Source organism: Azospirillum sp. ST 5-10 (genome assembly GCF_051225715.1).
In the GTDB taxonomy this organism is placed as follows: domain Bacteria; phylum Pseudomonadota; class Alphaproteobacteria; order Azospirillales; family Azospirillaceae; genus Azospirillum.
On sequence record NZ_JBPJSP010000040.1, the window covers coordinates 1 to 55238 of the forward strand.

Consider the following 55238-nt stretch of genomic DNA (forward strand, 5'->3'; position numbering starts at 1 on the left):
GCGGCTTCTCCATCCACACGTTGACTCATATTCCGAGCCCCGCGGCAACCCTTTTCGCCAACCCCGTGAGCAATTACCTCGCTTCTCTGAAAGCCGATAAAGCGCGCCAAGCCTTGACTGACAGAGTGGGTCGTCAGCCGCCCGCTTAGGTGCAGACAATCAACTGAGAGGACGGCTGTTGCCGCCTGTATATGTGCCCGCGGTGGGCGCTCATTATCTCTAAGCGGCAATTTTACTACAGTATGACTTGTTGTGGACATGACCGCGGACCGCGGCCCCACGGATGGATGGCGCTTGACGCCAACACGGGTCTTTTCGCAGCATACCGGCATGCGGGCGACACTCGTGATCCGCCGCCGGGTCGTCTTCGGGGACCGGGATTTCGCCGAGATGGTGGTCTGGCGAGTGCCGCAACCGGTGCCGCCGACGACGCACGGCTTCACATACCGGCTGGCCTACATCGTTGACGGCCGGCGCGTGATCGGCTTCGACAACGAGTGGGGCAAGGGCGATCTCCGGCACGTGGACGGCCGTGAGGAGCCCTACCACTTCTCGGGCGTGGAGTCGTTGCTGGCCGATGTCCTGGAAGCCGTCGCCGCGTGGAGGAGAGACCATGGTTAAGCGGGAGATCAGCGTCACCGAAAGCGCGCTGGCGCGGGCCGCGGCCGAGGTGGCCGCCGCCTGGAAGGCGGCCGAGGCGGGAGAGGCGATCGAGCCGACCGACCGGCTCTATTTCGAGGATTGGGCGGCGCTGCGCGCCGTCCTGACGCCGAAGCGCTACGACCTGTTGCGCCACCTGCGGCGCACGCCGGCCGAGAGCATCCGGGCGCTGGCGCGCGACCTGGGCCGGGACGTGAAGCGCGTCCATGAGGACGTCACGGCGCTGGAAGAGCTTGGCCTGATCGAGCGGGACGCCGACGGCCGCCTCATCATGCCCGTTGACGAGATCGCCTCGACGATCCGGTTCGCCGCCTGACGCGACCGCAGGGGTGCCGGAGGGCCTTGGTGCCTGCGGGACTCGTCGGCGTCGATTGCCCCCTCCCGGCACCTTCCGGAGACGCTCCCATGACCGCCCTGACCATCCGCCTGCCGGAGTCCGTGCACCGCGCGATCAAGGAACTGGCCGCCCGCGACGGCGTGTCGGTCAACCAGTTCATCGCCAGCGCCGCCGCCGAGAAGATGGCCAGCGTGATGACCCTGGATTACCTGCGCAACGAGGCGGCGCAGGGGCGGCAGGCGGACTTCCTGGCCGTGCTCGACCAGGCTCCCGACGCCCCGCCCCCGGCGGGGGATGACCCCGGCTGAGCCCTCCCGCCTAGGAAATCATACCGTCGAGCGGAATGGCTGACACACCTCCTGCCCCCACCCTCCCCGCGGCTGCGCCGCGGGTCCCCTCCCTCCCCCGCTTCGCAGGGGAGGGCTCCGGTTCCCTCCCCTGCGAAGCGGGGGAGGGTCAGGGTGGGGACAAACGTGTGTCAGAGTTTCGGCTCGGCGGTGTCAGCCCGAACAGCCCGCCGTAGCCGTGCGCCGCCGCGCCGCGCCTACAGCGTCGCCACGGCGGCGCGCGCCGCCAGCGCGGCGAGGCGGCCGCGGCTGCCCTGCACCGCCGTGCGCTGCAGGTAGAGGCGCAGGCCCCGCAGGCCGCCCAGCTCCTCGCCGCCGCCGGCGCGGCCGGGGCCGCCGTGGACGCACTGCGGCATCACCACGCCGTGGCCGGAGTGGGTCTTGCCGACGGACTCGTCGACGATCAGCACCCGGCCGTGGGCGGCGGCGATGGCGAGCGTGAAATCGGCGGCGAAGCCCTCGTCGCGGCTGAACAGCGAGGCCGCCAGCGAGCCGCCGCCGCGCAGCGCGAGGTCCACCGCGTCGTCCGCGTCGTCGTACGGCATCACGGTGGCGACCGGCCCGAACACCTCCACCTCGTGCACGGCGCGGGCCTGGCGCGGCGCGTCGCAGACCAGCAGGGTCGGGCCGACGAAGCAGCCGGACGCCGGCACGGCCGGCCCGCCGTCGACGGCGACGCGGGTCTCCGCGGCGAGGCGCTCCAGGCCGTCGCGGGCGGCCGCCTGCTGCGCCGCACTCACCAGCGGGCCCATGGTCACCGCCGGGTCGCGCGGGTCGCCGACGACGACCTTGGCGAGTGCCGCGCCGAGCGCCGCCACCGCCGCGTCGAGGTGCCGGCGCGGCACCAGCACGCGGCGGATGGCGGTGCATTTCTGGCCGGCCTTCACCGTCATCTCGCGCACCACCTCGCGCACGAAGAGGGCGAACTCCGGGTCGTCCGGCGTCACCTCGGGGCCGAGGCAGCAGAGGTTCAGGCTGTCCGCCTCGACCGCGAAGCGGATGGTGGAGCGGATCACGTTGGGGTGGGCGCGCAGGCGCGCCGCCGTGTCGGCCGAGCCGGTGAAGGCGACCACGTCGCCCGGGCGCAGATGGTCCATCAGGTCGCGCCCGCCGCCGCACAGCAGCGACAGCGCGCCGTCCGGCAGCACGCCGGCGGCGACGACGTCGCGCACCATCTCGTGGGCCAGCCACGCCGTGGCGGTCGCCGGCTTGGCGAGGCACGGCACGCCGGCCAGCAGCGCCACCGCCACCTTCTCCCACAGGCCCCAGGAGGGGAAGTTGAAGGCGTTGATGTGGACGGCGACGCCGTGCACCGGCGTCCACAGGTGCATGGCGCGGAACGCCTCGTCGCGGGTGAGCTGCTCGTCGCCCGGCTCGGCCAGCACGCGGGCGTCGCCCAGCCTGCGGCCGAGGCCGGCGTAGTACTTCACGGTGCCGATGCCGCCGTCGATGTCGAAGGCGCTGTCGCCGGCCGTGCTGCCGGAGTTGCGCAGCGCGATCTCGGCGTAGCGCGCCTTCTGGTCGGCCAGCACGCCGGCGACGTCGGCCAGCAGGCGGCCCCGCTCGGCGAAGGTGAGGCGGCGCAGCGCCGGCCCGCCGACGTCGCGGGCGTGGGCCAGCGCCGCGGCGAGGTCGAGGCCGTCGCCGCTCGCCCGCGCCAGCTCCTCCCCCGTCACCGGGTCGACGAGCGGCGTGCCGGCGCCGGCGCCGTCCTGCCAGCGGCCGGCGAGATAGCTCTGCAGTCTCATGGCGATGCTCCTTGTCGCGGGCGGCCGCTCAGGCGAGGGCACGGATGAACCGGTCCATGGCGGCCAGGGTCGCGTCGGCCTGGTCGCGGTGCGGGGAGTGGCCGCAGCGGTCGAGGATCAGCAGCTCCACCGGCCCGCCGCTTTGCGCGGCGACGGCGCGGTACTGGGCGTCCGTGCCGTACTCGTCGTCGCGGCCCTGGATGACCAGCGCCGGGACGCGCACGCCCGGCAGGTATTCCTCGATGGTCCAGTGCCGGAAGCCGGGATCGAGCCAGGCCCCGTTCCAGCCCCAGAAGGCGACGTCGACGTTGTCGCCGTGCAGGCGCTGCAGCTTGGCGCGCAGCCCGCCCTCGCGGTAGGCCTCGGCGGCCTGGGCGATGCTGGCGACGCAGACGTCCTCGTTGAAGACGTGCGGCGCCTCCAGGATCAGGCCGATCACCCGGTCGGCGGCGCCGCTGCCGGCGTGGATCAGCGCGATCGAGCCGCCGTCGCTGTGGCCGACCAGCACGACGTCGCGCAGGTCCAGCAGATCGAGCAGCGCCGGCAGGGTCTCCAGCCCCTCGTCGTGCATGTAGCGCAGCGGCCGCGGCAGCGGCACCGGCGAGGAGCGGCCGTAGCCGGCGCGGCTGTAGACCAGCGCGCCGCAGCCGGTCGCCGCGGCGACCCGGTCGGGGAAGTCCTTCCACAGGGCGACGCAGCCCAGCCCCTCGTGCAGGAAGACCAGCACCGGCCGGTCGCGGCCGGCGGGGGCGATCCAGCGGTACTCCAGGGCGGCGCCGGCGACGTCGAGGATGCCCGCGGCGTCACGGGGCGGCATGCACGTCCTCCTCCAGCGCCCGCAGCTTGAAGCGCTGGATCTTGCCGGTGGCGGTCTTGGGCAGGGTCTCCATGAAGACGATCTCGCGCGGGTACTTGTAGGGGGCGAGGCGCGACTTGGTGAACTGCTGCAGCTCCTGGCGCAGCGCGTCGGAGCCGGCGTCGCCGTTCTTCAGCACCACGTAGGCCTTGGGCTTGACCAGGCCGCTGCCGTCGTCGCTGCCGATCACCGCCGCCTCCAGCACCGCGGGATGACAGATCAGGGTGCTCTCCACCTCGGTCGGCGACACCCAGTTGCCCGACACCTTGAGCATGTCGTCGATGCGGCCGGCGTAGTGGAAATAGCCGTCGGCGTCCTTGTAGTACTTGTCGCCGGTGTGGGTCCACGGGCCGCGGAAGGTCTTCAGCGACTTCTCCCGCTGGTTCCAGTAGCCGATGGCGGCGGACGGCGCGCTCACCACCAGCTCGCCCAGCTCGCCCACCGGCACCTCGGCCCCCTCGTCGTCGACCACCTTGACCCGGCAGCCGGGCACGGCCCGGCCCGACGTGCCGTAGCGCACGTCGCCGCGGCGGTTGGAGAGGAAGATGTGCAGCATCTCGGTGGAGCCGAGCCCGTCGAGGATCGGCACGCCGTACCGCTGCTCCCAGCGCCGGCCGACGTCCTCCGGCAGGGCCTCGCCGGCCGAGACGCACAGCCGCAGCCGGTCGGAGCGGCGCTCCAGGATCTCCGGCGGCGCGGCGAGGATCGAGGCGTACAGGGTGGGCACGCCGAAGAACACGGTGGGGCGCTGGGCGGCGATCACCCGGGTGATGCTGTCCGGCGTCGGCCGCTCGGCCATCAGCACGGCGGCCGCCCCGGCGTAGAACGGGAAGGTCATGCCGTTGCCGAGGCCGTAGGCGAAGAACAGCTTGGCCGCGGAGAACAGCACGTCGTCGGGGCGCAGGCCGAGCACGCCCTGGCCGAAGCTCTCGGCGGTGGCGACCAGGTTGCGGTGCAGGTGCATCGTCCCCTTGGGCGCCCCGGTCGACCCCGAGGAGTAGAGCCAGAACGCCACGTCGTCGCAGGTGGTGCAGGCGACCTCCCGGGTCGCCGGCGCGGCGGCGAGCAGCGTGTCGAGGCGCTCGTGGCCGCCGGCGTCGTCGCCCGAGACGATCACCGTGCGCAGGCACGGCAGGGTGCCCAGCACCGGCGCCACCTTCTCGTAGAGCGGCTGGCTGACCACCAGCACCCGCGCGCGGCTGTCGCGCAGCATGTAGTCGTAGTCCTTGGTGGTCAGCAGGGTGTTCAGCGGGATCGGCACGGCGCCGGCCTGGATGGCGCCCCAGAACGCGGTCGGGAAGTCGATGGTGTCGAGCAGGCAGAGCGCCACCCGCTCCTCCAGCGCCACCCCCTGGGCGCGCAGCAGGTTGGCGAAGCGGTCGACCCGTTCGCCCAGCTCGGCGTAGCTGTAGCGGCCGCCGTCGTCGATCACCGCCGGCGCATCGCCGCGTCCGGCCGCGGCGTGGCGATGGATGAAGAGGTCGACCGCGTTGAACTCGCGCGGCAGACTGCCGGACGGCGCCGCCGCCCCGGCCTCGGATTCGCTCACCGTGTCCCCTCCCCTCTTGGCCCCGGTTTACCGGGTGAACTCGATCTTGCCGCCCGGCAGCAGGTACAGGACGTACGCGGCCCCCTCGCTCACCGTGGGCCGGTGCGCGCTGTCCGGGCCGTACACCTTCCATCCCCGCGGCGTGCCGTCGAAGCGGGCGTCCGGGGTGATCGGCATCACCATGTCGATCTCGCCGTCGGGGTGCCGGTGGTGCGGGCCCTCCACGTCGGCCATGCGCACCACGTCGACGCTGAAGCCGGCGAGCTCGGGATCGGCCGCGAGCACCCGGCCGAAGCGGATGCCACCGTGCTCGCGCTCGCACATCCAGCCCTCGTCGGCGCCCTGCCGGCACATCGCCTCGATGTCCTGGAAGGTCCGGCCGTCCGGCGGGAAGGTCTCGTTGAGGAAGGTCTCCAGCCCGCCGTCGAGCGGCCGGCCGGCGATGCGGTCGGTCACCGAGCGCACCAGCGTCTTGAATGCGTCTTTCGACATGCCCGCCCCTGCTGTCAGCGACGATATCGGGCGGCTCCGGATTCCCCCGGAAGCGCGCAGGGCGTATTATAGCGCATGCGAAACTCGGTCGGAAGCATAATAATGCATGTTCAGCGCGCCGAAACCCCGCTGAGAATCGTTCTCAGCGGTGGTTTTCTGCAGTATAATGCAGAAACGTTGGAGCGCCCCCCGATTTGGCCGTGCCGCCGGGCCAAATCGGGGCTTCCGCGCCCCGGTGGACATGCTAAATGAGTCCGTTCAGTCCCCGTCCCGAGGAAGCCTGATGGCCAAGCGCCGACCCGATGCCGCGACCGAGCCCGCCGCCAGCGATCCGGCCCCGCCGACGCCGGCGCAGCTCACCGAGCTGGCGCACCGCCTCGGCGAGAGCGTGCGCCGGCAGCGGGCGCGCCGCGGCATGTCGCGCCGGGTCCTCTCGGAGCTGTCCGGCGTGTCGGAGCGCTATCTGGCGCAACTGGAGACCGGCCAGGCCAACGTCAGCGTCAACGTGCTGTGGAGCCTGGCGCAGACCATGGACACCGACATCACCAGCCTGCTGGAGGAGCCGCGCGAGGAGAACCCGGAGCTGGCGATGGCCAAGCGCCTGCTGGAATCGCTGTCGCGCGAGGAGCAGAAGGCGGCCTACCAGTTGCTGCGGCTGCGCTACGGCGGCCACCGCGCGCCGTCCGGGCGGGTCGCCCTGATCGGGCTGCGCGGTGCCGGCAAGACGACGCTGGGGCGCATCCTCGCCCGCCACTACCACGTGCCGTACATCCGCCTGACCTCGCTGGTCGAGCAGACCGCCGGCATGGACATGCCGGAGATCTTCATCGCCATGGGCCAGAAGGGCTACCGGCGGCTCGAGCTGAACGCCCTGCAGATGACCGTCGCCCAGCACCCCCGCGCGGTGATCGAGACCGGCGGCAGCATCGTCTCCGAGCCCGAGACCTTCGAGCTGCTGCTGTCCTCCTGCTTCACCGTGTGGCTGCGCGCCACCCCGCAGGAGCACATGCAGCGCGTCGTCGAGCAGGGCGACACCCGGCCGATGGAAGGCCACATGCAGCGCGCCATGGACGACCTCCAGGCCATCCTCGATTCGCGCAGCAGCTTCTACGGCCGCGCCGACGCGGTGCTGGAGACCTCGGGCCGCAGCGTCGACGACTGCGCCGCCGAGCTGATCGCCCTGTGCGCCGACTGCTTCGCCCCGGCGGTGGGGGCGCGGTAGGGGGGTCGCGTCGGCCCCCCACCCAACCCTCCCCCACTGCGCGGGGGAGGGCTCGACTCCTCCCCCCGCAAAGTGGGGGGAGGCCGGGAGGGGGGACCGACGCGTGCCCTCCCTCACACCCCGATGTGCGTGCGCAGGGCGGCCGGGTCGGCCTTCAGGGCGGCGGCGGGGGCGTCGTAGACGATCCGGCCCTTGACCATGATGGTGGCGCGGTCGACCAGCCCCAGCAGCACGTCGACGTTCTTGTCGACGATCACCGTGGCGATGCCGGTGTCCTTGATCTCCCGGATCACCTGCCAGATCGCCTTGCGGATCAGCGGCGCCAGCCCTTCCGTCGCCTCGTCCAGCACGAGGAGCTCGGGGTTGGTCATCAGCGCCCGGCCGATCGACAGCATCTGCTGCTCGCCGCCCGACAGGGTGGTGGCCTGGCTGTCGATGCGCTCGGCGAGCCGCGGGAAGCAGTGCAGCACCCGCTCGTAGGTCCAGTCGGCGCGCCCGCCGGCGCCCTTGCGCGCCGCCATCACCAGATGCTCGCGCACCGACAGGTTGGCGAAGATGCCCCGCCCCTCGGGGACGTAGCCGATGCCGCGGCGCACGATCGCCGGGGTGGCGGCGTTGGTGACGTCGGCGCCGAACGCCTCGACCCGGCCGCTGCGCGGCCGCACCAGGCCGAGGATCGAGCGCAGGGTCGTCGTCTTGCCCATGCCGTTGCGCCCCATCAGCGCCACCGTCTCGCCGGCGTGGACGCGGAAGTCGACGCCGTGCAGCACCTGGCTCGGCCCGTAGAAGGTGTGGAGGTCCTTCGCCACCAGGATCGGCATGCCGTCGGTCCGCATCAGTACGCCTCCTCGCCGTCGCCCAGATAGGCCTCCTGCACCTCGCGGCTGTTGCGCACCTCCTGCGTCGGCCCCGAGGCGATGACCCGGCCGTTGACCATGACCGTCAGGGTGTGGGCGATGCTGAACACCGCGTCCATGTCGTGCTCCACCAGCAGCAGCGGGTAGCGGGTGCGCAGGTCGAGCAGCAGCCGCACCACCCGCTCCGACTCCTCGCGCCCCATGCCGGCCATCGGCTCGTCGAGCGCCAGCATCTTCGGCCCGGTCGCCAGCACCATGGCGATCTCGAGCTGGCGCTGCTCGCCGTAGCTCATGGCCGCCGCCGGCGTGCCGGCGCGGTGCGCCAGGCCGGCCGTCTCCAGCGCCTCCTCGACGTGGCCCCGCACGTCGCGGCGGCTGGCGGCGGGGCGGAAGAAGCGCATGGAGTGCGCCAGGCGCGCCTGCGCCGCCAGCCAGCAGTTCTCGAAGCAGGTGAGGCGCGTGTAGATGTTGGTCTTCTGGAAGCTGCGGCCGATGCCGAGGCGCGCCACCTTGTGCGGCGGCAGGCCGGCGATGGCGCGGCCGTGGAAGGTGATGGCGCCGGCCGACGGCGCGATGTGGCCGGTCAGCAGGTTGATGAGCGAGCTCTTGCCGGCGCCGTTGGGGCCGATCACCGCGTGCGCCTCGCCCGCCGCCAGCGTGAAGTCGACCTTGTTGACGGCGATGACGCCGCCGTAGGCCTTGGTCAGGCCGCGGGCCTCCAGGACGGTGGTCGCGGCTCTCATCGGTCGGTCTCCGGGGCGGGGATGGCGGCGGGCGGCGCCATGACGGGGCGCCGCGGCGCCGGGCCGCCGGCCGGCCGCCGCCGCAGCGCGCCGAGCTGCGCCGGCAGCCCGGCCAGCCCGCCCGGCAGGGCCAGCACCATGAGGATGATCAGCACGCCGAAGGGCAGCAGCCAGTGGCTGGTCAGATGCTCCAGCACGTGGCGCAGGATCTCCACCGCGAAGGCGCCGAGCACCGGCCCGATCAGGGTGCCCATGCCGCCGAGGATGACGGTCACCAGCACCGTCCCCGAGGCGTGCCAGCCCAGCATGGTGGGGTTGACGAAGCCGTACTGCGAGGCGCCCAGCACGCCGGCGACGGCGGCCAGGGTCGCGGCGACGACGTAGGCGACGAGCTTGTAGGCGAAGACGTCGTAGCCGAGGCTGCGGGTGCGCCCCTCGTTGATGCCGATGCCGCGGATCACCTGGCCGAAGGGCGAGGCCAGCAGCATGCGCAGGACGCCGTAGGCGGCGGCCAGCGCGGCCAGGGTGGCGTAGTAGAAGTGCAGCTTGTTCTCGAAGTCGAGCACCGTGACGTCGCCGACCGTGAGGTTCGGGCGGACGAAGAGGTAGACGCCGTCGGAGCCGCCGGCGATCTTGGAATCGTTGAAGAGGTAGAAGAGCATCTGGCCGACCGCCAGGGTCACCATGATGAAGTAGATGCCGCTGGTGCGCAGCACCAGGACGCCGATCGCCGCCGCCACCACGGCGGTGCCGGCGACCGCCAGGGGCACCGTGGTGAGGAGCGACGGCGCCTCGTACTCCGGCGTCGCCAGCACCAGGAGGTAGGCGGACAGCCCGTAGAAGGCGGCGTGGCCGAGGCTGACCAGCCCGACGACGCCGACCAGCAGGTCGAGGCTCATGGCCAGCAGCCCGGCGATCATGACCGTGGTGACCTGCTGGACCAGGAACTCGCTCTGGTTGTCCGGCAGCAGAGTGCCGGCCAGCGGGACGGCGAGCAGCGCCGCCAGCAGCAGGAGCAGGCCGGCCACGCGGCGCCAGCGGCCCGACGAAGAACCCATCGCATCTTCCCTTTCAGGCATCGCCCGGCCCCGTTCAGGCGCGGGCGAACAGGCCGTTGGGCCGCCACAGCAGCACCCCGGCCATGACCGCGTAGACCAGCAGGCTGGCGAAATCGGGCAGCAGCACCCGCCCGAAGGTGTCGGCCAGCCCGATCAGCAGGGCCCCCAGCAGCGCCCCCTTGACCGAGCCGATGCCGCCGATCACCACGACGACGAAGCTGACGACGATCACCGCGTCGCCCATGCCGGGATAGACCGACGAGAGCGGCGCCACGATCGCCCCGGAGAAGCCGGCGAGCGCCGCCCCGGCGGCGAAGACGACGGCGAACAGCAGCTTCACGTCGATGCCCAGCGCCGCCACCATCTCGCGGTTGCTGGCGCCGGCGCGCACCCACATGCCGAAGCGCGTCTTCTGGATGATCAGGAACAGCGCCGCCGCCAGCACCGCGCACACCACCGTGAGGACGATGCGGTAGGCCGGGAAGGCCAGGGTGTCGGTCAGCGGGATCGAGGCGCCGACCGCGTCCGGAATGGCGACGCCGTGCACGTCGCTGCCCCAGGTGATGCGCTGCAGCTCGTTGAGCACCAGGATCAGCCCGTAGGTCAGCATCACCTGGTCGAGGTGGTTGCGCTCGTAGAGGTGGACCAGCAGCACCCGCTCGATCAGGTAGCCGAAGGCGGCCACCGCCGGCACGGCGATCAGGATGGCGAGCAGCAGGCTGCCCGTCATGTCCGCCGCCCAGTAGGCGACGTAGGCTCCCAGCATGTAGAAGGCGCCGTGGGCGAGGTTGATGATGCCCATGATGCCGAAGATCAGCGTCAGGCCGCTGGCGATCAGGAACAGGAGAAGCCCGTACTGGACGCCGTTGAACACCTGGACGAGCAGAAAACCAGCGTCCACCGGTCCGCCTCCTTGCCTTGCGTCGTTGAGACACGCGGTTTGCCCCCACCCTCTCCCTCCCCCGCCGCGCAGGGGAGGGAGGGGACCCATGCGTCAGCATGGGCAGGGTGGGGGCACGTCGGTATCAGGCCTTCATCTTGCAGCCGCGCGACGGGTCGGCCAGCTTCGGGGCGGCGACGCCGAGCACCACGTTCTGGCCGCCGCGCACCTCGCGCAGGTAGATGTCCTGGACCGGGTTGTGCGAGGGCGAGAAGGTCAGGGCGCCGCGCGGCGAGTCGATGCTGGCCTTCTCCATGGCGGCGTACAGCTCGGCCTTGGCGGCGGCATCGCCCTTCACGGCGGCGAAGCCGGCGATCAGCAGCAGGCCGGCGTCGTAGCCCTGCACGCCGTAGATGTCGGCCTCCTTGCCGAAGGCCTTCTTGTAGGCCTCGCGGAACGACTTGTTGGCCGGGATGTCGAGGGTGTCGGCGTAGTGCAGGGTGGTCAGCAGCCCTTCCGCCGCCTCGCCCTGGGCCGGCAGGGTGCCCTCGGTGAGGAAGCCCGACCCCAGCAGCGGCACGCTGTCCTTCAGGCCCGCCGCGGCGTAGTCCTTGACGAACTTCACGGCCCCGCCGCCGGCGAAGAAGGTGAACACGCAGTCCGGCTTCAGCGCCGCGATCTCGGCCAGGTTGGCCTGGAACTCGACGTTGGGGAACGGCACCATGATCTCCTTGACCACCTCGCCGCCGGCCGCCTCGAAGGCCTCCTTGAAGCCGCCCACCGCCTCCTCGCCGGCGCCGTACTTCCAGCTGATCGACACGGCCTTGCGGTAGCCCTTGTCGTAGGCGACCTTGCCCATGGGGAAGGCGGGCTGCCAGTTGGAGAAGGAGGTGCGCCAGATGTTGGGGGCGCACAGCGGGCCGGTGGCGGCGCCGACGCCGGCGTTGGGGATGACCAGCAGGGTGCCGGTCTCGCGCACCACCTTGACCATGCCCATGGCGACGCCGGAGTGCACCGTGCCGAACAGGACGTCGACGTTGTCGCCCTTGACGAGCTTGCTGGCGTTGGCCGGGGCGCGCGACGGCTCGGCCTCGTCGTCCAGGGTGATGATCTCCACCGGGCGGCCGCCCAGCTTGTTGCCGTTCATCTCCAGCGCCAGCTTGAGGCCGTTGACGCCCGCCTCGCCCAGCGCCGCGTAGGTCCCGGTGAACGGCATCATGGCGCCGATGCGCAACGGCGCCGTGTCGGCCCGCACCAGGCGTCCGGGGAGCCCGGCGGCGCCGGCGATGCCGGCAAAGGCGCCGGCGGCGACGCCGGCCTTCAACAGGGTGCGACGGTCGATGGTCATGGCAGCGCGCTCCTCCTTGTTCCGCCCGGTTCCGCTCAGCGGCTTCTTGCTGGGAGCATGCATTATAGTGCCAGCAGATATGCGCAGCAATACGGAATGTAGCCTGACACGCACTATATTGCAGCCCGACTATCCGTCGATGCGCACCACCACCTTGCCGAAATGCTGGCCGGCGTCAAGGTAATCGAGGGCGGCGGCCGTCTCCTCCAGCGGGAACACCCGGTCGACCACCGGGCGCAGGCCGCGTTCGGCGACGAACGCCAGCAGCTCGGCCAGTTCGGCGGGGTTGCCGAGGGTCGAGCCGATCACCTGGATCTGGCGGATGAACAGGCGCTGCAGGTCGGCCGAGGGGTGGGCGCCGCTGGTCGCGCCGCAGCAGACGATGCGGCCGCCGCGCACCACCGAGCGCATGCCCCAGCCCCAGGTGGCCTGGCCGACGTTGTCGACCACCACGTCGACGCCGCGCTTGCCGGTCGCCGCCATCACCGCGGCGACCACGTCGGCGGTGCGGTGGTTGACCGCGACGTCGGCGCCGAGCGCGCGCGCGCGCTCCAGCTTGTCGTCGCTGCCCGAGGTGACGATCGTCCGCGCCCCCAGGAGCCGGCAGATCTGCAGCGCCGCCAGCGACACGCCGCCGCCGACGCCGAAGATCAGCACGCTGTCGCCCGCCGTCACCCGCGCCTTCGTCACCACCATGCGCCAGGCCGTGAGATAGGCCGTCGGCAGGGTCGCCGCCTCCGCGAACGACAGGCCGGCCGGCACCGGGAAGAGGTTGCCGGCGGGCACGGCGATCCGTTCGGCGAGCGTGCCGTCGGTCTGCTCGCCGAGGATGCGGATGCGCGTGCACAGCACCGGCTCGCCGTTCCGGCAGAACTCGCAGGCGCCGCAGGTCAGGCCGGGATAGATCACCACCGCGTCGCCGGCGGCAACGCCGGACACCCCGGGGCCGCACGCCTCGACCGTGCCCGCGCCGTCCACGCCCATGATCTGCGGCAGGGCGTGGGTGATGCCGGCGCCGCTGTCGCGCATGTAGATGTCGACGCGGTTGAGCGCCGCCGCGCGGACGCGCACCAGCACCTCGCCGTCGCCGGCCTCGGGTACCGGAACCTCGCGCACCGCCACCGGCTCGGCGATGCCCCGCCCCAGCAACTGGACCGCCCGCATGATGTCCCTCACGCCTTGTAGATGATCCGCAGGCAGCCCCACAGCCGCCCGTCCACCAGGATCGGCGCCGACACGTCCTTGAGCAAGACATAGGACCCGCCCATGTCGCGCCGGTAGGTCTGCACCAGGAAGGGCCTGCGGTTGGCGCACGCCTTGGCCGCGGTGCGGTCCTTGTAGATCCGCGCGATCCGGCAGTTGGCGCTGTTCCAGGCGGGGTCGCCGGGGCGCTGCGGCTGGGCGTAGCGGGCATCGACCGCCGCCATGAAGCCGTTGCGGTCGAAGATGCCGGTGGCGACGATGCGCGGGTCGCGGGCGGTCACCGCGTCCATGGTCGCGGTCTCGCTGCGCCGCAGCAGCTCGCCGAAGCGGGTGGTGTGCTGCTGGGGATCGCTGCCGGGCACCGGGACGTAGCGGTCGTCGAACAGGTCGGCGACGCTCGCCCGGCCCTCGGCGACGGCCGCGGCCAGGCGTTCGGCGACGTCGGCCGCGGTGTGGCGGGCGAGCCGGACGAACGGGGTGTCGGGCCCCTCGGCCCCGGCGTCGGCGGTCAGGCCGATCAGGCGTTCGGACATGTCGAGCAGCGCGTCGGTGCGCTTGGCGATCTCGCCGATCTCGCCGTCGGAGGTCCGGACGTCCTCGCCCAGCCCGGCGAAGCGGACGGCGAACTCGTCGCAGCGGCCGCCGATCTGGATGGCGGCGCCGGCGATCTCGTCGGCGCCCGCCTCGATGTCCTGCAGCGCGCTGTTGGTCTTGACGTAGGCGTCGCTGATCCGGTCGGCCGCGTCGCGCGCCGAGGCCGCCTGGTGGCGGCTGTCGCCGGCGTGCTTGGCCAGGGCGGCCAGCTTGCCCGAGAGCGCGCCCAGGGTGCCGCCGATCTCGTCGGTGGCGTCGCTGGTCTGGCGCGCCAGCACCTTGACCTCCTGCGCGACCACGGCGAAGCCGCGCCCCGCGGCGCCGGCGCGCGCCGCCTCGATGGTGGCGTTCAGCGCCAGCAGGTTGGTCTGCTTGGAGATGGAGGAGATGGTCTGGGCGATGCGGGTCACCCGCTGCAGCGTGTCGTCGAGGCCGGTCGCCTCGACGGCGATCTGGTCGACGATCGTCACCAGCGAGCGGATGGTGGTCAGCGCCTGGTCGAGCACGGCCTGGGAATGGGCGGTGGTGTCGCGGGCGTGGCTGCCGGCGTCGCGCGCCGCCGCCACCGCGGAGCGGATGCGGTCGTTGCTGCGCGCCATCTCGGCCGACGCGTCCTGCAGCGAGCGGAAGACCTCCGCCTGATGGTTCAGGCGCGTGCGGATGCCGTCGACCCGGCCGACGATGTCGGCGACCTCCAGCCCCAATTGCCCGGCTTCGCTGGAGACCTGGGAGACGATCCCTTCGGCTTCGGACAATGTTCCCTCCCCCCTTGTGCGCGCGTCGCCGGACGACGATGTCGTTGGCCGGCGCCGTCTCTTCGTTGCGCCGGCGGCTCGTTGTGCAGGCCCGGCTCATGCAGTATAGTGCACTTTCGTCCGCCTTCCATGAAAAATCCTTCGCACCCCATCCAAAGGTCACGATGTCCAGCAGCCCCCTTTTCTATCCCCTGGCCGAGCCGCCGCCGGTCGGCACCACCGTCGAAGTGGCGCCCGGCGTCCTGTGGCTGCGCATGCCGCTCCCCTACGCGCTGGACCACGTCAACCTCTACCTGTTCGAGGAGGCGGACGGCTGGAGCGTGTTCGACACCGGCATCGGCGACGCGGCGAGCCAGGAGATCTGGGAAGGCCTGCTCGCCACCACGCTCGGCGGCCGGCCGGTGGTGCGGCTGGTGGTCAGCCACTACCATCCCGACCATGTCGGCCTGGCCGGCTGGCTGCACGAGCGCTTCGCCCCGGCGTTCCACATGACCCAGAGCGAGTATCTGTTCAGCCGGCTGCTGATGCAGCCGCGCGACGAGGCGGCGACGGCGGCCTACACCGCCTTCTACCGGCGCTGCGGCCTCGGCGGGGAGGCGGTGGAGCAGTTGCTGGGCCGCGGACTCGGCTATCTCTCCCGCGTCACCGGCCTGCCGCCCTCCTTCGAGCGGCTGATGCCGGGTGGCAGCCTGCGCATGGGCGGGCGCGACTGGCGCGTCCTCACCGGCGGCGGCCACTCGCCCGAGCAGGCGCTGCTCCACTGCCCGGCCGACCGGCTGTTCCTGTCCGCCGACCAGGTGCTGGCGCACATCACGCCCAACGTCAGCGTGTTCATGATGCAGCCGACGGCCGACCCGCTGACGCAGTTCCTGGACTCGCTGGCGGAGATCCGTGCGACGACGGCCGAGGACACCCTGGTGCTGCCGTCCCACCGCCTGCCCTTCCGCGGTCTGCACACCCGCGTCGCCGAGCTGGAGGCGCACCACGCCCACCGCTGCGACCTCATCCTGGAGGCCTGCCGCCCCGCCCCGCGGAGCTGCGCCGACCTGGTGCCGGTGCTGTTCCGCCGCGCCCTCGACGCCCACCAGCTGGGATTCGCCGTCGGCGAGGCGCTCGCCCACATCAACCACCTCGTCGCCAAGGGCGCCCTCGCCGCCGAGGCCGACGCGGGCGGGACGCTGCTCTACCGCAGCGCGGGGTGAGACGGGCAGGCGGGCGGGTGGTCCGGCGCGGCCCGTGCCTTCACACCTGCCCGGCCAGCCACAGGGCCAGGTCCGGGAACAGCAGCAGCAGCACGATCAGCAGCAGCGGCGCCGCCAGGAAGGGCAGGACGCCGAGGTACATGTCGCGCAGCGGGATCTCCGGCGCCTGGGCGCGGATGACGAACAGGTTCATCCCCACCGGCGGGTGGATGAGGCCGATCTCGACGACGATGACCAGCAGGACGCCGAACCACACGGGGTCGTAGCCGTTCGCCACCACCAGCGGCAGGAAGACGGGAACGGTCACCAGCACCATGCCGATGCCTTCGAGGAAGCAGCCGAGGAAGATGTAGACCAGCACCAGCAGGGCCATCACCAGGAGCGGCGGCAGGCCGGTGCCGGCCATCCAGTCGACGATGCTCCGGGCGATGCCCGTCTGCACCACGAAGTAGGAGAAGATCGTCGAGCCGATGACGATGAGGACGATGTTGGCGGTGGTGCGCGCCGTCTCGGTGAAGCACCCGACGATGCCCAGCGTCTTCAGCGTCCGCCGGCCGAGGCCGAGCAGCAGCGCGCCGAAGGCGCCGACCGCCGCGGCTTCCGTCGGCGAGAACCAGCCGACATAGATGCCGCCGAAGGTCACCAGGAACAGCGCCGCGACGTCGGCGACGTTGAGCAGGACGCGCAGCGTCCCCACCCCGCCGTCCCGCTCGATCGGCCGCGCCGCGTCCGGCCGCAGCCGGGTCCACACCATCACCGTGGCGACGTAGAGCGCCGTCAGGACGAGGCCGGGGACGAGGGCCGCGGCGAACAGCTTGATCACCGGCTGCTGGGCGATGATCGCGTAGATCATCAGGATCAGCGACGGCGGGATGAGGATGCCGAGCGTGCCGCCGGCCGCCACCGCCCCGGCGGCCAGCGCCGGCGAGTAGTTCTCCCGCAGCATCTCGGGAATGGAGATCCGCCCCATGGTCGCCGCGGTGGCGACCGACGACCCGCACACCGCCCCGAAGGCGCCCGACGCGCCGATCGCCGCCATGGCGAGCGAGCCGCGGGCCCCGGCGAACAGGGCGTCGCTGGCGCGGAACAGGTCGGCCGACAGGCCGGCCATGGTCGCCAGCGCTCCCATCAGGGTGAACAGCGGCAGCACCGACAGGCCGTAGGCGGAGGTCAGCTCCAGCGGCACGGCGCCGAACACGAACTGCGCCTTGGTCCAGCCGGCCAGCGCCGCGTAGCCGCCGAAGCCGACGAGGCCCAGCGCGACGCCCACGGGGATGCGCGCCAGGATGAGCAGCACCAGCACGCCCATGCCGGCGAAGCCAATCAGGGTGTCAGTCACCGGCAACCTCCCCCATGCGGACCTGCGACCAGGCGGCGGCACCCGGCCGCGCCGACCGCCAGGTCCGCACGATCTTGCGGACCAGCACCACGGCGGAGACCACCAGCGCCACCTCGATGGCGCCCAGGAGCGCCACGATCGGCACCGGCAGATCCGGCTTCAGGTCCCAGAACCGCCAGGCGTCGGTGATCGGCTGGATCATCGTGAACGCCAGCAGCAGGATGAACGCCAGCATCGCCAGGTCGCCCACCAGCTTCAGGGCGAACAGGCCGCGCCGGCCCAGCCGGTGGTCGAAGACGTCGACCTTGATCTGGTCGTCGCGCCCCAGGCACTCCGGCAGGGCCAGCAGCGCCACCAGCACCAGCGTGGTCTCCACCAGGGCGACCGAGCCGGCCAGCGGCCAGCGGAAGAGCAGGCGCAGCACGATGTCGGCGATGGTCCACAGCATCATCACCGCGAGCGCCGCCGCCGCCAGCAGCGTCAGCGCCCGGGCGGCCGGCGGCGTGGGATCGACGGGGCCGGGCGCGGGGCCGCCCGCGCTTGTGCGGCGCCCACTCATGGCGCGCCCTTCGCGACACGCTCCTGCAGCGCCTGCCGGAAGGCGCGGACCGCCGGCGCCTTGTCGCCGGTCGCGGCGATCAGGGTGTCGGCGAGCGGGGCGGCGGCGGCCTCGAAGGCGGCGGCCTGCTCGGCCGTCGGCTCGACGATGGTGACGCCGCTCTCCTCCAGATAGCGCCGCCCCGCCGCCTCCGCCTCGTCGAACAGCGCGCCGACCCGGCGCGCCGCGGCGACGCCGGTCGTCTCGTCGATCAGCCGGCGCAGGTCCGCCGGCAGGCCGTCGTAGACCCTCTTGTTGATCACCAGCGCGAAGGTCGCCGCCGCGGCCTTGAGGTCGGTCACGGACTCCACGCTCTTGGCGAGCTGGAAGGCGTGCGCCGCCTCGAAATTGAAGAGGATGCCGTCGAGGGTGCCCTTGTCCATGGCGTCGGCCAGCTCCGACGGCGGCATGGCGACCGCGGTGGCGCCCCAGGCGCCGAGCAGCGCCGAGGTGATGGGACCGTTGTGGCGGATGCGCAGGCCGGCGAGATCGCCGGGTGCGCGCGCCGTCCCCTTGCGCAGGTACGGGCTGACGGTCGGCGAGGCGAGCGCGTACAGGATGCGCGTCCCCTCGTGCTCCTTCTCCAGATGCACGGACAGACTGGTGAGGATGGCGGAGGCGTCGGCGACGCTCAACGTCCGGCGCGCCCCGTCCACGGTGCGGTTGAAGGCGTAGGGCAGGTGGGAGGCCTCGGTCACCGGGAAGCGGCCGGGCAGGGCGCCGTGCAGGAAGAAGGCCATGTCGGCGACGCCGGTGCGCGCCAGGTCGAACTGGCGCGGCGGCGGCCCCATCTGGCCGGAGGGGAAGACGCTGACCTGGAGCCGCCCTCCCGACTTCTCGCCCAGCTCCTCCGCCCAGCGCGTCAGCTCCTTCTGGATCGTGTGCGAGGGCGGCAGATAGTGGGAGATGGTGAGCTTGACCGTCTCGGCCTGCGCCCGGGGTGCGACCATGGCGGCCACCGCCAGCAGCAGCGCCACCGCGGCACGGCTGAGCCAGCTCTGCGTCGTTCTGAACATCCGTCCCATCCCTGTCTTGCTTTGTTTTGAGGTCCCTGTGAGCCGGCCGGCCGCGCGTTCAGCGGTCCGCCGGCGGCGCCGGCGCCCGTCCCGTGACGGTGGCGAGCACGTCCTCCGGCGTCCGGTCGTCCCGCCCCGTGCGCCGCCAGGCGACCACCTGGTCGGGGCGGATCAGCGCGAGGTCGGTCTCGTAGAGGTCGTGGGCCTCGGCATCGTCGCAGTCGACCACCGTCAGCGCCACGCCGGCGCGCTCGGCCGCCGCGGCGTACGCCGCGATGTCGGCGTCGGAGGCGGCGTCGGAGGCGAGCCGGCGGGCGCCGAGGCGCAGCAGCGTCCATTCGAAGCCGAAGAGGTCGTAGAGGGAGCGGTTCTCGCCCAGCCAGACATGCGGGGCCCGGCCGCCCGGCTTGCCCGTCGGGACGTAGACCGTGGGCGCGTCGGGCGGCCGCGGGGAGTCGTCCCCGGCGATGATCGGCGAGCCGTCGTAGCGCGCTCCCAGCGTGAAGCCGGGGATGTCGAACTCGGCCCGCGCGTGGGCGTCGAGATAGGCGCCGGCGCGCCGGCGGGCGGCCTCGCCCGCCTCCCCCTCGGCCTCGATGGCCGGGCTGGGGCGGTAGAGGCCGATGGATTCGGCGAAGCGGCGGGCGAAGCCCGTGTTGCGCTGAGCCACCGGCCGGCGCTCCAGCTCGTAGGTGTCGAGGAGCTCCGGCGGCGACCGCCCGGCGATGACGCTGGCGAGCTTCCAGCCGAGGTTGACCGCGTCCTCGATCGCCGTGTTGTAGCCCATGCCGCCGGTCGGTGTGAACAGGTGCACGGCGTCGCCGCCGAGGAACACCCGGCCGCGCTGGAAGCGGTCGGCCACCAGGGTGCGCCCGGCGATCCAGGCGTCGCGGGAGAGCACCTCGACCGGGATCGACACGCCCATCGCCTGGGTGAACAGCGCCACCGCGTCGGCGTCGGCCATGGCCTCCGCCGTCTCGCCGGGGCGGAGCTGGGTGTGGAAGGCGAACTCGCCGCGCCCGTCCACCGCCCCCATCACCGCGCGCCGCTGCGGGTTGAAGGCCCAGTACTGCCACGCCCGCGGGTGGGGGCAGGCCTCGTAGAAGGCCGGGGCGCGCAGGTAGAGGGCCAGCATGCTGCCGCCCATGAAGTCGCGGTCGGCGCTGCCCTCCCCCTCGTAGGCGACACCCAGCTCGCGCCGCACCAGGCTGCGCGGCCCGTCGGCGCCGACGAGGTAGAGGGCGCGGATCAGGCGCGGCTCGCCGGTGGCCTCGGGCAGCACCTCCGCCTCGACGCCGGCCCCGGTGTCGCGGAAGCCGCACAGCCGCCAGCCGTAACGCACCGAGACCGAGGGTTGCGCCTCGGCGTGGCGCCGCAGCACCGCCTCGACGAACTTCTGCGACACGCGGTGGGCCGGCTCGGCGGCACTCCAGGGACGGTCGCCGCGCCGGATCTGCCGCGCCGCCTCGCGCGAGCCGGGCAGCGGGAAGCGGGCCAGCTCGTGGCTGGCGTAGCGGGTGAAGTAGGCGACGTCGGTGGGATGGTCCGGCGGCAGCCCCTGGGCGCGGATCTCGTCGGCGAAGCCCAGCCGGCGGAAATGCTCCATGGTGCGCGCCTGGGTGGCGTTCGCCTGCGGGTTGAAGGCGGTGGAGGGCTTCTGGTCGACCAGGATCGTCGCGACCCCGCGCCGGCCGAGCTCGTTGGCGAGCATGAGTCCGCAGGGCCCGCCGCCGACGATGAGCACCCCGGTGGTTTCCATGGTCATGGCGCCTCGGGTCATCGGGTCACGCCGCCGCTTCGTGGTTGACGGTGAAGTCGGGCGGCGGCGGCGGACCCCAGACGTAGAAGGAGTCCTCCACCGGGTGGTCGGTCGCCTGCCAGTCGCAATGGGCGGGAACGAAGTCGATGTCCGCCGAATACTCGGCGTAGCTGCCCCAGGGATCCCGGACGTAGTGGAAGTAGTTGGAGCCGAGCACGTGCCGCCCGAGGCCCCAGCCCTGGGAGAAGCCCCGCTCGGCCATCAGCATCGCCCCCAGCCCGACGTCGTGGACCGAGCCGACGTCCCAGCTCAGGTGGTGCAGGCCGGGACCGGTGGATTTCGCCAGCGCCACCATGTGGTGGTCGGAGCCGTGGATGCCGTGCAGGAAGGCGACGAGGTCGCCGGAGCGGTCCGACAGCCGCAGGCCGAGGACGCGCGTGTAGAAGCCGATCGCCGCGTCGATGTCGGCGGTGAACAGGAGGATGTGGGCCAGCCGGCGCGGCCGCACCGGCTGCGACGCCGAGCGGGAGTGCGAGCCCTGCGCTCCCGGCGGGGCGCTGGCCGGATCGAAGCGCGACTTCTCCGAGGGCGAGGACTTCTCCGCCGCCCGGACCTCCATCAGCAGGCCGTCCGGGTTGCGCAGCCACAGGCCGTCGCTCTCGCAGCCGGGCGGCGGGTCGACCAGCGCCACGCCGAGGATCTCCAGGTGCCGCTTGAAGGCGGCGAACTCGTCGGCGAAGACGCCGAAGGAGATGTGGGAGAACCGCTTGCGCGGCCCCTCGGCGACCGTGCCCCAGCGGTGCGGGTGGTCGAAGGTGTGCAGGTCGAGGCCGCCCCTCCCCTCCCGGACGTCGAGGCCGAAGGCGCCGTAGAAGCGCTGCGCGTCGGCCAGGTCGGGAACGACCAGGTGGAAACCGTCGATGGAATGCACGCCGAGCTCGCCCGGCCGGCGCGTCGGCAGCACACGGCTGCGGAGCTGGGTCATCGCGTCCTCCCCTTCGTCGATGGCATCCGCTCACCCCGCGGCGATCGGGTTGCGCAGGACGCCGATGCCCTGGACGGCCACCTCGCAGACGTCGCCGGGCTTCATCCACAGGGGCGGCTTGCGCGCCAGCCCGACGCCGCTCGGCGTCCCGGTGACGATGAGGTCGCCCGGCGCCAGCGTGATCCCCTCGCTGATGATGGCGATCAGTTCGGCCACGTCGAACACCAGGGAGTCCGTCGACGCGCTCTGCACGACCGTGCCGTTGAGGCGGGTTTCCAGGGTCAGGCCGCGGGCGCCCGGCGGCAGCTCGTCGGCGGTGACGATGACCGGCCCGAAGGCGCCGGTGCCGTCGAAGTTCTTGCCCATCGTCCACTGCGTCGTCTTCAACTGGTAGTCGCGCACCGAGGCGTCGTTGAAGATCGAGTAGCCGAACACGTGCGCCAGCGCGTCCTCGCGCCGGATGCCCCGGCCGCCCTTGCCGATCACCACCACCAGTTCGCCCTCGTAGTCCAGCTGTTCGGACACCGCCGGGCGCACCAGGGCCTCGCCGTGGCCGACCAGGGACGAGGCGAAGCGGGCGAACAGGGCGGGATAGTCGGGCTGCTGGAAACCGCTCTCCGCGGAGTGGTCGGCGTAGTTGAGGCCGACGCAGACGATCTTGGCCGGATCGGCGATCGGCGGCAGCAGGGTCACGGCGTCGAGGTCGACCGGCTCGCCGCCGAGCAGGACCTCGCAGGCGGCGCGGAACGCGCCGTCGTCCAGGGCGGCCAACGCCCCGGCATCACCGGGAAAGTCCGGATGCGTGTCACGCAGACCGCGGAACGCGCGTCCGTCGGCGCTGACGGCGAGCCCCGTCCCGGCGGAATCGCGATAGGCGGCAAGTCTCATGGTCCCTTCTCCTCGGCATCCGCTCATGCGGCCAACAATTGGTCGGATGCGCAGTCTAGCCGCCGAATTGATGACCGGAAGCTGCCAGTTTGATCCGATTGATACCGATTTGTTATCGGGCTAGGGTTGCGCCATGAAGCTCAACCAGCTCCGCGACATCACCGCCATCGCCGAGCACGGCAGCCTCCGGGCGGCGGCGCGCCATCTCGGGCTGGCCCAGCCGGCGCTGACCCGCAGCGTGCACGAGCTGGAGCACGAGCTGGGCGCGCCCCTGTTCGAGCGCCGTGCCCGCGGCATGGCGCTGACACCGGCGGGAGAGGCCTTCGTGCGCCGCGCCCGGGCGATCCTGAGCGACGTCCGGCGCGCCCGCGAGGAGGCGGAGCAGCTCCGCGGCCTGGCGGCGGGATCGGTGGTGGCCGGGCTTTCCGTGGCCGCGCACATGGCGATGCTGCCGACTGCGCTGGCCCGCTTCCGCGGGCGCTACCCCGACGTGCGGCTCCACCTCATCGAGGGGTTCTTCCCGACCCTGGAGGCGGGGCTCAGGGACGGCACGGTCGACTTCTACATCGGCCCGCAGCCGGAGCGCGGCATGCCGTCCGACCTGGTGGCCGAGCTGCTGTTCCAGAACACGCGGATCGTCATGGCGCGCGTCGGCCATCCGCTCGCCGCCGCGACCTCGCTGGCCGATCTGGTGGGGGCGGAGTGGGTGACGACCTCCATCACCCACCGGGCGGCGGAGGAGCTGCAGGTGCTGTTCCAGGAGCGCGGGCTGCCGCCGCCGCGCCTGGCGACCCAGACCCAGTCGGCGCTGAGCATGATCCTGGCGATCGCCTATTCCGACGCGCTGGGCATGCTGCCCGTGCAGTTCACCGACTTCGCCCTGACCACCGGCACGCTGTGCCGCATCCCCGTGCGCGAGACCCTGCCGGCGCCGGACATCGTGATGATCCGCCGCGCCGGCTTCACCCTGACGCCGGCGGCGGAATGGCTCGCCGAGTGCTGCCGGCGCGTCGTTCCCGCCGCGGCTCCGGCGGACGCCGCGGCGGCACGGCGCCGGGCCGCCGGTTGACGCCGGCCCTCACACCCGCTCGACCACCATGGCGATGCCCTGGCCGACGCCGATGCACATGGCGCACAGCGCGTAGCGGCCGCCGCGCTCGTGCAGCTCCTGGACGGCGGTGGTCACCAGCCGGGCGCCGCTGGCGCCCAGCGGGTGGCCGAGCGCGATGGCGCCGCCGTTGGGGTTCACGTGCTCCGCGTCGTCGGCCAGCCCGAGGTCGCGCAGCACCGCCAGGGCCTGCGCGGCGAAGGCCTCGTTGAACTCGATCACGTCCATTTGGGCGAGGGTGAGGCCGGCCTTGTCCAGCGCCTTGCGCGACGCCGGCGCCGGGCCGATCCCCATGATCCGCGGCGGCACGCCGGCGGTGGCGGTGGCCAGCACGCGGGCGCGCGGCGTCAGCCCGTGCCGCGCCACCGCGTCGGCCGAGGCGACGATCAGCGCGCAGGCGCCGTCGTTGACGCCGGAGGCGTTGCCGGCGGTCACCGTGCCGTCGGGCCGCACCACGCCCTTCAGGCGGGCCAGCGCGTCGAGGGTCGCGTCGGGCCGCGGGTGCTCGTCGACCGCCACCGCCACCGGCGGGCCCTTGCGCGAGGGGATGGTCACCGGAACGATCTCCTTGGCCAGCCGGCCCGACACCAGGGCGGCGCCGGCCCGCCGCTGCGAGCGCCAAGCGAAGGCGTCCTGGTCGGCGCGGGCGATGGCAAAGTCGGCGGCCACGGTCTCGGCCGTCTCCGGCATGGAATCGGTGCCGTGCAGGGCCTTGAGGCGCGGGTTGACGAAGCGCCAGCCGATGGTGGTGTCGAAGATCTCGGCGGAACGGGAGAAGGCCGTCTCCGCCTTGCCCATGACGAAGGGGGCGCGGCTCATGCTCTCGACACCGCCGGCGATCATCAGCTCGCACTCGCCGGCGCGGATCGCGCGGGCGGCGACGCCCACCGCGTCCATGCCGGACCCGCACAGGCGGTTCACGGTGGCTCCGGGCACCGCGACCGGCAGCCCGGCCAGCAATGCCGCCATGCGGGCGACGTTGCGGTTGTCCTCGCCGGCCTGGTTGGCGCAGCCGAGCACCACGTCGTCGACCGCCGCCCACTCCACCGACGGGTTGCGCTCCATCAGCGCGGCGATGGGCACGGCGGCGAGGTCGTCGGCGCGCACCGCGGCGAGCGCGCCGCCGTAGCGGCCGAAGGGGGTGCGAACGGCGTCGCAGATGAAGGCGTCGCGCATGGTCGTGTCGGCCCGGGTGCGGCCGCTCCCTCGCAAGGATGAACGAAGAGGTTCAGAGGGCCGACGCCGGCCCGCCGGCGACGGCGCGGCGCAGCAGGGCCGACGGGCGGTAGCGGTCCTCGCCGTAGGTGCGCTGCAGCGCCTCCAGCACGCCGAGCACCCGCGCCAGGCCGATCCGCCGCGCCCAGGCGACGGGCCCCAGCGGGTAGTTGACGCCCTTGGTCATCGCCACGTCGACGTCGGCGGCCGAGGCGACGCCCTGCAGCACCGCGTCGGCGGCCTCGTTGGCCAGGGTGGCGACGGTGCGCATGACCACCAGGCCCGGTGCGTCGTCGATCACCGACACCGCCATGCCCAGGGCCTGGAACAGCCCGGCAGCGGTGGCCGTCACCGCCTCCCCCGCGCCGTCCGCCGGAGCGAGCGCGATGCGGCCGGCGGCGGCGTAGTCCAGCGCCAGGTCGAACAGGACCAGCGGCCCGCCGCCCTCGGCGGCGGCGCGTTCCGTCGCCGTGCGGCCGTCGGTGAGGGCGAGGCGCACGCCGTCCAGCCGCAGCCGCCCCTCGCCCGTGGCCGGCCGCTCCTCCACGGCGACGCCGGCGGCGCGCAGGCGCTCCACCAGGGCGGCGGCCGGCCCGAAATCGCCCTCCGCCACCACCCGCGCCGGCGCCGGGGCGGCGGCCGCGGTGGCCGGCGGCGGCCGCTCGGCGCCGGCGGCGTACTCGTAGAAGCCCCGCCCGCTCTTGCGGCCGAGCCGGCCGGCCTCCACCAGCTCCTGCTGGACCAGCGAGGGCAGGAAGCGCGGGTCGTGGAAGTAGGACCGCCAGACCGAGCCGGTGACGGCGAAGTTCACGTCGTGGCCGATCAGGTCCATCAGCTCGAACGGCCCCATGCGGAAGCCGCCGCACTCGCGGGCGACGGCGTCGATGGTGGCCGGGTCGGCGGCCCGCTCCTGCAGCAGGCGCAGCCCCTCGGCGTAGAAGGGACGGGCCACGCGGTTGACGATGAAGCCGGGCGTGGAGCGGGCGTGCACCGGGCTCTTGCCCCAGGCGGCGGCGGTGTGGTGGAGCGTCGCGGCGACCGCGGGATCGGTCTGCAGGCCGCTCACCACCTCCACCAGCGCCATCAGCGGTGCGGGGTTGAAGAAGTGCAGCCCGGCGCAGCGCTCCGGCCGCGCCAGCCCGGCCGCCAGGGCGGTGATCGACAGCGACGAGGTGTTGGTCGCCAGGATGGCGTCGGCGGCCACCCGCTCCTCCAGCTCGGCGAACAGGCGCCGCTTGACGTCCAGGTCCTCGACCACCGCCTCGATCAGCAGGGAGGCCGGCGCCAGGTCGGCCGTGCCGGACACCGGGACGAGGCGGGCGACCACCGCGTCGCGTTCCGCCGCCGCCATGCGCCCCTTCTCCACCAGCCGGCCGAGCGCCGCGGCGATGGCGTCGCGCGCCGCCGCCGCGGCGCCGGGCCGCGCGTCGTGCAGCAGCACGGGATGGCCGCCCTGGGCCGCCACCTGGGCGATCCCCTGCCCCATGGCGCCGCAGCCGATCACCGCCACGCTCGCCGTCCGCTCCAACGCCGCCATCTCACCGTCCCTCGAACCTGGGTTGCCGCTTCTCCAGGAAGGCGGTGACGCCCTCCCGGTAGTCCGCCGTCCGCCCGGCGAGGCGCTGGCAATCGCGCTCCAGCTCGAGCTGGCGGTCGAGCGTGTTGGTGGAGGACGCCTGCAGCGCCTTCTTGGCGAGCGCCAAGCCGCGGGTGGGCGCCGCGGCGAGGCGCCGGGCGACGTCCGTCGCCTCCGCCATCAGCCGCTCGTCGTCGACCGCCTTCCAGATCATGCCCCAGGCCTCGGCCTGCTCCGCCGGGACGGGCTCGCCCAGCATCACCAGCGCCATGGCGCGGGCGTGGCCGACCAGACGCGGCAGGGTCCAGGTGCCGCCGCTGTCGGGAATCAGCCCGACCCGGGAGAAGGACTGCACGAAGCGGGCGGAGCGCGCCGCCAGGACGATGTCGCAGGCCAGCGCCAGGTTGGCCCCGGCCCCGGCGGCGACGCCGTTGACCGCGCACACCACCGGCACCTCCAGGGTGCGCAGGGTGCGCACCAGCGGGTTGTAGTTGGTCTCCAGCGACTCGCCGAGGTCCGGCGGCGCCCCGTCCGGCGGCGCCACGCGGGCGGCGAGGTCCTGGCCGGTGCAGAAGCCGCGGCCGGTCCCGGTCAGCAGCAGGCAGCGCACGGTGCGGTCCTTGCGCACCGCCGCCAGCGCCTCGCGCAGCTCGGCGTGCATCGCCGCGGTGAAGGCGTTGAGCTTGTCGGGACGGTTGAGGGTCACCTGGGCGACGCCGTCGGCGACGTCGAGAAGGATGGTCTCGGCCATGGCTCAGCGTCCCCGGAAGCTTGGCGTGCGCTTGTCGAGGAAGGCGGTCACGCCCTCGCGCATGTCCTCGGTGGCGAACAGCAGGGCGAAGGCCTGGCGCTCGTGGGCCAGGCCCTGCTCCAGCCCCGGCTCGAAGCTCGCCAGCACCGCCTGCTTGGCAAGCCGCACGGCGACCGGCGGCTTATCGGCGATGCGCGCGGCCAGCGCCACCGCCCGCTCGATGGACAGCTCGGCCGGCGTCACCTCGGCGACCAGGCCGGCCGCCAGCGCCGCCTGGGCGTCGATGGGCTGGCCGGTGAGCACCATCCGCATGGCGAGCGCCTTGCCGACCGCGTGGGTCAGCCGCTGCGTGCCGCCGGCACCGGGGATCAGGCCGAGGTTGATCTCGGGCTGGCCGAACTGGGCGGTGTCGCCGGCGACGATGATGTCGGCGTGCATGGCGAGCTCGCAGCCGCCGCCCAGCGCGTAGCCGTTGACGGCGGCGATCAGCGGCTTGGGGAAGCGGCGGATGGCGGTCCAGTGGCGCGGCCGCTCGTCGGCCAGCACGCTGACCGCGCTGTGCGCCGCCAGCTCGCCGATGTCGGCGCCGGCGGCGAAGACCCGCTCGCCGCCGGTCACGACGACCGCGCGCACCGCGTCGTCCGCCGCGGCGTCCGTCAGCGCCTCGGCGACGGCCCGCAGCAGCGGCGTCGCCAGCGCGTTGCGCGCGTGCGGCCGGTTCAGGGTGAGGCGCAGCACATGGGGGTGCGGCGTGTCCGTCAGCAGGATGTCGCTCGTCATGGCCCGTCGGTCGTTGTCGGGGATCGGCGTCGCCGGGGCCCGGCATACCCGCCATGACATGAACAATCATGCAGCACGCGCGCGGCTGTCAAGCCGGATTATGCATTATATAGCATGTCCGGCGGTCACGACGCGGCGCGGTGCGTCTCCAGACGGCCGAGACCCGCCACCAGCTCGGCCAGGCAGTCCTCGACGTCGCGGCCGGTGGTGTCGACGGTCAGATCGGCCAGGGAGTCGAGGGGCGCACGGCGGGCCAGGGAGTCGGCGACCCCGCCGGCGAAGGCGCGGCGCAGCCCGCCGTCGCCGGGCCGCGGCAGCGTGCGGCGGACGTGCTCCTCGACCGAAGCCCGCACCCACACGGTGGCGCCGTGGCGCCGCAACCGGTCGATCGCGGCGGGATCGGCGGCGGCCAGCCCGCTGAGCACGATCACCGCCGCGCCATGGCGGGCCAGGAGGTCGTCGATACAGCGCCGCTCCGCCGCGGCGAAGGCGGGAGGGCCGCACAGGGCGAGGAGGTCGGCGGCGGCCAGCCCGACGTCCCGCCCGATCTCCTCGTCGACGACGACCAGGGGCAGGTCCAGACGTTCGGCGAGGCGGCGGCCGAGCGTCCTCCGCCCGGCTCCCGTCGTGCCGAGCAGCGCCACGCCGCGCCCGGCCGGCGACGCCGGGCCGCCGTCGCGCAGCAGCGCGTCCAGGGCGACGCCGGTGGCCTGCGCCACCGCGCGCAGCAGCAGGACGGAGATGTTGCCGTGGCCGGTCTCCAACTGGGCGAGGTGGCGCTCGGAGACGCCGGAGCGCAGCGCCAGCGCCTTGCGCGTCATGCCCTGGCCGACCCGCGCGGCCCGCACCCGTTCGCCCAGCGCCTCGAGGAAGGAGGGGCGGTCGTCGGTCCCAACGGGGACCTCGGGGGCCGCGGCCGGCCGCGCCTGCGGCAGCGGCCGGCACGGCGGCAGGCTGCCGTCCCACACCGCCTCGAGCGGCGTCGCCTGCGACAGGGGCCGGATGGCGGGGCCGCCGGGACGGGGGGCGAGGCGGGCGGCGGTGTGGCGTGTGTCGCTCATCGTTCCCTGCGCTTTCCTGGACGGGTCCCGGACGGGCGGACCCTATGCCGTCGCGGCCCGCGCCGTCCCCGCGGCCGTTTGTCGCACCATCAGTCCGCCGCCTCCATCGTCCGGCAGCGGGAGCGGTAGTCGGCGATGCGGCGCGCCAGCGGCTCGGGGATGGCGATGGCGCGCATCGCCTCGGTGTCGACGAAGGAGCAGACCCACACCCCGGCGAACGCCGCCACCCCGTCGCCGCGCCGCCCCTGCACGCGGAAGCGCACGGTGGAGCGGCCGGTGTCCTCCACCAGCACGGTGGTCTCGACGGTGTCGCCGGGCACCAGGGGCGCCGTCATGTCCAGCTCGGCGTGGACGAAGGGGCTGCCGACGTTGCACGCCGTGTTGAGATGGTACCAGCCGTTGGCCAGCACCTCGTCGAACCAGCCCTCGATCGCCTCGATGGCGTAGTCGAAGAGGCGAACCGTGTAGGCGATGCGCGCGGCGTCGGTGTGCCCGAACCGCACCTTGCGGCGGTGCACGTAGGGGGCGGGAAACGGCGCCTCCGGCACCTCGATCGCTCGCGACATGGGTTCGTCTCCGCCGGCAGAATGCATGCATTATGATGCATGATCGCGACGCGCACAACAGATCACTGCTGTATAGCGCATGAATGGAGACGCCACGCGGCCCGGCCGACGTGCGGCAACGGCTTGATCGCGTCGAGGGCGTCGCCCAGCTCGGCGCGTGCGTTCTTCGTTTCGTAGAGGCTCTGCAGGTTGGTCCAGTAGCCGGGAGCGGTCCCGAACGCCTTCGCCAGGCGGAGCGCCATGGGAGCGGTGATCCGTCGTTGGCCGTTCGGGATCTCCGTCACCGCGTTCGGCGGAACGCCGATGTGCTCGGCGAAACGGCGGGCGCTCATCTCCAGCGCCTCCAGGTCGTCGCGCAGGATTTCACCCGGATGGATCGCCGGAAGACTGTCGATCGCGGGGCAAGTCATGACCGGCCTCAATGATCATCGGTGATCTCGACATCGTAGGCTTCACCCGGAAGCACCAACACGTCAACGTTGGCGCAGGCTTCCCCGATCGCGGCCCAGCGGAAACACACCCGCCACTGGGCATTGATCCTGATGCTGTATTGGCCGACACGATTGCCGTCGCAGGCGGCTGCGGCGACGACCCGCGGGGGCAGCCGTCCTGCGGCGTCCGCCCCGTGTCCTAAGCAGCTTTGCCCGGATTCGCCACGATTGCCCCCACCCTCCCCACGGCTTCGCCGCGGCTCCCCTCCCTCCCCCGCTTCGCAGGGGAGGGAGGGGTGGGGGCAAACGTGTCGTGACCAACACCACTCCGCTTGGCGCGGCGGGGACCGTACGTCACGCCGCGCCGCCGGCCCAGGGGAGTGGCGCTTCGGCGAGGCTCCAGTACAGGCTCTTCTGGTTCATGTAGGCGCGGATGCCCTGGCGGCCCTTCTCGCGGCCGAGGCCGCTCTCCTTCACACCGCCGAACGGCGTGGAAATGCTGAACTGCTTGTAGGTGTTGATCCACACGGTGCCGGTGCGCAGGCGGCGCGCGACCCGCCAGATGCGGCGGTAGTCGGCCGACCAGATGCCGGCGGCGAGACCATAGACGCTGTCGTTGGCCTCGGCGATCAGGGCGTCCTCGTCGTCGAAGGGCAGCACGACCACGACTGGCCCGAAGATCTCCTCCTGGCAGACGCGCGCACGGTTGGACAGGCCGGCAATCACCGTGGGGAGGAGATAGCAGCCGGCCGCGTACTCCGCCCCCTCCGGCCGGGTGCCGCCGGCCAGGACCTCGCCACCCTCCTCCACCGCCAGGCGGACGTACGCCTCGACGCCGTCGCGGTGGCGCGGATGGATCAGCGGCGCCACCTGGGTGCCCGGCCGCTCGGGATGGCCGACCCGCAGGCGCCGGGCGCCCGCCACCAGCCGCTCGACGAAGGCGTCGTAGACCGGCCGCTCGACGAACAGGCGCGAGCCAGCGATGCAGGACTGGCCGCTGGAGCTGAAGATGCCGTAGAGGGCGCCGGCCACCGCGGCGTCGAGGTCGGCGTCGGCGAAGACGATGTTGGGCGACTTGCCGCCCAGCTCCAGGGACACCGGCATCAGCTTGTCGGCGGCGGCGTGGGCGATGCCGCGCCCGGTCGCGGTGCCGCCGGTGAACGAGACCTTGGCCACCAGCGGGTGGCGCACCAGCGCGTCGCCGGCCACCGCGCCGGAGCCGGGCAGCGCCGAGAACAGGCCGGCCGGCAGCCCCGCCTCCTCGATCACGCGGGCCAGCTCCAGGCAGACCAGCGGCGACCAGGCCGCCGGCTTCAGCACCACCGCGTTGCCGGCGGCCAGCGCCGGCGCCACCTTCTGGGCGTCGCTGGCGATCGGCGAGTTCCACGGCGTGATGGCGCCGACGACGCCGATCGGCTCGTGCAGGCTCATGGTCAGGCAGTCGCCGCGCGGCGGCGTCAGCTCCTCCTCCAGCGTCTCCAGCGCCGCCGCCATGTAGCGGAAGGTGCCGGCGGCGCTCGCCACCAGGGCGCGCGTCTCGGCCAGGGTCTTGCCGGTGTCGCGGGTCTGCACCCGGGCGATCTCCTCGGCCCGGCGCTCGATGCCGGCGGCGATGGCGGAGAGGTGGCGCGCCCGCTCGTGCGGCCGCAGGTCGCGCCAGGCCGGGTCGTCCATGGCCCGGCGGCCGGCCTCCACCGCCTCGGCCACGTCCTCGGCCGAGGCGCCCGCCACCTCGGCGTTGAGGCTGCCGTCGGCCGGGAAGTGGGAGGCGATGGTCTCGCCCCGCCCCTCGCGCCAGCGGCCGGCGATGAAGATCGGCTTGCCCATGGTGGCCTCCCGGTCCGATGAGGATGGTTCAGACGGCGCCCGTCGAATGGCGCCGGTCAAATGGCGATGACGGCGTCGAGGTTGAGGAGCGACCGCGCGACGCTGAGCGCGGTCAGCATGGAGGTCTTCGGGTTGTCCGGGTCCGGCCGCCCTTCGAGGCGGATGGCGATGCGCCCGCTGGCGCCCTCGGCCTCGATCTCGTGCACGTTGCCGGGGGCGGCCGGGTCGGCCACCAGCTCCACCGCCGTGTCGGCGAAGCCGAGCCCGGCCAGCGCCACCGTCGCCGCCACGTTGGCGTTCTTCGGGTAGCGCAGGGCGGCCTCGGCGGCGCTGCCGCGGTAGAAGGTCAGCGGCTCCTCCAGCCGGTCGAGATCGGCCGCCGCCTCGGCCGGGGAGCCCTTCCAGGCCGCCGGCGGCTTGCGCGAGCGGTAGGTGACCCGGGCCAGCCCGGACACCCGCATGGCGGCGATGGCGTCGATGCCGCCGACGGCGCCGGCCGGCAGCAGGACGCGCCGCCCCGCCGCCCGCGCCGCCTCCGTCAGCCGGCCATGGAGCGCCGGGTCGGCCAGCGCGCCGACCGAGATGACCAGCAGGTCGCAGCCGGCCGCCAGCACCGCCGGCCCGTGCTCGGCGACGGCGCCCTGCCCCGCCACCTCGGCGACGACGTCGGGGCGGCGCGCCAGCAGATCGTCGAGGCGGTCGACCGCGTCCATCTCCCCGGCCCCCCCCTCGGCGCGCAGCGCCGCCGCGCGCGCCGGCGAGACGAGGACGCCGACCAGGGAGTCGGCGCGGCCGGCCGCCCGAAGGTGCCGGGCGACGGCGCGGCCGATGGCGCCGTAGCCGATCAGGGCGATGCGGGTCATGGCTCAGCCCCCCGCACGGTGACCGGCGGACCGGCGAACCGGATGCCGAAGGCGCCGACGGCGGCCATGTCGACCTCGACCATCCGCGGCCCCCCGCCGCGGACCGCGGCGCCGACGACGTCGGCGAAGGCGGCGGCGCTGTCGACGCGGGCGTAGGGCAGATCGTAGGCGGCGGCGATCCGGGCGAAGTCGGGGTTGCGCAGGTCGGTGTACATGCGCCGCGCCCCGTAGGCCGCGTCCTGGATGTTGCGGATGACGCCGTAGCCGCCGTCGTTCATGACGATCAGGGTGACGTCGGCCGCCTCCTCGACCAGGGTGCCGAGCTCGCCCAGGCAGAGCTGCAGGGCGCCGTCGCCGGTGATGGCGACGGTCCGGCGCCCGGACGCGACGGCGGCGCCGATGGCATGGGGCAGGCCCTGGCCGATGCCGCCGCCGGCGGCGTGCACCGCCTGCCCCGGCGCGCGCAGCACCGGCGAGCGGTTGCCCCAGATGGAGTTGGACAGCGTGATGTCGCGCACCCACAGCGCACCGCCGTCGACGGCCGCGGCGACGGCGTCGCGCAGCGCCGCGTAGGGGCCCATCTGGCGCACCAGATCGGCCTCCGCCGCGGCGCGCGCCGCGGCCACGGCGTCCGGCCAGTCCGCCGCGGCGCGCCAGCCGTCCTCCAGCGCGTCGGCGAGGACGTCGAGCACCAGCGCGGCGTCGCCCTGCACGAAGCCGTCGCCGGGATAGCCGCGGCCGTCCGCCCGCGGATCGACGTCGACGCGCAGCAGCGGGCTCGGCAGGCGCAGCCCGTAGGTGCGGGTCTCGTTGCTGCGCAGGTGGGTGCCGGCGACCAGCATCAGGTCGGCGCGCCCGTAGAGCTCGGCCACCGCCGGCGCCGCGGTGTAGGCGGCGAGGCTCATGGCATGGTCCTCCGGCAGGATGCCGCGGCCGCTGACGCTGGAGAGCACGCCGACGCCGAGGTCGGCCAGCCGCCGCACCGCCGCTCCGGCATGGCGGGCGCCGCCGCCGACCCACAGCAGCGGCCGCCGGCTGGCGAGCAGCCGCACCGCCAGCCAGGCGACGTCGGCGGGCGCCGGCCGCACCGGGTCGGGCGGCGTCACCGCCAGGGACTCCGGCACCGCCGCCATGGCCTTCTGCACGTCGATCGGGATCTCCACGCTGACCGGCCCGGTGGGGGCGGCGAGCGCGGCGCGGATCGCCGCGCGCATCACCGGCACCGCCTCGTCCGCCCGGGTCACGCGGAAGAACGCCTTGGACGCGGCGGCGAGCGTGCCCGGCTGGTCCGCCGCCTCGTGGATGAAGCCCCAGCCGCGGTCCAGGTAGGGACTGTCGATCTGGCCGGTGAGGTGGATCATCGGCGTGCCGGCGGTCATCGCCTCGACCAGCGCGCCGACGCCGTTGCCCGCCCCGGTGCCGGTGCTGGTGACGGCCAGGGTCAGGTGTCCCGAGACGCGGGCGGCGGCGTCGGCCATGTTGACCGCCCCCGCCTCGCCGCGCGCCGTGACGAAGCGGATCGCCCCGCGCCGGCCGATGGCGTCGAGGATCGGCATGTTGTGCAGGCTGATGACGCCGAACGCCGTCGCCACGCCGGCCGCCTCCAGCATCGCGACGACCAGGTCGCCGACGGCGGCGGTGGCGTTCCCCGTCGCGTGCGGGGCGAGGTCCTTGGGCATCGCGGGCTCCGTGGTGAGGGTGGGCTCGGACAGGGTCATCGGACCGTCTCCAGGAAGGACAGCACGGGGGCGGCGTAGGCGGCGGGGTCCTCGGCGTAGCCGGCGTGCCCGACCCCGGGGATCTCGGCGTACGTCGCCCCCGGGAAGGCGGCGGCGACGCGGCGCGCCGTTTCCGGCGGCACCACCGCGTCGAGGGCGCCGCAGGTGACGAGGCCGGGCAGCCGCAACCCCGCCACCGCCGCCGCCAGGGCGCCGCGGGCGAGCAGCGAACAGGCGCCGGCGTAGCCCGCCGGCCGCACCTCGGCCATGGCGCGGCGCACCGCCGCCACCGCCGCGGGCGCCGCGCCGGGGGCGCACAGGCGGCCGGCCCGCCGCTCGGCGAAGACCTCCGGCCCCAGCGCGCGCAGATCGCCGAGGCGGTCGGCGACGGCGGCCGGCCAGGGGGCGTCGGGCGGCAGCCCGTGGCCCGGCGCCGGATCGGCCAGCACCAGGGCGGCCGCCCGCCGCGGGTGACGGTCGGCCAGCGCCGCCGCTACCATAGCGCCCAGCGAATGGCCGAGCACGACGGCGCCCGCCACGTCCAGCGCCCCCAGGAGGGCGTCCAGCGCGTCGGCGTAGTCGGCCGGCCCCGGCCGTTCCTGCGCCAGCGGGTCGGAGCCGCCGTAGCCCGGGGCGTCCCAGGCGATCACCCGCCGGTGCGCCAGGAGCGGCAGCAGGGGCTGCCAGGACCCGGCGTTGGAGCCGATGCCGTGCAGCAGGACCAGCGGCGCTCCCTGCCCCGCCTCGATCCACGACAGCGTCCGGCCGCCGATGGCGAGGTGGCGCCGCGGCGCGGCGGCGCTGCGCACGGGGGCCGTCATCAGGTGAACACGAAGCCGCCGTTCACCGGCAAGGTCTGGCCGGTGACGAAGGACGCCGCGTCCGACAGCAGGAAGACGGCGGAGCCGACGACGTCGCCCGGGACCTGCGCCCGGGTGATGGCCCGCCCGTTCTCATAGAGGGCGTGGCGTTCCGCCGGCACGTACTCCGTCGCCTCCACCTTGGTGAGGCCGACCGCGAGCGCGTTGACCCAGATGCCCTTGGTCCCGAGCTCGCGGGCCAGCGAGCGGGTCATCGAGATCACCGCCCCCTTGCTGGCGACGTAGTGCAGCAGGCGCGGCGCCCCCCACAGCGCGGTGTCGGAGGCGAGATTGACGATGCCGCCGCCGCGGTCCATCAGCGGCACCAGCGCCTTCACCACCAGCCAGACGCCGCGGACGTTGACCCGCAGCACCCGGTCGAAGGTGTCGACGTCGATCTCGTCGAAGGTCTTGCCGCCGATGCCGGTGGCGATGGCGGCGTTGTTGACCAGGCCGTCGATCCGCCCCGCCCGTTCCCGCACGGCGGCGGCGAAGGCGTCGACGCTGTCGGGCTCGCCGACATCCAGCGGCAGCGCCTCGGCGGCGAATCCCTGCGCCGTCAGGTCGGCGACGGCGGCGGCGGCGAGATCGTCGCGCAGCTCGCCGACGATGACGCGGGCGCCGGCCGCGCAGCACGCCTCGGCGAAGGCACGGCCGAGGCCGCGGCCGGCGCCGGTGACGACGATGGTCTTGCCGTCGAGCGCACCCATGTCCGTGCCTCCTTCGTCCCGCCTCAGCCCTGGGCGGCCTTGCGGCGCAGCCGCTCCGCCTTGGCGCGAGCGATGGGGTGGTCGTCGGGATAGTCCGGCAGGTCGGGCTTGTTGTTGCCGAGCATGACGCACATCAGCGACTCCTCCTGGCTCTCGTTGCGCAGGCCGCGGTAGACGCCGGGCGGCACGGAGATGACGTCGCGCTCGTTAAGGCGGGTCTCCCAGGTCTCGCCCTCGTACTCGAAGAACAGGACGATGCCGCGGCCGCGCAGGATAAAGAACGCCTCCTCCACATCGTGGTGGACGTGCAGCGGCCCCTCGCAGCCGGCCGGCAGGATCATCGTGGAGAAGGTGAAGTGCTCGGCCGGGATGGTGTTGGTGTCGCTGGCGACCCCGGCCGCCCCGGTGCCGATGTAGCGGGTCTGGGCGCGGCGGTACTTGGGATCGACCTCGGCCTGCCAGGCCAGCGCGTTCCAGTCGTAGGTGCGGGTCTCGTGCTGGGCGATGCGGGTCTTCAGCCAGTCGCCGAGCGACGCGCCGGCAGGCTTCTTCCAGGTCGGGAACTCGGGATTCTCCTGCGACGGGATCGGCACCTCGGGGGCGGCGGTCTTCACGGCAGCGCTCATCACGGGACCTCCTGCTGGGCCGGCGCGTCTCGCTTCGCCCGAGGGCGTTTCATATATGAGACGTGCGTTTTGATATGAAACATGCTAGAGAGGTCGGGCGGGCGCGTCAAGGGTTTCGACCGTGCGCACCGTCCACCTGCACCACCGGCACGAGGGGGAGGCTCCGGCGATGGATCTCGGGTTGAAGGGCCGCACGGCGATCGTCTGCGCCGCCAGCCGCGGCCTCGGGCGCGCCTGCGCCGAGGCGCTGGCGGCCGAAGGAGCGGAGATCCTGCTGGTGGCCCGCACGGCGGGGCCGCTGGAGGAGGCGGCCGCCGCGATCGCCGGCGCCCACGGCGCCACGGTGCGCTGGGTGGCGGCCGACGTGGCGACCGACGCCGGCATCGCCGCCGTCGTCGACGCCTGCCCCGATCCCGACATCCTGGTGAACAACGCCGGCGGCCCGCCGCCCGGCGACTTCCGCGACTGGGACCGCGCCGCCTGGCACCGGGCGCTGGACGCCAACATGCTGTCGGCGGTCCTGCTCGTCCGGGCGACGGTGGACGGGATGAGCGCCCGCGGCTTCGGGCGCATCGTCAACATCACCTCCTCGGCGGTGCGGGCACCGCTGCCGATCCTCGGCCTCTCCAACGGCGCGCGCGCCGGCCTCACCGGCTTCGTCGCCGGCCTGGCGCGCGAGGTCGCCCGGCACGGGGTGACGGTCAACAACCTGCTGCCGGGCACCTTCGACACCGGCCGCCTGCAGGCCAACTTCGAGGCGCGCGCCGCCCGCGAGGGCCGCCCGGTCGAGGAGGTCCGCGCCGCGTCGCGCCGCGCCAACCCGACCGGCCGTTTCGGCGACCCGGCGGAACTGGGCGCGCTGTGCGCCTATCTCTGCAGCCCGCAGGCGGGCTACATCAACGGCCAGAACATCGTGCTGGACGGCGGGGCGCACAGCTCGCTGGCGTGAGGGATGGCGTGGCCACGCCGGGCATGCACCGTCGGGGCTGTGCCGGCCGGATTTTCGCCGCCGTCGGTGATGGGGAAACTAAGATGCGCAAGGCCGGCGCCGAGGGCGTGAGGCATTGCATCGGCTTCGGCCAGGGGCGGTGCACGTCATGCAGGCATGGACGTTAAAGACCGTTCTGTAGAAAACCTGGGGGTGCAAGGCAATCTGTTGGAATGATTGACAACAGGCTGCCGGTGTTGGTACATTTTCCAACATGAAAGCCCGTTCCCTCCTGGACCGCCGCATCACGCTGAGGCCGACGGTGTTTGCGGAGTTGGTTCTATGGGACGTGCCGGCTCCCGTCCCTGGCAGTGCTCACAACTACAAATACCGGTTGGCTCTGGTTTCCGGGGGCGTATGCGTCCTACGCTACGACAACGAGGCTGGAAAGGGCGATCACGTTCATGTCGGCACCGATGAGCGGCCCTACCGGTTCGAGGGGGTCGACCGTCTGATCGCCGATTTCGAAATCGATGTGCGGAGGTGGCTCGATGAGCACGGTGACTCTTGAAGTGTCCGACCTTAGCGAGGGACTGGCCGCGTTTCGCAAGGCATGGACGAGCGGACGCGCCGAGGAAGGAGCCCGCATCGGCTTCGCCTCGCCGGAGCTGCTGTGGAAGGTGCTCACCGCCAAGCGCTGGGAATTGCTTCGGACCATGACCGGTCAGGGGCCGCTGGCTCTGCGCGAGGTCGCAAGGCGCGTCGAGCGCGACGTGAAAGGCGTCCACACCGACGTTCACGCTCTGGTCGAGGCAGGCCTCATTCGCAGGACGGCGGACGGAAAGTTCGAGTTCCCGTACGACGCGGTCCACGTCGATTTCATGCTGCGCGCTGCGTGAGCACCCGACCAAGGCGCCCGTCGTCAGCGCGCTGACGGCGCTGCCGCCGGCACCTTGAACCGGACCCACCGCGATCTCTTCGATCGCGCCCGGCGATCAGGGTTCGTACCGGATGCGCACCCGCCCGGCCGCGCGCCGCGCCAGGTCGCGCGCCGCGTCGGCGGTGGCGCCGGTCGCCAGGGCGACGCCCATGCGGCGGTACGGACGGGTGGTCGGCTTGCCGAAGAGGCGAACCTCCACCTCGGCGTCCGGCGACCCCAGCCGCAGCGCCTCGTCCAGCCCTTCGAAGGCGAAGCGCTCGGACTCGCGGTCGGCGAGGATCACCGCCGAGGCGGCCGGCCCGCGCAGGTGCACGGCGGGGATCGGCAGGCCGAGGATGGCGCGGGCGTGCAGGTCGAACTCCGACAGGTTCTGGGAGATCAGCGTCACCATGCCGGTGTCGTGCGGCCGCGGCGACAGCTCGGAGAAGATCACCGCGTCGCCGGCCACGAAGAACTCGACCCCGAACAGGCCGTAGCCGCCGAGATCGTCGACGATCTTGCGGGCCATCTCCTGGGCCTCGGCGACGAGCGTGTCCGGCATGGCGACGGGCTGCCAGGATTCCTGGTAGTCGCCGCGCTCCTGGCGGTGGCCGATCGGCGGACAGAACACCACGCCGTCGCGCGTGCGCACCGTCAGCAGGGTGATCTCGTAGTCGAAGGCGACGAACTGCTCGACGATGACCCGCCGGCGGTCGCCGCGCATGTTGGCGACCGCGTAGGTCCAGGCGCGCTCCAGCTCCTCCTCGCTGCGCACCGTGCTCTGCCCCTTGCCGGACGACGACATCACCGGCTTGACCACGCAGGGCAGCCCGGTGTGGGCGACGGCGGCCCGCACCTCGTCGAGGCTCTCCGCGTAGCGGTAGCGCGAGGTGCGCAGGCCGAGCCCGCCCGCCGCCACCTCGCGGATGCGGTCGCGGTTCATGGTCATGACGGTGGCGCGCGCCGAGGGGACGACCGTGAAGCCCTCGGCCTCCAGCTCCTGCAGCACCTCGGTGCGGATCGCCTCGATCTCCGGCACGATGAAATCGGGCCGGTGCCGCTCCACCGCCGCCCGCAGGGCGTCGCCGTCGAGCATCGAGAAGACCTCGGCCGCATCGGCCACCTGCATCGCCGGCGCCCCGGCGTAGCTGTCGCAGGCGACCACGTGGCAGCCGTAGCGCTTGGCCGAGATGGCGAACTCCTTGCCGAGCTCGCCGGACCCGAGAAGCAGGATCTTCGCCGTGAACGCCATGAACGCCTCTCCTCCACCACAACGGCACCGCCCGGCCGAGGGTAGCGCGGCCGGGCGGTCATGGGTACGGAGAAGTGAGGAGCGCGTGTCTCAGGCGGATTCCATCCGGTCATCGTCGCGCGGCGGGTTGCCAGTTCCGGAGCGGGCCAGGATGTCCTTGGCTTGGCCACGCTGCGCGCGGGCACCGCGGGCGGCGAAATAGCGCTCGGCCTCGGACTGGGCTCCGACCCGGGCCGCAAGGGCCGTCGCGATATACTGGTTGAGACTGACTCCCGCGGCTTCCGCCTGGGCAATGGCTGCCTTCTTCAAGTCGTCGGGAAGCCGGAGTGGAAAGCTGGTCATGGACTCATCCTCCTGAGAACCTCGACCGGACGCAGAACGGAAATGCCGAACGGGGCCGCACCGGCCGTCAGGTCTCCAAGGTTGAAACTGACGATCACGTCCGCAGCCCCATTGATGGCGGTTTCCAAAACCAGATCGTCATCTGGATCCGCCGCGCCGGGTCGCCACCGGTAGTCGAAGGCGACCGGCACGCAAATCCCGGCGATCTCATCGAGGATATCATGCACGTCCGCGGCACTGATGCCGAACTTCGCGAGATTTTCCGGCCGGGTCAGCACCGCCTCGTACTCCACCATCAGCGTGGTCGAGAGCATGAGGTGTGCCTTGCCGTCCAGGACGTCGAGCAGAAGCCGACGCGATGCACCCACCGGGCTGTGAAAAGCCGCGAACATGACATCGGTGTCGAGGACAAGCTTCACCATCTCTGATATCGTATACGACATCACTCGCTCACGCAACGAGTGGGTCTCCCATACGACGCACTGTTGCCCCCGCCCTACTCCGCCGCCACCGCCGGCTCGACCAGGGCGCGCGCCTTGGCTTCCAGCAGGCGCCGCACCCGCGCCAAGCCGACGTCGTGCTGGTAGAGGAACTCGCGCTGGCGGGCGTCGGGGGCCATCGCCTCCAGGATCAGGCGGTCCTGCTCCAGCACCTGCCAGTGCAGCTCCTCGATCCGGGTGCGGTAGAGGAAGCGCCAGACGTCGCGCTGCCAGCCCTGCGCCTTGCGCACCCGCCAGAAGAAGACCATGCAGTGGCCCTCGTCCACCGGGGTGGCGAAGCCGACGATGAAGAAGGGGCCGCCCGGGCCGAAGCGCTTGGCGTAGGGGATGCTGAGGCGCATCCACAGACAGTTGGTGTCGCCGAACTCGACCCAGTCGAAGTTGACGCCCATCTGGTTGGTCTTCTCGAAGATCAGGCCGGTCGGCGTCTGGCGCACCGCCATCTCCGCCGACTTCTCGCCGTACGCCATGGAATGGGACACCGCGTGCAGGTAGCTGCCGTGCATCGGGTCCATGACGTTGTCGATGGCGTAGCGGTAGTTGCAGTCCCAGTGCGCGACGCACAGGTTGCGCCCGTAGGTGGCGTCGTCCGTCAGCTCCTCGGGCAGATCCAGCTCCGGCACCGCGTCGGAGCGGCCGTCGGAGAAGTACAGGAAGATCGCCCCGGCGACCTCGCGCACGGGATAGGTGCGCACGTGCGCCTTGCTCTTCATCGGGCAGTTGGGGGAGGCCGGCACGTCGGCGACCTTGCCGTCGCCGCGCACCTCCACCCCGTGGTACCAGCAGGCCACCCGGTCGCCCAGGTTCCAGCCCATGGACAGGCGCGCCCCGCGGTGCGGGCAGCGGTCCTCGCAGGCGTGCACCTGGCCGTCGCGGTCGCGCCACACCACGATGTTCTCGGACAGGCGGGTGATCCCCACCGGCGTGTCCTGCACCGCCCAGCTCGCCAGCACCGGGTGCCAGACGTTGAGGATGCCGGTGTCGAGCCGGCGTTCCAGGTCGGACTTCATCGACGTCTCAGCCATCGCGGTCTTCCTTCTTCCCGCCCCACTCACGCGCCCACTCAGGCGCCCAGGCGCGCGATCTCGCGCTCGAAGCTCTCCACCGTCCAGGGGCGGTGGTCGGGCGTGCGCAGGCCCCGCGCGTTCAGCCCGTCGACCAGCGCCGGCAGATCCTCCGCACCCGCCTCGAAGCAGGCGATCAGGGCGTCGGCCAGGTCGCTCTCGTAGGGGGTCGGCGCCGCCGGGCGGGTCTGCCAGACGATGTTCGCCACGGCGCCGGGACGTTCGATCACGCCCTTGCCGGCGGCGGTGTTGGGCGCCGGCATGCGCCAGGGCGCCAGATACGGGTTGTGGTCCATCTCAGCCCTCCTGTGCGGCGCCGATCACGGCGACCGCGTCGATTTCCACCAGAAGCCCGGGGGCCGCCAGCCCCGTCACCTCGACCAGGGTCGAGCAGGGCGGCACCCCGTCGAAGACCGCGCGCCGGGCGGCGGCCACCTCGCCGCGCCGGGCCATGTCGGTGACGTAGACCGTCAGCTTCACCACGTCGGCCATGGTCCCGCCGGCCGCCTCCACCAGGGCGCGGACGCGCCGCAGCGCCTCGCGCGCCTGCGCCTCCACGCGGTCGCCGCCGACCACGCCGCCGCCCGGCACCCCGGCGTGCTGGCCCGAGAGGTGGAGCGTGCCGTCGACCAGCAGGGCGTTGGAGAACAGCCCCGGCGGCGGCTCCGGCACCCCGGGGGCGGTGATGCGGCGGATCACGGCCAAGTCCTCCGGCCGTCCCGTCACTGCACGAACGCGTTGGTGTAGAGCTCCTCGACCGGGGTCGCCTTCTGGACGATGCCCTGATCCAGGTAGAAGTCCTGCAGCTTCGCCAGGCGCCCGGCGTCCATGGCGCCGACCACGTCCTGCCCCTTGTACGTACGCTCGGTGTAGTTGGCGAAGATGCGGGTCAGCAGCTCCTCCTTGCCGGCCATGGACGGCTCCGCCTGCGCGTACGTCTTCGCCGCGCGGGCCGGGTCCTCCATGATGTACGTCATGCCTTTCAGGGTCGCCCGGACGATCGCCTTCACCAGCTCCGGCCGCTTCTCGATCGCCTCGTCGGAGGCGAGGATGGCCTGGGCCATGGAGGGGAAGTACTCCATGGTCGGCATCGACACGGTGGCGCCGGGCAGGCCGTCCTTGACGTTGATCTCCCAGTCCGGCGTGCAGGCGCAGGCGTCGGCCTCGCCGGCGATCACCAGCTTCGGCACGCCGGCCGGGCCGACCGCCTGGGCGTTGACGTCGTTCTTGGTCAGGCCGACCGCGGCCAGGCTGCCCAGCAGGGCGTAGTAGGTGGTGTCCTGGTAGGACAGCGCGGTGACGGTCTTGCCCTTGAGGTCGGCCAGGGTCTTGACGCCGCGGTCGGCGCGGGCGACGACGGTGGTCATCGAGCCGCCGCCGAGCACGCCCACCGCCTTCACCGGGATGCCGTTGGCGCGGACGATGATGGGCGTGTCGCCGATGGCGCCGCCGATCATGGCGTTGCCGGCGCCCACCTGCTTGGCGACGTCGACGCCGCCGCGCGCGACCTGGAACTCCACGTCGTAGCCGGCGTCCTTGTAGTAGCCGAGGTGCTTGGCCAGCACCCACGGCGCGAAGGCGGGCAGCGACAAGGGTGCCGGCAGCAGGTAGGTCACCGTCTCGGCCGCCGCGCCCGCCGGCGCGCCGCCGATCCCCGCCGCCAGCACCGCGGCGGCCGCGAGCGCCCGCAGGCCCCCGATCAGGCTCGTGCTCATGGTCCCTCGTCTCCCTGTTCTTGGTGGAAGCCGTTCCCGGCCCGGGACGCCTGCCATTCGCGCGTCAGGCGCTCGCGGACCGGGACGAAGTCGTAGGTCGGATGGAACTCGGTGGAGAAGACGCCCCAGGCGCAGCGCTCGATCTCGACGTTGACGACGTTGAGGAGGCGCGGCGGCAGACGCAGGGTGACGATCTGGCCGACGCCCATCACCACGTTCCAGCTCACGATCTCGGCGCCGGCCGGGGGAAAGCGCTCCCACCATCCCGTCGCGGCGAGGTGGCCCTGGATCTGCTCCAGCGTCTTGCTCTGGTCGTGCTTCAGGAAGACGGTGAGCAGGATGGTCTCTTCCGGCACGGCACACCTCCCGCCTTTCATCCCGGGGTCAGATGTCGAGGACCAGGCGGCGGCCGCGGGCGCGCGAGACGCAGATCATCATGCTGCGTCCGGCGGCGCGCTCGGCCGCCGACAGGATGCTGTCGCGGTGGTCGGGCTCGCCCTCCAGCACCGCCGTCTCGCAGGTGCCGCACACCCCCTGCTCGCACGAGCACGGCGCGTCGACCCCCGCGGCCGCCAGCGCGTCGAGGATGCTGCGGTCGGGCGGCACGACGACGGTCGTTCCGGAGCGCGCGCACACCACCTCCAGCTCCGCCGACTCCCCGGCGGCGGCTGCCGCCGCGCTGCGCGGCGCGAACCACTCGAAGCGCAGGCTGCCCTCGGGCCAGCCGGCGCCGGCGGCCTCGACCGCCTGCATCAGCCGTTCCGGCCCGCAGCAGTAGACCAGCGTGTCGGCCGCCGGCTCGGCCAGCACCGCCTCGACCGACAGGCGCGTGCCCGCGGCGCTGGCGTGCAGCACCACAGCACCGCCCGGCACGGTCGCCAGCGCGTCGAGGAAGGGCGCGGCGGACACCGCGCGCACGCAATAGTGCAAGGTCCACGGCGCGCCGGCGGCGGCGGCCGCGCGCACCATCGGCAGGAGCGGCGTGATGCCGATGCCGCCGGCGATGAACAGGTAGCGGGCGGCCGGGTCGAAGCGGAAGTTGTTGCGCGGGGCCCCGACGGTGAGGAGCTGGCCCGGCCGCAGCGTCTCGTGCACGGCGCGCGAGCCGCGCCCGTCCGGCGTCTTCAGCACCGCCACCGTGTAGACGCCGCGGTCGGCGGGGTCGCCGCACAGCGAATACTGGCGGATCACGCCGCCCGGCAGATGCAGATCGAGGTGGGCGCCGGGCGCGAACGGCGGCAGCGGACGGCCGTCGGGATCGCGGAAGTCGAGGGACAGGACGTCCGCCGCCTCCCACGTCATGCGGTGGAGACGCACCGTCAAGGTGCCGTTCGCGGGGCCTGCGCTGTCCTGCATCGGCGGGTACCCCCCTGCCTTCGGTCCGTCATGATCGTTTCGTCGTATTGACACTATCAACCTTCGATGCGACAATCCAGATATAAAATGACGTCTCATTAGTGAGACAGACCCGCCCCGCGCCGTGGGGCGGGTGCCCTGAACACCGGGCGGCGCCGGACGGCACGGGACCATGTGCCGACGGCGCCAGGAGGGTCGAGGCATGGCCGCAGCATCACTCACTCACGACGCGCCCAGTCACGCGCCGGCGCCGCGGATCGAGTTCCGCTCCGTCACCAAGCGGTTCGGCGGCGGGGCCGGCGGCGTGGTCGCCGTCTCCGGCGTCACCTTCACCATCGCCGACGGCGAGGTGGTCTCGCTGATCGGCCCGTCGGGCTGCGGCAAGAGCACCCTGCTCAGCATGGGCTCCGGCCTCTACGCGCCGAGCGAGGGCGTGGTGCTGGTCGACGGGGAGCCGGTGGACGGCCCCAACGACCACGTCGCCTTCATGCTGCAGAAGGACCTGCTGCTGCCCTGGCGCACCATCCGCGCCAACGTGGAGTACGGGCTGGAGATCAAGGGCATCGCGGTGGACGAGCGGCGGGCGCGTTCGCTCGAGCTCCTGGAGAAGTTCCACCTCGCCGGCTTCGGCGACCATTACCCGCACCAGCTCTCCGGCGGCATGCGCCAGCGCGCGGCGATGGCCCGCACCATCGCCGTGAACCCCACGGTGCTGCTGATGGACGAGCCGTTCTCGGCGCTCGACGCCCAGACCAAGATGGTGCTGCAGCAGGACCTCGCCGACACGCTGGCGCGCGAGGGGCGCACGGCGCTGTTCATCACCCACGACCTGGCGGAGTCCATCGCGCTCTCCGACCGCGTGCTGGTGATGAGCGCCCGGCCCGGCCGCATCATCGAGGAGATCGCCGTCGACCTCCCCCACCGCGACAACCCGATGGCCCGCCGCCGCCTCGGCGCGATGGCCGGCTACGTCGACCGCCTGATGGAGCTGCTGCATGTCGGCCACGACCTCGAGCCCGCGTGAGGGCCGGATGACCATCGATCGGGACTACCCGGCCGGCCAGGGTGCCGCGCCGCGTCCGGCCGACGCCCTGCGGCGGCTGCCGTCCGCCCTGTTCGGCAACGTCGCCGTCGCCTCCACGCTCCTGCTGCTGGCCTTCCTGGCCGCCTGGGAGTGGGGGCCCGGCCTGGTCGGGCTGCCGCCCTTCCTGATGCCGCCCCTGTCCGACGTGGTGGTCGAGACGGGGCGGATGTTCGCCACCGAGAACCTGCTGTACCACACCGCCGTCACCGCGGCGGAGACCCTGGCCGGCTTCCTCATCGGCTCGCTGCTCGGCATGGCGATCGGCTACGTGCTGGGCATGTCGCCGAAGGCGGAGTTCCTGCTGTCGCCCTACATCCTGGCCCTGCAGATCGCGCCCAAGGTGGCGTTCGCGCCGCTGTTCGTGGTGTGGTTCGGCTACACCGTGACGCCCAAGGTGCTGGTGGCCGTGCTGATCGTCTTCTTCCCGGTCATGGTCAACGTGCTGGGGGCGATCCGCACGGTCGACCCCGACCTCGTCAACCTGGCGCGCACCTTCAAGGCGACGCGCTGGCAGATCTTCCGCACCATCCAGTTCCCCGCCGCCCTGCCGCCCCTGTTCTCCGGCCTGCGCATCGCCTCGACCCTGGCCGTCATCGGCGTCATCGTCGGCGAGCTGGTGGGCGGCAACACCGGGCTCGGCTACCTGCTGGTGTTCGGCGAGGGGTCGGGCAACACGGCCATGGTGTTCGTCACCATCATCATGCTGACGATGATCGGCATCGCCGCGTACGCCGCCGTCGTCGTTGCGGAGCGGCGCGTCCTGCATTACCTCCCGCGGGCACACCGGGACGCCACGACCACGGGAGGAAGCAGTGCCTGACGAGACCCGGAACGAGGACGCCGAGCGCTACCTGGTCCCCGGCCTGCAGCGCGGCCTGGAGATCCTGCGCGCCTTCCGCCGCGACCGCACCCACATCAGCCCGACCGAGATCGCCAAGGAGCTCAGCATCCCCCGCTCCACCGTGTTCCGCCTGATGACCACCTTGGAGTACCTGGGCTTCCTCGTGCGCTCGCGCGACGGCCGCTTCTACAAGCTGGGGCCGGCCGTGCTGACGCTGGGATTCGAGTACCTGGCCTCGCTGGAGATCACCGAGATCGCCCGCGGGCCGCTGGAGCGCCTGCGCGACCGCACTGGCCTGCCGACCCACATGGTGGTGCGCGACGGGCGCGAGGTGGTGTTCGTCCTCAAGACCAACGTGCCGTCGGCGCTGGTCGGCTCGGTCAGCGTCGGCACCCGCCTGCCGGCCCACGCCACGGTGCTCGGCCGCGTCTTCCTCGCCCACATGAGCGAGGCGGAGCTGCGCGCGGTCTGCCCCGACGAGACCCTGGAGCGCTTCACGCCGCAGACCCCCGGCACGCTGGCCGAGCTGCGCGCCCTGCTGGCCGAGGACCGGCGGCGCGGCTACGCCATCAGCGAGAGCTTCTTCGAGAGCAACGTCTCGGCCATCGCCGCCCCGGTGTTCGACGACAGCGGCACCGTGGTGGCGGCGATCAACGCCATCGCCCGCGACGGCGCCGCCACCCACGAGCAGCTCGTCGACGCGGTGGCGCCGGAGGTGGTGGCCACGGCGCAGGAGATCTCCCGCCACCTCGGCCACCGCGACACCGCCGCGCTGGCCGCGGCCAGCGCCTGACCCGACCGGCGCGGTTCCGCGCCAGACCACCGACCGGCGCGGTTCCGCGCCCGATCCGAGGACCTCCGCATGATCACCGGCATCGACCGCATCACCTTCGGCGTCGAGGACATGGACGCCTGCACGCGCTTCCTCACCGACTGGGGCCTCGCCGCCGCCGGGCGGGACGGCGACGGTCTGCGCTTCGAGACGCTGGACGGCGGCGAGGTCGTCATCCGTCCCAAGGACGACCCGTCCCTGCCGCCCGCCATCGAGCCGGGACCGACCCTGCGCGAGGTGGTCTGGGGCGTCGCCGACGAGGCGGCGCTGGCGGCGGTGACGGCGCGCCTGGACGGCGTGCCCGGCTTCACGGCGGCCGGCGGGCCGCCGGGCTGCCCCGACCCGGTCGGCCTGCAGGTCCGCGTCCGGGTGAGCCGGCGCCGGCCGGTGGCGGTCAAGGGCTCGCCCCTCAACACCATCGACGACCACCCCCGGGTCGACGAGCCGAGCCCGGTCTACGAACGCGCCACGCCGGTCAAGGTCGGCCACGTCGTGCTGTTCACCGACCGCATCGCCGAGCACGAGGCCTTCTACGTCGAGCGGCTCGGCTTCCACGTCTCCGACCGCTACCCCGGCCGCGGCGTCTTCCTGCGCTGCCGCGCCCACGGCGGCCACCACGACCTGTTCCTCCTGCAGCCGCCGCAGCCCAAGGTCGGCCTCAACCACATCGCCTTCACCGTGCGCGACATCCACGAGGTGTTCGGCGGCGGCCTGCACATCAACCGCTGCGGCTGGCCGACCGAGATCGGTCCCGGCCGCCACCCCATCTCGTCCGCCTATTTCTGGTACGTGCGCAACCCCTGCGGCGGCCTGGCCGAGTACTACGCCAACGAGGACTGGGTGACCGAGAAGTGGCAGGCCCGGGAGTTCCAGCCCTCGCCGGAGATGTTCGCGGAGTGGGCGGTGCTCGGCGGCATCGACCACCAGACCCGCCGGCAGACGGCGCGCTGACCCTCGTCGCCGACCGGCGGAATGCCGAACGGCATTCCGCCGGTCGGCGGGGAAGGCGGCAGGGCTGGACAAATCTATCGGGAAGCCCGCCCGTTTCATTGTCTTTGGAGACAATCCGGTCCATTCCGTCCGCTCCCGGACCCCGCAATCGAGAAAATCGCTCCGGGTGCACAGCCGAAGCCGGGCGGACGTCAGTCGTCCCGATTCCCTATATTGCACAACCGCCGCGGGCAGCTTGCCTGCGGGAGCGGCGCTCCTCGCATATCCGTTTGACGTCTACCGGCGTCCACCGGATCACGGTACAGTGGCCGAACGAAGCTCGAGATCCGGCGTGCAGCCCGGATCCGCCTTGCGGCGGCCGAAGGCCGGCGTTCCGCCGCGGCGCGCGGCGCCGGAGAAGGAACGGGGGATGGTGGGCGGTAGCCTTGGCAGGCCGCGCGGCGCACGGTCCCGCGCCGCCACGCGAGCGGCGTCCGGTGCGGACGCCGCATCGGCAACGCACCGCCCGACCGGAGCGGTGCGCGCCGGCCGTCCCGCCGAGGTCGTCTTCGGCCCCTTCCGACTGGTTCCCCGCGCCCGCATGCTGCTGCGCGACGGCGCTCCGCTGCGGATCGGCAGCCGGGCGATGGACATCCTCCTCCTCCTCGCCGAGCGGCCCGGCGCCACCGTCGCCAGCGACGAGCTGATGGCGGCGGTGTGGCCGGGCATCCACGTCGAGAGCAACACGCTGCGCGTCCACATCGCCGCGCTGCGCAGACACCTCGGCGGTGCGGACGCCGGGCACCGCTACATCGTCAACGTCACCGGGCGGGGCTACGCCCTCGTCCTGCCGCCGGAAGCGGACGGCCCGGCCGCGACGCCGGAGGGCGCCGGCGCCGCCCTCCCGGCGCCGGCCGCCGGTCACGTCCGCCTGATCGGCCGCGACGCCCTCGTCGCCGACATCGGCCGGCGCTTGCGCGCGCAGAGGCTGGTGACGCTCGTCGGGCCGGGCGGCGTCGGCAAGACCGCGGTCGCGGCGGCGGCGGCCGCCATCGCCGCCCGCGCGGGCCTGGAGGTCGTCGCCGTCGACCTGTCGCCGCTGGTGAGCGGCGAGCTGCTCACCGGCACCGTCGCCAGCCGCCTCGGCCTGCCGGGCAACAGCTACGACGCCACGGCGACGATCCTGCGCTATCTCGCCGCCCGCCGCATGCTGCTGGTGCTCGACACCTGCGAGCACGTCGTCGCCGACGCCGCCCGGTTCGCCGCGGCGATCCTCGACGGGGCACCGCAGGTCCACATCCTCGCCACCAGCCGCGAGGCGATGCGGATCGCCGGCGAGCACGTCCACCGCGTGGACGGCCTCGCCGTGCCCGAGGCGGCCGGCGGCGATCCGTCCGAGGTGCTGGCCGCGCCGGCGGTGCGCCTGTTCGTCGAGCGCGCCGCGGCCGCCGCGGCCGGGCTGCGCTTCGCCGAGGAGGACGCCGACGCCCTGGCGGACATCTGCCGGCGCCTCGACGGGCTGCCGCTCGCCATCGAGCTGGCGGCGGCGCTGGCCCCCCGCCTCGGCGCCGCCGGCCTTGCCCGCGCGCTCGCCGACCGCTTCGCCCTCCTGACGAACGGCTACCGGACGGCGCTGTCGCGCCATCAGACGCTGCACGCCACCGTCGACTGGAGCTACCGTCTGCTGGACGAGCGGGAGCGCACCGTGTTCCGGCGCTTCGGCGTGTTCCGCGGCGCGGTGACCTGGGAGGACGCCGTCGCCGTCCTCGCCCTCGACGACCTCGACCCCGCCGCCATCGCCGCGGCCCTCCACCGGCTCGCGGCGAAATCGCTGCTCGACGTGGCGCCCGGCGGCGGCGCGGTCCGCTGCCGCATGCTCGACACCAACCGCGACTTCGCCTGGGCCGCGCTCGCCGCCAGCGGCGAGCGCGACGCCGTGTCGGCCCGGCACGCCGCGCACTGGGCGGCGCGCCTCGAAGGCTGGTCGCCGGACTCGATGGCGGGCGGCCGGCGCGGCGACTGCGACGCCATGCTGGCCGACGTCCGCTCGGCCATCCGGTGGTGCTGGGCGACGGAGTCGCGGCACCCCCTCGGCGTCCGCCTCACCCTCGCCGCCGTGCCGCTGTGGACCAACCTCTCGCTGATCGCCGAATCGATCGGCACGATCGGCCATGCGCTCGCCTGCATCGACCGGACCGCCCCGGCGCGGCGGCGCGACGTCATGGAGCTGCACGCGGCGCTCGGCGGCGCGCTGATGAACATCGACGGCGCCGGCGAGCGGGTGCACGGCGCCTGGTCCGTCGTCCGGCGCGTCGCCGGCGAGCTGGGCGACACGCGGGCGCACCGCAAGGCCCTGTGGGGCCTGTGGATCGACCGGCGCAACCAGGGCTTCGCCCGTGAGGCCCTGGGGATCGCGAAGGAGTTCGCCCGGCTCCAGGACGGCGACGGGGATCCGCTGTTCGCCCTCCTCGGCGACCGCATGCAGGGCATCTCCTGCTTCTTCGTCGGCGCTTTCGGGCGCGCCCGCACGCACATCGACCGCACGCTCGCGCGCAGCCGGGCCACCGGGCGCCGCGCCCAGATCGCCGCGTTCCAGTTCGACCAGGCGATCGCCGCCCGCTGCTTCGAGGCGCAGATCCTGTGGTTGCAGGGCTTCCCCGACCAGGCCCGCGCCGTCGCCGCGGGCAACGTCGAGGACGCCGTCGCCTGCGACCATGCGGGGTCGCTCAGCTACGCGCTGTCCGAAGCGGCGTGCCCGATCGCCCTGCGCTGCGGCCACCTCGACGACCTGGAGCGCTATGTCGGCCTGTTGCTGACCCGCACCCGGGGCGCCGGCCTGGAGATCTGGCACACCCTGGGCCGCACCTACGAGAGCTTTCTGCGCATCGGCCGGGGCGAGCGCACGGCCGGCCTGCGGCAGCTGGGCGAGGTCGTCGACGAGCTGCGCTGCGTCCGGCACGGCCCGCTCTTCACCCCGGTGCTGGGGGAGTACGCATCGCTGCTGGCGGCGGCCGGGCGGCGCGCCGAGGCGGAGCGGGCGATCGCCGAAGCCTTCGACCGGCTCCGCCGGAACGGCGAGCTCTGGTGCTCGGCCGAGCTGAAGCGCATCCGGGCCGAGCTGGCCGCCGGCGCCGGCGATGCCGCGGCGGCCGAGCGCTGGTACCGCCGCGCGCTCGCCGCGAGCCGCCGGCAGGGCGCCCTCGGCTGGGAGCTGCGCGCCGCCACCAGCCTGGCGCGGTTCCGCGCCGAACGGGGCGGGCCCGCCGCGGACGCCGCCGCGCCGCTGGCCGCCGTGCTCGGGCGTTTCACCGAGGGTTGGGAAACCCAGGATGTCCGCACCGCGCGGACTCTGCTCGCCACCCTGCGCCCGGACCCGCCACGGCCCCCTGCCGGGGCGACCGCGCGGACGCCGGGGTGACGCCGCCGGCAGCACGGCCGCCGCGGCCGGGGACGGATCCCATGACTTCCACCGCTTCCGGCGGGCCGGAGCGCTGAACACGTTCTACCCCTACCCTCCCCTGCGACGCGGGGCAAAGTCAGGACGGGAGGCAATGGGTGTGTCGGCGCCCGGCTCGACCGTATGAACCGCGAGGTGCGCGCAAGACCGGCCGCGCCGGCCGGGACGGCGCTCACACAACTTCACACCGCTTCACTCCGGTCCGGCGGCGGCGTCCGGTTAACCTCGACGCGCGCCGGCCACAACGGCCGCCGCGATTGACCGGAAGGGAGCCCGCGGATGCCCTACGCGCTCACCGTCAACGGCACGACCCATGCGATCGATGTGGATGGCGACACCCCCCTCCTCTGGGTCCTGCGCGACGTCATCGGACTGACCGGAACCAAGTTCGGCTGCGGCATCGCCATGTGCGGCGCCTGCACCGTCCACCTCGACGGCCAGGCGGCGCGCTCGTGCGTCACCACCGTCGAGGACGCCGCGTCCTCGGCCGTCACCACCATCGAGGCCGTCGGCGGCACCGACGCGGGCGCCCGCGTGCAGCGGGCGTGGCTCGAGACGGAGGTGGTCCAGTGCGGCTACTGCCAGCCCGGCCAGATCATGGCCGCCGCGGCCCTGCTGGCGGCCAATGCCGCGCCGACGGACGCCGACATCGACGCGGTGATGGCCGGCAACATCTGTCGCTGCGGCACCTATCCGCGCATCCGCGCCGCCATCAAGACGGCGGCGGTCACGCTGCTCACCGAGGAGGGACAGTGACATGGGCGCCCTCGCCAACACCCTCTCCGGCGGGCTGTCGCGCCGCTCCTTCCTGATCTCGGCGGCGTTCGCCGGCGGAAGCCTGGTGGTCGGACCGCGCCTCCCGGCGGCGGCGGACGCCGCCGGGGCCTTCGCGCCGAACCCGTTCATCCGCATCCCGCAGACCGGCGCGATCGAGCTGGTGGTGCCCTCGGCCGAAATGGGCCAGGGCGTCTACACCGGCATCGCCACCCTGCTCGCCGAGGAGTTGGAGGTTCCGCTGGAGCAGGTGCGCACCGTCGCCGCGCCGGCCGACCCGTCGCGCTATGCACACCCGCTGCTGGGCGACCAGGTGACGGGCGGCTCCGTCACCATCCGCGGCTTCTGGGAGCCGATGCGCCGCGCCGGAGCGGTCGCCCGGACGATGCTGATCGCCGCCGCCGCGCGGGAATGGCAGGTGCCCGCCGCGTCCTGCCGCGCCGACGGCGGCGCGGTGCTGCATCCCGAAAGCGGCCGCCGCCTCGCCTATGGCGCGCTCGCCCGCAAGGCGGCGCAGGAGCCGGTGCCGGAGCAGGTCGCGCTGAAGCCGGCCGACGCCTTCCGGCTGATCGGCAGGCCGCTGCGACGCGTCGATTCGCCGGACAAGGTGAACGGCGCCGCCCGGTTCGGCCTCGACGCCCGGCCCCCCGGCCTCGCGTTCGCGGCCCTGGCCATCTGCCCGACCTTCGGCGGAACCCTGAAGGCGGTGGACGACGGCGAGGCGCTGCGCGTCAAGGGCGTGCGCCAGGTCGTGCGGCTGAGCGACGCCGTCGCCGTCGTCGCCGACCACACCGGCGCCGCCCGCAAGGGGCTGGCGGCGCTGCGCATCACCTGGGACGCCGGGCCGAACGGCGGCCTCACCACCGCCGAGCTGGAGCGCCGTGCCGACGCGGCCATGGCGGGCGAGGCGCTCGTCGCCCACGACAGCGGCGACGTCGCCGGCGCCGAAGCGGCCGACGGCGCCCGGGCCGACGGCATCGACGCCGTGTACCGCCTGCCCATCCTCGCCCACACCGCCATGGAGCCGATGAACTGCACGGTGCACGTGCGGCCCGACGCCTGCGACGTCTGGGTCGGCACCCAGGTGGCGGGCCGCGCCCGCCAGGCCGCCGCCGACGTCACCGGGCTGCCGGTCGAACGCGTGGTCGTCCACAACCATCTGCTGGGCGGCGGCTTCGGGCGGCGCCTCGACCACGACGGCGTCGTCATGGCGACCCGCGTGGCGCAGCACGTGGACGGGCCCGTGCAGGTGGTCTGGAGCCGCGAGGAGGACATCCGCCACGATTCCTTCCGCTACCTCAACCTGAGCCGCCTCACCGTCCGGCTCGGCCCCGACGGCATGCCGGTGTCGTGGCGCCACCGCGTCGTCGGCCCGGCCATCATGGCCCGGTTCCTGCCGATCCTGTTCAAGGACGGCATCGACCTGGACATAACCGGCGGCGCCGAGAGCCCGTACGACATCGCCAACAAGCGCGTGGAGTACGTGCGGCACGAGGGGCCGGAGGGCATGCTGACCGGCAACTGGCGGGGTGTCGGCCCGACCCGCAACGCGCCGGCGGTCGAGGGCGGCATCGACGAGGCGGCGCACCTCGCGGGGCAGGACCCGGTCGCCTACCGGCGCCGCCTGCTGAGCGGCAATCCGCGGCTGCGCGCCGTCCTGGACCTCGCGGCCGAGCGCGCCGGCTGGACGACGCCCCTCGCCCCCGGGCGCGGCCGCGGCGTCGCCGTGCTGGCCGATTTCGGGAGCTTCGCGGCGACGGTCGCCGAGGTGCGCGTCGACGGCGACGGTCGCCTGCGCGTCGAGCGCATCGTCTGCGCAGTCGACTGCGGGCAGGTCGTCAACCCGGACATCCTGCACCAGCAGGTGGAAAGCGGCGTCGTCTACGGTCTGAGCGCGGCGCTCCATGGCCGCATCACCATCGCCGGCGGGGCCGTCGTCGAGGGGAACTTCGACGATTCGCCGGTCCTGCGCATCCACGAATGCCCGGCCATCGAGGTCCACGTCGTGCCGAGCACGGAGCCGCCGGGCGGCGTCGGCGAGCTCGGCACCCCCGGGGTGGCGCCGGCCGTCCTGAACGCCGTCTTCGCCGCGACCGGCCGACGGCTGCGCACCCTGCCCATCGACATCCGCCAAGTCCGGAGGGCGTGACCATGCCGCATCCCCTCTCACCGGCGCTGGCCGTGGTGGCCGCGGCCGTCGTCGTCCTCGCCCCCCGCCCCGGCGCCGCCGACCCGGCGGCGGGAGAGCCGGCGCGCCCGCTGGAAAGCGTCGCCGCGTTCCAGTCCATCGAGGACACCCGCGCCCGCTCCCGCGCCCTGTTCCTCGAGGCCGCCAAGGTCATCACCGACGCGCGCTGCATGAACTGCCACCCCGCCGACCGGCAGCCGACCCAGGGCGACGACATGCACCCGCACGTCCCCTTCATGCAGGCGGGAAGCGCCGGGCGCGGCACCGACGGCCTCACCTGCACCGCCTGCCACCGCGCGGCCAACACCGCCATCGTCGGCAGCCGCCTCGGCTCGGTCCCCGGCAGCGCGCCGTGGCTGCTGGCGCCGGCGAGCATGGCCTGGCAGGGGCTCACCGTCGGCGGCATCTGCGCCCAGTTGAAGGACCCGGCCCGCAACGGCGGCCGGTCCCTGGCGGAGATCCAACGGCACCTGGCGGAGGACCATCTCGTCGGCTGGGCCTGGCATCCCGGCCCGGGGCGCCGTCCCG

Annotated in this window: 56 protein-coding genes (1 of these 56 running past the window's edge); 17 read left to right on the top strand and 39 right to left on the bottom strand. The window is 73.2% G+C overall.

Translation table 11 applies throughout. The annotated features are described in order from the left end of the window. Positions 1-258: 258 nt before the first annotated feature. The 3 genes from ACSBPG_RS28590 to ACSBPG_RS28600 all read left to right on the top strand — a co-directional run bounded on the left by ACSBPG_RS28590 (position 259) and on the right by ACSBPG_RS28600 (position 1305). Positions 259-621, top strand: coding sequence for a toxin-antitoxin system TumE family protein (locus ACSBPG_RS28590; RefSeq protein WP_435540651.1), 363 nt, complete (start codon positions 259-261; stop codon positions 619-621). Then, positions 614-976, top strand: a complete 363-nt coding sequence (locus ACSBPG_RS28595) for a hypothetical protein (RefSeq protein WP_435540652.1) — start codon at positions 614-616, stop codon at positions 974-976. The genes ACSBPG_RS28590 and ACSBPG_RS28595 overlap by 8 nt, the downstream gene beginning before the upstream one ends. Before the next feature lie 89 nt (positions 977-1065). Continuing rightward, entirely contained in the window at positions 1066-1305 is a 240-nt protein-coding gene (locus ACSBPG_RS28600) for a YlcI/YnfO family protein (protein WP_435540653.1), read from the top strand. Positions 1306-1541: 236 nt separating this feature from the next. Here ACSBPG_RS28600 and ACSBPG_RS28605 read toward each other — a convergent pair whose 3' ends face one another. From ACSBPG_RS28605 to ACSBPG_RS28620, 4 genes are read right to left on the bottom strand one after another with little or no spacing between them, the layout of a single operon-like run. Continuing rightward, positions 1542-3092, bottom strand: coding sequence for a 3,4-dehydroadipyl-CoA semialdehyde dehydrogenase (locus ACSBPG_RS28605; protein WP_435540654.1), 1551 nt, complete (start codon positions 3090-3092; stop codon positions 1542-1544). 28 nt (positions 3093-3120) lie between these two features. Next, on the bottom strand, positions 3121-3909 hold the full coding sequence (locus ACSBPG_RS28610) for an alpha/beta fold hydrolase (protein ID WP_435540655.1): 789 nt from the start codon (positions 3907-3909) through the stop codon (positions 3121-3123). Then, positions 3896-5497: a benzoate-CoA ligase family protein gene (locus tag ACSBPG_RS28615; RefSeq protein WP_435540656.1), complete on the bottom strand. Its 1602-nt coding sequence runs from the start codon at positions 5495-5497 to the stop codon at positions 3896-3898. The genes ACSBPG_RS28610 and ACSBPG_RS28615 overlap by 14 nt, the downstream gene beginning before the upstream one ends. 27 nt (positions 5498-5524) lie before the next feature. Continuing rightward, complete coding sequence (locus ACSBPG_RS28620) at positions 5525-5989, bottom strand: DUF4863 family protein (RefSeq protein WP_435540657.1); 465 nt, start codon at positions 5987-5989, stop codon at positions 5525-5527. Between the two features lie 283 nt (positions 5990-6272). On the opposite strand from ACSBPG_RS28620, the gene ACSBPG_RS28625 reads away from it, so the two are divergent. Then, positions 6273-7211 (top strand): helix-turn-helix transcriptional regulator, encoded by a 939-nt coding sequence (locus tag ACSBPG_RS28625; RefSeq protein ID WP_435540658.1) that lies wholly within the window; start codon positions 6273-6275, stop codon positions 7209-7211. Between the two features lie 113 nt (positions 7212-7324). Here the strand turns inward: ACSBPG_RS28625 and ACSBPG_RS28630 are convergent, their stop codons facing one another. The 7 genes from ACSBPG_RS28630 to ACSBPG_RS28660 form a co-directional block, all read right to left on the bottom strand. Next, positions 7325-8047, bottom strand: coding sequence for an ABC transporter ATP-binding protein (locus tag ACSBPG_RS28630; protein ID WP_435540659.1), 723 nt, complete (start codon positions 8045-8047; stop codon positions 7325-7327). Next, positions 8047-8811 (bottom strand): ABC transporter ATP-binding protein, encoded by a 765-nt coding sequence (locus ACSBPG_RS28635; RefSeq protein WP_435540660.1) that lies wholly within the window; start codon positions 8809-8811, stop codon positions 8047-8049. Before ACSBPG_RS28635 ends, ACSBPG_RS28630 begins: the two co-directional genes overlap by 1 nt. Further along, positions 8808-9869 carry a branched-chain amino acid ABC transporter permease gene (locus ACSBPG_RS28640; protein ID WP_435540661.1) on the bottom strand — a complete coding sequence of 354 codons (1062 nt, stop codon included), beginning with the start codon at positions 9867-9869 and terminating at the stop codon, positions 8808-8810. The genes ACSBPG_RS28635 and ACSBPG_RS28640 overlap by 4 nt, the downstream gene beginning before the upstream one ends. Before the next feature lie 34 nt (positions 9870-9903). Beyond that, positions 9904-10770 carry a branched-chain amino acid ABC transporter permease gene (locus tag ACSBPG_RS28645; RefSeq protein ID WP_435540662.1) on the bottom strand — a complete coding sequence of 289 codons (867 nt, stop codon included), beginning with the start codon at positions 10768-10770 and terminating at the stop codon, positions 9904-9906. Between the two features lie 124 nt (positions 10771-10894). Next, positions 10895-12097, bottom strand: a complete 1203-nt coding sequence (locus tag ACSBPG_RS28650) for an ABC transporter substrate-binding protein (protein ID WP_435540663.1) — start codon at positions 12095-12097, stop codon at positions 10895-10897. A 129-nt stretch (positions 12098-12226) separates the two neighbouring features. Next, on the bottom strand, positions 12227-13273 hold the full coding sequence (locus ACSBPG_RS28655) for a zinc-binding dehydrogenase (protein WP_435540664.1): 1047 nt from the start codon (positions 13271-13273) through the stop codon (positions 12227-12229). After that, entirely contained in the window at positions 13270-14649 is a 1380-nt protein-coding gene (locus tag ACSBPG_RS28660; protein WP_435540665.1) for a methyl-accepting chemotaxis protein, read from the bottom strand. The genes ACSBPG_RS28655 and ACSBPG_RS28660 overlap by 4 nt, the downstream gene beginning before the upstream one ends. A gap of 164 nt (positions 14650-14813) precedes the next feature. Between ACSBPG_RS28660 and ACSBPG_RS28665 the strand changes: the two genes are divergently transcribed. Next, on the top strand, positions 14814-15851 hold the full coding sequence (locus tag ACSBPG_RS28665) for an MBL fold metallo-hydrolase (RefSeq protein WP_435540666.1): 1038 nt from the start codon (positions 14814-14816) through the stop codon (positions 15849-15851). Positions 15852-15891: 40 nt separating this feature from the next. On the opposite strand, the gene ACSBPG_RS28670 is transcribed toward ACSBPG_RS28665, so the two are convergent. The 6 genes from ACSBPG_RS28670 to ACSBPG_RS28695 are packed head-to-tail and all read right to left on the bottom strand — an operon-like array spanning position 15892 to position 22436. Next, positions 15892-17190: a TRAP transporter large permease gene (locus ACSBPG_RS28670; protein WP_435540667.1), complete on the bottom strand. Its 1299-nt coding sequence runs from the start codon at positions 17188-17190 to the stop codon at positions 15892-15894. Further along, positions 17183-17749 (bottom strand): TRAP transporter small permease, encoded by a 567-nt coding sequence (locus tag ACSBPG_RS28675; RefSeq protein WP_435540668.1) that lies wholly within the window; start codon positions 17747-17749, stop codon positions 17183-17185. Before ACSBPG_RS28675 ends, ACSBPG_RS28670 begins: the two co-directional genes overlap by 8 nt. Beyond that, the gene (locus tag ACSBPG_RS28680; protein ID WP_435540669.1) at positions 17746-18804 is read right to left on the bottom strand and encodes a TRAP transporter substrate-binding protein; all 1059 of its coding nucleotides are present in this window, start codon (positions 18802-18804) and stop codon (positions 17746-17748) included. Before ACSBPG_RS28680 ends, ACSBPG_RS28675 begins: the two co-directional genes overlap by 4 nt. A 58-nt stretch (positions 18805-18862) precedes the next feature. After that, entirely contained in the window at positions 18863-20569 is a 1707-nt protein-coding gene (locus ACSBPG_RS28685; protein WP_435540670.1) for an FAD-dependent oxidoreductase, read from the bottom strand. A gap of 19 nt (positions 20570-20588) precedes the next feature. After that, positions 20589-21548, bottom strand: coding sequence for a VOC family protein (locus tag ACSBPG_RS28690; RefSeq protein WP_435540671.1), 960 nt, complete (start codon positions 21546-21548; stop codon positions 20589-20591). A 30-nt stretch (positions 21549-21578) separates the two neighbouring features. Next, complete coding sequence (locus tag ACSBPG_RS28695; RefSeq protein WP_435540672.1) at positions 21579-22436, bottom strand: fumarylacetoacetate hydrolase family protein; 858 nt, start codon at positions 22434-22436, stop codon at positions 21579-21581. A 133-nt stretch (positions 22437-22569) separates the two neighbouring features. Between ACSBPG_RS28695 and ACSBPG_RS28700 the strand changes: the two genes are divergently transcribed. Continuing rightward, positions 22570-23505 (top strand): LysR substrate-binding domain-containing protein, encoded by a 936-nt coding sequence (locus ACSBPG_RS28700; protein ID WP_435540673.1) that lies wholly within the window; start codon positions 22570-22572, stop codon positions 23503-23505. A gap of 9 nt (positions 23506-23514) precedes the next feature. On the opposite strand, the gene pcaF is transcribed toward ACSBPG_RS28700, so the two are convergent. From pcaF to ACSBPG_RS28765, 13 genes are all read right to left on the bottom strand, one after another. Continuing rightward, positions 23515-24720, bottom strand: coding sequence for a 3-oxoadipyl-CoA thiolase (gene pcaF / locus ACSBPG_RS28705; protein WP_435540674.1), 1206 nt, complete (start codon positions 24718-24720; stop codon positions 23515-23517). 52 nt (positions 24721-24772) lie between these two features. Then, positions 24773-26296, bottom strand: a complete 1524-nt coding sequence (gene paaH, locus ACSBPG_RS28710) for a 3-hydroxyacyl-CoA dehydrogenase PaaH (RefSeq protein WP_435540675.1) — start codon at positions 26294-26296, stop codon at positions 24773-24775. A 1-nt stretch (position 26297) separates the two neighbouring features. Next, entirely contained in the window at positions 26298-27086 is a 789-nt protein-coding gene (gene paaG / locus ACSBPG_RS28715; RefSeq protein WP_435540676.1) for a 2-(1,2-epoxy-1,2-dihydrophenyl)acetyl-CoA isomerase PaaG, read from the bottom strand. 3 nt (positions 27087-27089) lie between these two features. Continuing rightward, entirely contained in the window at positions 27090-27866 is a 777-nt protein-coding gene (locus ACSBPG_RS28720) for an enoyl-CoA hydratase-related protein (protein WP_435540677.1), read from the bottom strand. 125 nt (positions 27867-27991) lie between these two features. Next, on the bottom strand, positions 27992-28927 hold the full coding sequence (locus ACSBPG_RS28725; RefSeq protein ID WP_435540678.1) for a shikimate kinase: 936 nt from the start codon (positions 28925-28927) through the stop codon (positions 27992-27994). Positions 28928-29016: 89 nt separating this feature from the next. Beyond that, the gene (locus ACSBPG_RS28730; RefSeq protein ID WP_435540679.1) at positions 29017-29493 is read right to left on the bottom strand and encodes an acyl-CoA thioesterase; all 477 of its coding nucleotides are present in this window, start codon (positions 29491-29493) and stop codon (positions 29017-29019) included. 62 nt (positions 29494-29555) lie between these two features. Next, positions 29556-29903 (bottom strand): HigA family addiction module antitoxin, encoded by a 348-nt coding sequence (locus ACSBPG_RS28735; RefSeq protein ID WP_435540680.1) that lies wholly within the window; start codon positions 29901-29903, stop codon positions 29556-29558. A 375-nt stretch (positions 29904-30278) separates the two neighbouring features. Beyond that, complete coding sequence (locus ACSBPG_RS28740; RefSeq protein WP_435540681.1) at positions 30279-31751, bottom strand: aldehyde dehydrogenase; 1473 nt, start codon at positions 31749-31751, stop codon at positions 30279-30281. 56 nt (positions 31752-31807) lie between these two features. Beyond that, positions 31808-32614 (bottom strand): aspartate dehydrogenase, encoded by an 807-nt coding sequence (locus ACSBPG_RS28745; RefSeq protein ID WP_435540682.1) that lies wholly within the window; start codon positions 32612-32614, stop codon positions 31808-31810. Beyond that, the gene (locus ACSBPG_RS28750) at positions 32611-34332 is read right to left on the bottom strand and encodes a thiamine pyrophosphate-binding protein (protein WP_435540683.1); all 1722 of its coding nucleotides are present in this window, start codon (positions 34330-34332) and stop codon (positions 32611-32613) included. Before ACSBPG_RS28750 ends, ACSBPG_RS28745 begins: the two co-directional genes overlap by 4 nt. Then, entirely contained in the window at positions 34329-35153 is an 825-nt protein-coding gene (locus ACSBPG_RS28755; RefSeq protein ID WP_435540684.1) for an alpha/beta fold hydrolase, read from the bottom strand. The genes ACSBPG_RS28750 and ACSBPG_RS28755 overlap by 4 nt, the downstream gene beginning before the upstream one ends. Beyond that, positions 35153-35902: an SDR family oxidoreductase gene (locus ACSBPG_RS28760; RefSeq protein ID WP_435540685.1), complete on the bottom strand. Its 750-nt coding sequence runs from the start codon at positions 35900-35902 to the stop codon at positions 35153-35155. The genes ACSBPG_RS28755 and ACSBPG_RS28760 overlap by 1 nt, the downstream gene beginning before the upstream one ends. Positions 35903-35925: 23 nt before the next feature. Then, positions 35926-36528 (bottom strand): cupin domain-containing protein, encoded by a 603-nt coding sequence (locus ACSBPG_RS28765; RefSeq protein ID WP_435540686.1) that lies wholly within the window; start codon positions 36526-36528, stop codon positions 35926-35928. A 121-nt stretch (positions 36529-36649) separates the two neighbouring features. Between ACSBPG_RS28765 and ACSBPG_RS28770 the strand changes: the two genes are divergently transcribed. From ACSBPG_RS28770 to ACSBPG_RS28780, 3 genes are all read left to right on the top strand, one after another. Further along, on the top strand, positions 36650-37477 hold the full coding sequence (locus ACSBPG_RS28770; protein WP_435540687.1) for an SDR family oxidoreductase: 828 nt from the start codon (positions 36650-36652) through the stop codon (positions 37475-37477). Between the two features lie 253 nt (positions 37478-37730). Further along, positions 37731-38027 carry a toxin-antitoxin system TumE family protein gene (locus ACSBPG_RS28775; protein ID WP_435540688.1) on the top strand — a complete coding sequence of 99 codons (297 nt, stop codon included), beginning with the start codon at positions 37731-37733 and terminating at the stop codon, positions 38025-38027. Further along, on the top strand, positions 38008-38355 hold the full coding sequence (locus ACSBPG_RS28780) for a DNA-binding protein (protein WP_435540689.1): 348 nt from the start codon (positions 38008-38010) through the stop codon (positions 38353-38355). The genes ACSBPG_RS28775 and ACSBPG_RS28780 overlap by 20 nt, the downstream gene beginning before the upstream one ends. 96 nt (positions 38356-38451) lie before the next feature. On the opposite strand, the gene purT is transcribed toward ACSBPG_RS28780, so the two are convergent. The 9 genes from purT to ACSBPG_RS28825 all read right to left on the bottom strand — a co-directional run bounded on the left by purT (position 38452) and on the right by ACSBPG_RS28825 (position 44604). Further along, positions 38452-39627: a formate-dependent phosphoribosylglycinamide formyltransferase gene (gene purT / locus ACSBPG_RS28785; RefSeq protein WP_435540690.1), complete on the bottom strand. Its 1176-nt coding sequence runs from the start codon at positions 39625-39627 to the stop codon at positions 38452-38454. 90 nt (positions 39628-39717) lie between these two features. After that, on the bottom strand, positions 39718-39969 hold the full coding sequence (locus ACSBPG_RS28790) for a toxin-antitoxin system HicB family antitoxin (RefSeq protein ID WP_435540691.1): 252 nt from the start codon (positions 39967-39969) through the stop codon (positions 39718-39720). Further along, positions 39966-40391, bottom strand: coding sequence for a putative toxin-antitoxin system toxin component, PIN family (locus ACSBPG_RS28795; RefSeq protein ID WP_435540692.1), 426 nt, complete (start codon positions 40389-40391; stop codon positions 39966-39968). The genes ACSBPG_RS28790 and ACSBPG_RS28795 overlap by 4 nt, the downstream gene beginning before the upstream one ends. Before the next feature lie 74 nt (positions 40392-40465). Next, on the bottom strand, positions 40466-41494 hold the full coding sequence (locus tag ACSBPG_RS28800; RefSeq protein ID WP_435540693.1) for a Rieske 2Fe-2S domain-containing protein: 1029 nt from the start codon (positions 41492-41494) through the stop codon (positions 40466-40468). 38 nt (positions 41495-41532) lie between these two features. After that, positions 41533-41829, bottom strand: a complete 297-nt coding sequence (locus ACSBPG_RS28805; RefSeq protein ID WP_435540694.1) for a recombinase-like helix-turn-helix domain-containing protein — start codon at positions 41827-41829, stop codon at positions 41533-41535. Position 41830: 1 nt separating this feature from the next. Beyond that, positions 41831-42232 (bottom strand): RidA family protein, encoded by a 402-nt coding sequence (locus ACSBPG_RS28810; RefSeq protein ID WP_435540695.1) that lies wholly within the window; start codon positions 42230-42232, stop codon positions 41831-41833. A 23-nt stretch (positions 42233-42255) separates the two neighbouring features. Beyond that, positions 42256-43248 (bottom strand): ABC transporter substrate-binding protein, encoded by a 993-nt coding sequence (locus tag ACSBPG_RS28815; RefSeq protein WP_435540696.1) that lies wholly within the window; start codon positions 43246-43248, stop codon positions 42256-42258. Continuing rightward, positions 43245-43604 (bottom strand): hypothetical protein, encoded by a 360-nt coding sequence (locus tag ACSBPG_RS28820; protein WP_435540697.1) that lies wholly within the window; start codon positions 43602-43604, stop codon positions 43245-43247. Before ACSBPG_RS28820 ends, ACSBPG_RS28815 begins: the two co-directional genes overlap by 4 nt. A 28-nt stretch (positions 43605-43632) precedes the next feature. Beyond that, positions 43633-44604 carry a PDR/VanB family oxidoreductase gene (locus ACSBPG_RS28825; protein ID WP_435540698.1) on the bottom strand — a complete coding sequence of 324 codons (972 nt, stop codon included), beginning with the start codon at positions 44602-44604 and terminating at the stop codon, positions 43633-43635. 202 nt (positions 44605-44806) lie between these two features. On the opposite strand from ACSBPG_RS28825, the gene ACSBPG_RS28830 reads away from it, so the two are divergent. The 8 genes from ACSBPG_RS28830 to ACSBPG_RS28865 all read left to right on the top strand — a co-directional run. Beyond that, entirely contained in the window at positions 44807-45628 is an 822-nt protein-coding gene (locus tag ACSBPG_RS28830; RefSeq protein WP_435540699.1) for an ABC transporter ATP-binding protein, read from the top strand. A 7-nt stretch (positions 45629-45635) separates the two neighbouring features. Continuing rightward, on the top strand, positions 45636-46508 hold the full coding sequence (locus tag ACSBPG_RS28835) for an ABC transporter permease (RefSeq protein WP_435540700.1): 873 nt from the start codon (positions 45636-45638) through the stop codon (positions 46506-46508). Next, entirely contained in the window at positions 46501-47322 is an 822-nt protein-coding gene (locus ACSBPG_RS28840) for an IclR family transcriptional regulator (protein WP_435540701.1), read from the top strand. Before ACSBPG_RS28835 ends, ACSBPG_RS28840 begins: the two co-directional genes overlap by 8 nt. A gap of 69 nt (positions 47323-47391) precedes the next feature. Continuing rightward, a complete protein-coding gene (locus tag ACSBPG_RS28845; protein WP_435540702.1) occupies positions 47392-48312 on the top strand; it encodes a VOC family protein in 921 nt (306 codons plus the stop codon). A 517-nt stretch (positions 48313-48829) separates the two neighbouring features. Next, positions 48830-51709, top strand: coding sequence for an ATP-binding protein (locus ACSBPG_RS28850; protein ID WP_435540703.1), 2880 nt, complete (start codon positions 48830-48832; stop codon positions 51707-51709). Positions 51710-52027: 318 nt separating this feature from the next. Next, a complete protein-coding gene (locus ACSBPG_RS28855; protein ID WP_435540704.1) occupies positions 52028-52504 on the top strand; it encodes a (2Fe-2S)-binding protein in 477 nt (158 codons plus the stop codon). A 1-nt stretch (position 52505) separates the two neighbouring features. Continuing rightward, positions 52506-54671, top strand: a complete 2166-nt coding sequence (locus tag ACSBPG_RS28860) for a molybdopterin cofactor-binding domain-containing protein (RefSeq protein WP_435540705.1) — start codon at positions 52506-52508, stop codon at positions 54669-54671. Between the two features lie 2 nt (positions 54672-54673). Continuing rightward, positions 54674-55238, top strand: the 5' portion of a protein-coding gene (locus tag ACSBPG_RS28865; RefSeq protein WP_435540706.1) for a hypothetical protein. Its footprint extends 74 nt past the window's final position; the window shows 565 of its 639 coding nt (coding positions 1-565); its start codon is at positions 54674-54676; the stop codon falls past the right edge of the window.

Coding starts and splice junctions, on each gene's coding strand:
- ACSBPG_RS28860 (WP_435540705.1), top strand. CDS start 52,506: ATGGGCGCCCTCGCCAACACCCTCTCCGGCGGGCTGTCGCGCCGCTCC.
- ACSBPG_RS28620 (WP_435540657.1), bottom strand. CDS start 5,989: ATGTCGAAAGACGCATTCAAGACGCTGGTGCGCTCGGTGACCGACCGC.
- ACSBPG_RS28695 (WP_435540672.1), bottom strand. CDS start 22,436: ATGAGACTTGCCGCCTATCGCGATTCCGCCGGGACGGGGCTCGCCGTC.
- ACSBPG_RS28605 (WP_435540654.1), bottom strand. CDS start 3,092: ATGAGACTGCAGAGCTATCTCGCCGGCCGCTGGCAGGACGGCGCCGGC.
- ACSBPG_RS28740 (WP_435540681.1), bottom strand. CDS start 31,751: ATGGGCAAGCCGATCTTCATCGCCGGCCGCTGGCGCGAGGGGCGGGGC.
- ACSBPG_RS28685 (WP_435540670.1), bottom strand. CDS start 20,569: ATGACCATGGAAACCACCGGGGTGCTCATCGTCGGCGGCGGGCCCTGC.
- ACSBPG_RS28650 (WP_435540663.1), bottom strand. CDS start 12,097: ATGACCATCGACCGTCGCACCCTGTTGAAGGCCGGCGTCGCCGCCGGC.
- ACSBPG_RS28780 (WP_435540689.1), top strand. CDS start 38,008: ATGAGCACGGTGACTCTTGAAGTGTCCGACCTTAGCGAGGGACTGGCC.
- ACSBPG_RS28600 (WP_435540653.1), top strand. CDS start 1,066: ATGACCGCCCTGACCATCCGCCTGCCGGAGTCCGTGCACCGCGCGATC.
- ACSBPG_RS28755 (WP_435540684.1), bottom strand. CDS start 35,153: ATGACGGCCCCCGTGCGCAGCGCCGCCGCGCCGCGGCGCCACCTCGCC.
- ACSBPG_RS28750 (WP_435540683.1), bottom strand. CDS start 34,332: ATGACCCTGTCCGAGCCCACCCTCACCACGGAGCCCGCGATGCCCAAG.
- ACSBPG_RS28635 (WP_435540660.1), bottom strand. CDS start 8,811: ATGAGAGCCGCGACCACCGTCCTGGAGGCCCGCGGCCTGACCAAGGCC.
- ACSBPG_RS28730 (WP_435540679.1), bottom strand. CDS start 29,493: ATGTCGCGAGCGATCGAGGTGCCGGAGGCGCCGTTTCCCGCCCCCTAC.
- ACSBPG_RS28590 (WP_435540651.1), top strand. CDS start 259: ATGACCGCGGACCGCGGCCCCACGGATGGATGGCGCTTGACGCCAACA.
- ACSBPG_RS28665 (WP_435540666.1), top strand. CDS start 14,814: ATGTCCAGCAGCCCCCTTTTCTATCCCCTGGCCGAGCCGCCGCCGGTC.
- ACSBPG_RS28825 (WP_435540698.1), bottom strand. CDS start 44,604: ATGCAGGACAGCGCAGGCCCCGCGAACGGCACCTTGACGGTGCGTCTC.
- ACSBPG_RS28725 (WP_435540678.1), bottom strand. CDS start 28,927: ATGAGCGACACACGCCACACCGCCGCCCGCCTCGCCCCCCGTCCCGGC.
- ACSBPG_RS28845 (WP_435540702.1), top strand. CDS start 47,392: ATGATCACCGGCATCGACCGCATCACCTTCGGCGTCGAGGACATGGAC.
- ACSBPG_RS28680 (WP_435540669.1), bottom strand. CDS start 18,804: ATGTTCAGAACGACGCAGAGCTGGCTCAGCCGTGCCGCGGTGGCGCTG.
- ACSBPG_RS28775 (WP_435540688.1), top strand. CDS start 37,731: ATGAAAGCCCGTTCCCTCCTGGACCGCCGCATCACGCTGAGGCCGACG.
- ACSBPG_RS28800 (WP_435540693.1), bottom strand. CDS start 41,494: ATGGCTGAGACGTCGATGAAGTCCGACCTGGAACGCCGGCTCGACACC.
- ACSBPG_RS28720 (WP_435540677.1), bottom strand. CDS start 27,866: ATGACGAGCGACATCCTGCTGACGGACACGCCGCACCCCCATGTGCTG.
- ACSBPG_RS28795 (WP_435540692.1), bottom strand. CDS start 40,391: ATGGTGAAGCTTGTCCTCGACACCGATGTCATGTTCGCGGCTTTTCAC.
- ACSBPG_RS28700 (WP_435540673.1), top strand. CDS start 22,570: ATGAAGCTCAACCAGCTCCGCGACATCACCGCCATCGCCGAGCACGGC.
- ACSBPG_RS28790 (WP_435540691.1), bottom strand. CDS start 39,969: ATGACCAGCTTTCCACTCCGGCTTCCCGACGACTTGAAGAAGGCAGCC.
- ACSBPG_RS28855 (WP_435540704.1), top strand. CDS start 52,028: ATGCCCTACGCGCTCACCGTCAACGGCACGACCCATGCGATCGATGTG.
- ACSBPG_RS28815 (WP_435540696.1), bottom strand. CDS start 43,248: ATGAGCACGAGCCTGATCGGGGGCCTGCGGGCGCTCGCGGCCGCCGCG.
- ACSBPG_RS28630 (WP_435540659.1), bottom strand. CDS start 8,047: ATGCGGACCGACGGCATGCCGATCCTGGTGGCGAAGGACCTCCACACC.
- pcaF (WP_435540674.1), bottom strand. CDS start 24,720: ATGCGCGACGCCTTCATCTGCGACGCCGTTCGCACCCCCTTCGGCCGC.
- ACSBPG_RS28640 (WP_435540661.1), bottom strand. CDS start 9,869: ATGGGTTCTTCGTCGGGCCGCTGGCGCCGCGTGGCCGGCCTGCTCCTG.
- ACSBPG_RS28765 (WP_435540686.1), bottom strand. CDS start 36,528: ATGAGCGCTGCCGTGAAGACCGCCGCCCCCGAGGTGCCGATCCCGTCG.
- ACSBPG_RS28835 (WP_435540700.1), top strand. CDS start 45,636: ATGACCATCGATCGGGACTACCCGGCCGGCCAGGGTGCCGCGCCGCGT.
- ACSBPG_RS28610 (WP_435540655.1), bottom strand. CDS start 3,909: ATGCCGCCCCGTGACGCCGCGGGCATCCTCGACGTCGCCGGCGCCGCC.
- paaG (WP_435540676.1), bottom strand. CDS start 27,086: ATGGCCGAGACCATCCTTCTCGACGTCGCCGACGGCGTCGCCCAGGTG.
- ACSBPG_RS28735 (WP_435540680.1), bottom strand. CDS start 29,903: ATGACTTGCCCCGCGATCGACAGTCTTCCGGCGATCCATCCGGGTGAA.
- paaH (WP_435540675.1), bottom strand. CDS start 26,296: ATGGCGGCGTTGGAGCGGACGGCGAGCGTGGCGGTGATCGGCTGCGGC.
- ACSBPG_RS28745 (WP_435540682.1), bottom strand. CDS start 32,614: ATGACCCGCATCGCCCTGATCGGCTACGGCGCCATCGGCCGCGCCGTC.
- ACSBPG_RS28830 (WP_435540699.1), top strand. CDS start 44,807: ATGGCCGCAGCATCACTCACTCACGACGCGCCCAGTCACGCGCCGGCG.
- ACSBPG_RS28675 (WP_435540668.1), bottom strand. CDS start 17,749: ATGAGTGGGCGCCGCACAAGCGCGGGCGGCCCCGCGCCCGGCCCCGTC.
- purT (WP_435540690.1), bottom strand. CDS start 39,627: ATGGCGTTCACGGCGAAGATCCTGCTTCTCGGGTCCGGCGAGCTCGGC.
- ACSBPG_RS28690 (WP_435540671.1), bottom strand. CDS start 21,548: ATGACCCAGCTCCGCAGCCGTGTGCTGCCGACGCGCCGGCCGGGCGAG.
- ACSBPG_RS28595 (WP_435540652.1), top strand. CDS start 614: ATGGTTAAGCGGGAGATCAGCGTCACCGAAAGCGCGCTGGCGCGGGCC.
- ACSBPG_RS28760 (WP_435540685.1), bottom strand. CDS start 35,902: ATGGGTGCGCTCGACGGCAAGACCATCGTCGTCACCGGCGCCGGCCGC.
- ACSBPG_RS28625 (WP_435540658.1), top strand. CDS start 6,273: ATGGCCAAGCGCCGACCCGATGCCGCGACCGAGCCCGCCGCCAGCGAT.
- ACSBPG_RS28805 (WP_435540694.1), bottom strand. CDS start 41,829: ATGGACCACAACCCGTATCTGGCGCCCTGGCGCATGCCGGCGCCCAAC.